Source organism: Aquamicrobium sp. (genome assembly GCF_023954335.1).
Classification (GTDB): domain Bacteria; phylum Pseudomonadota; class Alphaproteobacteria; order Rhizobiales; family Rhizobiaceae; genus Aerobium.
Genome location: NZ_JAMLIE010000001.1, coordinates 109,003 through 165,440 on the forward strand (window position 1 = coordinate 109,003; position 56,438 = coordinate 165,440).

The 56,438-nt window shown below is 69.2% G+C and carries 52 protein-coding genes (2 of these 52 only partly in view); 20 read left to right on the top strand and 32 right to left on the bottom strand.

Annotated elements, in window-relative coordinates:
- From M9945_RS00600 to M9945_RS00610, 3 genes are all read left to right on the top strand, one after another.
- Positions 1–499: the end of a S41 family peptidase gene (locus tag M9945_RS00600; RefSeq protein ID WP_367944734.1), read on the top strand. The gene continues 827 nt to the left of window position 1, outside the view; only the last 499 of its 1,326 coding nucleotides appear in the window; its start codon lies off the left edge, out of view; the stop codon is at positions 497–499.
- A gap of 110 nt (positions 500–609) precedes the next feature.
- Positions 610–1,809: a divergent polysaccharide deacetylase family protein gene (locus tag M9945_RS00605; RefSeq protein WP_367942998.1), complete on the top strand. Its 1,200-nt coding sequence runs from the start codon at positions 610–612 to the stop codon at positions 1,807–1,809.
- A gap of 4 nt (positions 1,810–1,813) precedes the next feature.
- Positions 1,814–2,344 (top strand): RNA pyrophosphohydrolase, encoded by a 531-nt coding sequence (locus tag M9945_RS00610; protein ID WP_367942999.1) that lies wholly within the window; start codon positions 1,814–1,816, stop codon positions 2,342–2,344.
- A gap of 39 nt (positions 2,345–2,383) precedes the next feature.
- Here M9945_RS00610 and M9945_RS00615 read toward each other — a convergent pair whose 3' ends face one another.
- The 9 genes from M9945_RS00615 to M9945_RS00655 form a co-directional block, all read right to left on the bottom strand.
- On the bottom strand, positions 2,384–3,385 hold the full coding sequence (locus M9945_RS00615) for a M23 family metallopeptidase (RefSeq protein WP_367943000.1): 1,002 nt from the start codon (positions 3,383–3,385) through the stop codon (positions 2,384–2,386).
- A gap of 157 nt (positions 3,386–3,542) precedes the next feature.
- A complete protein-coding gene (locus M9945_RS00620) occupies positions 3,543–3,947 on the bottom strand; it encodes a F0F1 ATP synthase subunit epsilon (protein WP_367943001.1) in 405 nt (134 codons plus the stop codon).
- Positions 3,948–4,050: 103 nt separating this feature from the next.
- The gene (gene atpD / locus M9945_RS00625) at positions 4,051–5,679 is read right to left on the bottom strand and encodes a F0F1 ATP synthase subunit beta (protein WP_367943002.1); all 1,629 of its coding nucleotides are present in this window, start codon (positions 5,677–5,679) and stop codon (positions 4,051–4,053) included.
- 49 nt (positions 5,680–5,728) lie between these two features.
- A complete protein-coding gene (locus M9945_RS00630) occupies positions 5,729–6,604 on the bottom strand; it encodes a F0F1 ATP synthase subunit gamma (protein ID WP_367943003.1) in 876 nt (291 codons plus the stop codon).
- Between the two features lie 33 nt (positions 6,605–6,637).
- Complete coding sequence (gene atpA, locus M9945_RS00635) at positions 6,638–8,164, bottom strand: F0F1 ATP synthase subunit alpha (protein ID WP_367943004.1); 1,527 nt, start codon at positions 8,162–8,164, stop codon at positions 6,638–6,640.
- Entirely contained in the window at positions 8,164–8,724 is a 561-nt protein-coding gene (locus M9945_RS00640; protein ID WP_367943005.1) for a F0F1 ATP synthase subunit delta, read from the bottom strand. The genes atpA and M9945_RS00640 overlap by 1 nt, the downstream gene beginning before the upstream one ends.
- Before the next feature lie 235 nt (positions 8,725–8,959).
- Entirely contained in the window at positions 8,960–9,355 is a 396-nt protein-coding gene (locus M9945_RS00645; RefSeq protein WP_367943006.1) for a DUF4345 family protein, read from the bottom strand.
- 76 nt (positions 9,356–9,431) lie between these two features.
- Positions 9,432–10,043: an isoprenylcysteine carboxylmethyltransferase family protein gene (locus M9945_RS00650; protein WP_367943007.1), complete on the bottom strand. Its 612-nt coding sequence runs from the start codon at positions 10,041–10,043 to the stop codon at positions 9,432–9,434.
- Positions 10,044–10,104: 61 nt separating this feature from the next.
- Positions 10,105–12,297, bottom strand: coding sequence for a primosomal protein N' (locus M9945_RS00655; RefSeq protein WP_367943008.1), 2,193 nt, complete (start codon positions 12,295–12,297; stop codon positions 10,105–10,107).
- A gap of 90 nt (positions 12,298–12,387) precedes the next feature.
- Between M9945_RS00655 and fsa the strand changes: the two genes are divergently transcribed.
- Complete coding sequence (fsa, locus tag M9945_RS00660; protein ID WP_367943009.1) at positions 12,388–13,041, top strand: fructose-6-phosphate aldolase; 654 nt, start codon at positions 12,388–12,390, stop codon at positions 13,039–13,041.
- A 218-nt stretch (positions 13,042–13,259) separates the two neighbouring features.
- Here the strand turns inward: fsa and lptE are convergent, their stop codons facing one another.
- Together lptE and leuS are read right to left on the bottom strand one after the other, a co-directional pair.
- Positions 13,260–13,820 carry an LPS assembly lipoprotein LptE gene (gene lptE, locus M9945_RS00665; RefSeq protein ID WP_367943010.1) on the bottom strand — a complete coding sequence of 187 codons (561 nt, stop codon included), beginning with the start codon at positions 13,818–13,820 and terminating at the stop codon, positions 13,260–13,262.
- Positions 13,807–16,446 carry a leucine--tRNA ligase gene (gene leuS, locus M9945_RS00670; RefSeq protein ID WP_367943011.1) on the bottom strand — a complete coding sequence of 880 codons (2,640 nt, stop codon included), beginning with the start codon at positions 16,444–16,446 and terminating at the stop codon, positions 13,807–13,809. Before leuS ends, lptE begins: the two co-directional genes overlap by 14 nt.
- Positions 16,447–16,534: 88 nt before the next feature.
- On the opposite strand from leuS, the gene M9945_RS00675 reads away from it, so the two are divergent.
- Complete coding sequence (locus M9945_RS00675; protein WP_367943012.1) at positions 16,535–17,197, top strand: YggS family pyridoxal phosphate-dependent enzyme; 663 nt, start codon at positions 16,535–16,537, stop codon at positions 17,195–17,197.
- Positions 17,198–17,203: 6 nt separating this feature from the next.
- Here the strand turns inward: M9945_RS00675 and M9945_RS00680 are convergent, their stop codons facing one another.
- On the bottom strand, positions 17,204–18,613 hold the full coding sequence (locus M9945_RS00680; RefSeq protein WP_367943013.1) for a pilus assembly protein TadG-related protein: 1,410 nt from the start codon (positions 18,611–18,613) through the stop codon (positions 17,204–17,206).
- Positions 18,614–18,809: 196 nt separating this feature from the next.
- A complete protein-coding gene (locus tag M9945_RS00685; protein WP_367943014.1) occupies positions 18,810–19,130 on the bottom strand; it encodes a thermonuclease family protein in 321 nt (106 codons plus the stop codon).
- 229 nt (positions 19,131–19,359) lie between these two features.
- On the opposite strand from M9945_RS00685, the gene M9945_RS00690 reads away from it, so the two are divergent.
- Positions 19,360–20,151, top strand: a complete 792-nt coding sequence (locus M9945_RS00690; protein WP_367930024.1) for a hypothetical protein — start codon at positions 19,360–19,362, stop codon at positions 20,149–20,151.
- A gap of 55 nt (positions 20,152–20,206) precedes the next feature.
- On the opposite strand, the gene M9945_RS00695 is transcribed toward M9945_RS00690, so the two are convergent.
- Positions 20,207–20,428 carry a DUF1674 domain-containing protein gene (locus M9945_RS00695; RefSeq protein WP_367930023.1) on the bottom strand — a complete coding sequence of 74 codons (222 nt, stop codon included), beginning with the start codon at positions 20,426–20,428 and terminating at the stop codon, positions 20,207–20,209.
- Between the two features lie 119 nt (positions 20,429–20,547).
- Here M9945_RS00695 and htpX point away from each other — a divergent pair, with 119 nt between their 5' ends.
- The 4 genes from htpX to purH all read left to right on the top strand — a co-directional run bounded on the left by htpX (position 20,548) and on the right by purH (position 26,486).
- Positions 20,548–21,627, top strand: a complete 1,080-nt coding sequence (gene htpX, locus M9945_RS00700; RefSeq protein WP_367943015.1) for a zinc metalloprotease HtpX — start codon at positions 20,548–20,550, stop codon at positions 21,625–21,627.
- Entirely contained in the window at positions 21,624–22,979 is a 1,356-nt protein-coding gene (locus tag M9945_RS00705) for an RsmB/NOP family class I SAM-dependent RNA methyltransferase (RefSeq protein WP_367943016.1), read from the top strand. The genes htpX and M9945_RS00705 overlap by 4 nt, the downstream gene beginning before the upstream one ends.
- A 108-nt stretch (positions 22,980–23,087) precedes the next feature.
- Positions 23,088–24,782 carry a heparinase II/III family protein gene (locus tag M9945_RS00710; RefSeq protein WP_367943017.1) on the top strand — a complete coding sequence of 565 codons (1,695 nt, stop codon included), beginning with the start codon at positions 23,088–23,090 and terminating at the stop codon, positions 24,780–24,782.
- Positions 24,783–24,869: 87 nt separating this feature from the next.
- The gene (gene purH / locus M9945_RS00715; RefSeq protein WP_367943018.1) at positions 24,870–26,486 is read left to right on the top strand and encodes a bifunctional phosphoribosylaminoimidazolecarboxamide formyltransferase/IMP cyclohydrolase; all 1,617 of its coding nucleotides are present in this window, start codon (positions 24,870–24,872) and stop codon (positions 26,484–26,486) included.
- Between the two features lie 171 nt (positions 26,487–26,657).
- Here purH and M9945_RS00720 read toward each other — a convergent pair whose 3' ends face one another.
- Together M9945_RS00720 and M9945_RS00725 are read right to left on the bottom strand one after the other, a co-directional pair.
- Positions 26,658–28,097, bottom strand: a complete 1,440-nt coding sequence (locus M9945_RS00720) for an MFS transporter (RefSeq protein ID WP_367943019.1) — start codon at positions 28,095–28,097, stop codon at positions 26,658–26,660.
- Between the two features lie 40 nt (positions 28,098–28,137).
- The gene (locus tag M9945_RS00725; RefSeq protein ID WP_367943020.1) at positions 28,138–32,904 is read right to left on the bottom strand and encodes an NAD-glutamate dehydrogenase; all 4,767 of its coding nucleotides are present in this window, start codon (positions 32,902–32,904) and stop codon (positions 28,138–28,140) included.
- A 110-nt stretch (positions 32,905–33,014) separates the two neighbouring features.
- Between M9945_RS00725 and M9945_RS00730 the strand changes: the two genes are divergently transcribed.
- A complete protein-coding gene (locus tag M9945_RS00730; protein ID WP_367930016.1) occupies positions 33,015–33,581 on the top strand; it encodes a peroxidase-related enzyme in 567 nt (188 codons plus the stop codon).
- A 7-nt stretch (positions 33,582–33,588) separates the two neighbouring features.
- On the opposite strand, the gene M9945_RS00735 is transcribed toward M9945_RS00730, so the two are convergent.
- The 4 genes from M9945_RS00735 to typA all read right to left on the bottom strand — a co-directional run bounded on the left by M9945_RS00735 (position 33,589) and on the right by typA (position 37,292).
- A complete protein-coding gene (locus M9945_RS00735) occupies positions 33,589–34,200 on the bottom strand; it encodes a LysE family translocator (protein WP_367943021.1) in 612 nt (203 codons plus the stop codon).
- A gap of 16 nt (positions 34,201–34,216) precedes the next feature.
- Positions 34,217–34,828, bottom strand: a complete 612-nt coding sequence (locus M9945_RS00740; RefSeq protein WP_367930014.1) for a LysE family translocator — start codon at positions 34,826–34,828, stop codon at positions 34,217–34,219.
- Positions 34,829–34,900: 72 nt separating this feature from the next.
- Positions 34,901–35,296, bottom strand: a complete 396-nt coding sequence (locus M9945_RS00745) for a VOC family protein (RefSeq protein WP_367943022.1) — start codon at positions 35,294–35,296, stop codon at positions 34,901–34,903.
- A gap of 169 nt (positions 35,297–35,465) precedes the next feature.
- The gene (gene typA, locus M9945_RS00750; RefSeq protein WP_367943023.1) at positions 35,466–37,292 is read right to left on the bottom strand and encodes a translational GTPase TypA; all 1,827 of its coding nucleotides are present in this window, start codon (positions 37,290–37,292) and stop codon (positions 35,466–35,468) included.
- Between the two features lie 288 nt (positions 37,293–37,580).
- On the opposite strand from typA, the gene M9945_RS00755 reads away from it, so the two are divergent.
- Positions 37,581–37,838: a hypothetical protein gene (locus M9945_RS00755; protein ID WP_367943024.1), complete on the top strand. Its 258-nt coding sequence runs from the start codon at positions 37,581–37,583 to the stop codon at positions 37,836–37,838.
- A 24-nt stretch (positions 37,839–37,862) separates the two neighbouring features.
- On the opposite strand, the gene M9945_RS00760 is transcribed toward M9945_RS00755, so the two are convergent.
- Positions 37,863–39,917 carry a M3 family metallopeptidase gene (locus M9945_RS00760; protein WP_367943025.1) on the bottom strand — a complete coding sequence of 685 codons (2,055 nt, stop codon included), beginning with the start codon at positions 39,915–39,917 and terminating at the stop codon, positions 37,863–37,865.
- Between M9945_RS00760 and M9945_RS00765 the strand changes: the two genes are divergently transcribed.
- The 3 genes from M9945_RS00765 to M9945_RS00775 are packed head-to-tail and all read left to right on the top strand — an operon-like array spanning position 39,916 to position 41,883.
- Positions 39,916–40,080 carry a hypothetical protein gene (locus tag M9945_RS00765; protein ID WP_367943026.1) on the top strand — a complete coding sequence of 55 codons (165 nt, stop codon included), beginning with the start codon at positions 39,916–39,918 and terminating at the stop codon, positions 40,078–40,080. The two genes, M9945_RS00760 and M9945_RS00765, sit on opposite strands and share 2 nt — an antisense overlap.
- A gap of 22 nt (positions 40,081–40,102) precedes the next feature.
- Positions 40,103–40,624, top strand: coding sequence for a MarR family winged helix-turn-helix transcriptional regulator (locus M9945_RS00770; protein WP_367943027.1), 522 nt, complete (start codon positions 40,103–40,105; stop codon positions 40,622–40,624).
- Entirely contained in the window at positions 40,621–41,883 is a 1,263-nt protein-coding gene (locus M9945_RS00775) for a multidrug effflux MFS transporter (RefSeq protein WP_367930008.1), read from the top strand. The genes M9945_RS00770 and M9945_RS00775 overlap by 4 nt, the downstream gene beginning before the upstream one ends.
- A gap of 6 nt (positions 41,884–41,889) precedes the next feature.
- On the opposite strand, the gene M9945_RS00780 is transcribed toward M9945_RS00775, so the two are convergent.
- The 3 genes from M9945_RS00780 to M9945_RS00790 all read right to left on the bottom strand — a co-directional run bounded on the left by M9945_RS00780 (position 41,890) and on the right by M9945_RS00790 (position 43,786).
- Complete coding sequence (locus tag M9945_RS00780; protein WP_367943028.1) at positions 41,890–42,537, bottom strand: carbonic anhydrase; 648 nt, start codon at positions 42,535–42,537, stop codon at positions 41,890–41,892.
- Between the two features lie 105 nt (positions 42,538–42,642).
- Positions 42,643–43,539 (bottom strand): pyridoxal kinase PdxY, encoded by an 897-nt coding sequence (pdxY, locus tag M9945_RS00785; protein ID WP_367943029.1) that lies wholly within the window; start codon positions 43,537–43,539, stop codon positions 42,643–42,645.
- Between the two features lie 4 nt (positions 43,540–43,543).
- Positions 43,544–43,786, bottom strand: a complete 243-nt coding sequence (locus tag M9945_RS00790) for a hypothetical protein (protein WP_367943030.1) — start codon at positions 43,784–43,786, stop codon at positions 43,544–43,546.
- 139 nt (positions 43,787–43,925) lie between these two features.
- Between M9945_RS00790 and M9945_RS00795 the strand changes: the two genes are divergently transcribed.
- The 5 genes from M9945_RS00795 (at position 43,926) to ppa (ending at position 47,441) form a co-directional block, all read left to right on the top strand.
- On the top strand, positions 43,926–44,555 hold the full coding sequence (locus M9945_RS00795; RefSeq protein WP_367943031.1) for a LemA family protein: 630 nt from the start codon (positions 43,926–43,928) through the stop codon (positions 44,553–44,555).
- Between the two features lie 177 nt (positions 44,556–44,732).
- Positions 44,733–45,527, top strand: coding sequence for a YgcG family protein (locus M9945_RS00800; protein WP_367944735.1), 795 nt, complete (start codon positions 44,733–44,735; stop codon positions 45,525–45,527).
- 23 nt (positions 45,528–45,550) lie between these two features.
- On the top strand, positions 45,551–46,186 hold the full coding sequence (locus M9945_RS00805; RefSeq protein ID WP_367943032.1) for a TPM domain-containing protein: 636 nt from the start codon (positions 45,551–45,553) through the stop codon (positions 46,184–46,186).
- 103 nt (positions 46,187–46,289) lie between these two features.
- Complete coding sequence (locus M9945_RS00810; protein ID WP_367943033.1) at positions 46,290–46,796, top strand: N-acetyltransferase family protein; 507 nt, start codon at positions 46,290–46,292, stop codon at positions 46,794–46,796.
- A gap of 117 nt (positions 46,797–46,913) precedes the next feature.
- A complete protein-coding gene (gene ppa / locus M9945_RS00815) occupies positions 46,914–47,441 on the top strand; it encodes an inorganic diphosphatase (protein ID WP_367943034.1) in 528 nt (175 codons plus the stop codon).
- A 25-nt stretch (positions 47,442–47,466) separates the two neighbouring features.
- Here the strand turns inward: ppa and M9945_RS00820 are convergent, their stop codons facing one another.
- From M9945_RS00820 to M9945_RS00855, 8 genes are all read right to left on the bottom strand, one after another.
- A complete protein-coding gene (locus tag M9945_RS00820; RefSeq protein ID WP_367943035.1) occupies positions 47,467–48,063 on the bottom strand; it encodes a hypothetical protein in 597 nt (198 codons plus the stop codon).
- Complete coding sequence (locus tag M9945_RS00825; protein ID WP_367929999.1) at positions 48,056–50,788, bottom strand: ATP-binding protein; 2,733 nt, start codon at positions 50,786–50,788, stop codon at positions 48,056–48,058. The genes M9945_RS00820 and M9945_RS00825 overlap by 8 nt, the downstream gene beginning before the upstream one ends.
- The gene (locus M9945_RS00830; RefSeq protein ID WP_367943036.1) at positions 50,785–51,045 is read right to left on the bottom strand and encodes a hypothetical protein; all 261 of its coding nucleotides are present in this window, start codon (positions 51,043–51,045) and stop codon (positions 50,785–50,787) included. Before M9945_RS00830 ends, M9945_RS00825 begins: the two co-directional genes overlap by 4 nt.
- A 63-nt stretch (positions 51,046–51,108) precedes the next feature.
- Entirely contained in the window at positions 51,109–51,498 is a 390-nt protein-coding gene (locus M9945_RS00835) for a response regulator transcription factor (protein WP_367929997.1), read from the bottom strand.
- Between the two features lie 98 nt (positions 51,499–51,596).
- Positions 51,597–54,833, bottom strand: coding sequence for an efflux RND transporter permease subunit (locus M9945_RS00840; protein WP_367943037.1), 3,237 nt, complete (start codon positions 54,831–54,833; stop codon positions 51,597–51,599).
- Positions 54,830–55,795 (bottom strand): efflux RND transporter periplasmic adaptor subunit, encoded by a 966-nt coding sequence (locus M9945_RS00845; RefSeq protein WP_367943038.1) that lies wholly within the window; start codon positions 55,793–55,795, stop codon positions 54,830–54,832. The genes M9945_RS00840 and M9945_RS00845 overlap by 4 nt, the downstream gene beginning before the upstream one ends.
- 73 nt (positions 55,796–55,868) lie before the next feature.
- Positions 55,869–56,069, bottom strand: coding sequence for a DUF2892 domain-containing protein (locus M9945_RS00850; protein ID WP_367943039.1), 201 nt, complete (start codon positions 56,067–56,069; stop codon positions 55,869–55,871).
- A gap of 138 nt (positions 56,070–56,207) precedes the next feature.
- Positions 56,208–56,438: the 3' portion of an MFS transporter gene (locus tag M9945_RS00855; protein ID WP_367943040.1), read on the bottom strand. Its footprint extends 969 nt past the window's final position; the window shows 231 of its 1,200 coding nt (coding positions 970–1,200); its start codon lies off the right edge, out of view; the stop codon is at positions 56,208–56,210.

Genomic DNA, 56,438 nt, shown 5'->3' on the forward strand with positions numbered 1-56,438 from the left:
CGCGAGGGCCGGCGACCGCATCGACGGCAAGCCGATGATCGTGCTCGTCAATGGCGGTTCGGCCAGCGCCTCGGAGATCGTCGCCGGCGCGCTGCAGGACCATCGCCGCGCGACGGTGCTCGGCACCCAGTCCTTCGGCAAGGGGTCGGTGCAGACCATCATCCCGCTGGCCGAGAGCGGGGCGCTGAGGCTGACCACGGCGCTCTACTACACCCCGGCCGGCACCTCGATCCAGGGCAAGGGCATCACGCCCGACATCAAGGTCGAGCAGCCGCTGCCGGAGGACATGCTCGGCCGCGACGTCTCGCGCGGCGAGTCCGAGCTGAAGGGCCACATCCAGGGCAGCGAGGAGGACGAGGCCGGTTCCGGCTCCGCCGCCTACGTGCCGCCGGAGCCGAAGGACGACGTGCAGCTCAACTACGCCTACGACCTGCTGCGCGGCGTCAAGAGCGATCCGGCCTTCCCGCCGAGCGCCGACAAGGCCGCGCTCAACCGCTAGAAGACATCAAGGCTCCCGCCACCGGCGGGAGCTTTCGCCTCCCGCGCCGTGGTTCATGAGTATCGGTAGCGATCCCGTCTCTCACCTGCCTTCGTGACACGGTGTCACCCTTGAACAATCGCGTTCCCGGCTCCGAGCCCACCAAGGAAACCGAACGACCGCTCGGCCTCGACGGCCGCCGGCAGGAACGCCACGGGCCGCGCAACCCGCTGCCGCGCGGCCGGATCGCGGCGATCCTCGCCGCCGGATGCGTCGTCGCCGTCTCGGCGACGATCGCCTTGCGCGACAGCCCGTTCAGGACGCCGGCGCAGGTCGTCGTCTCGACGCCGGAAACGGCCGATGCCGGCCAGCCGGGCACTGAAGAGACCGTCGCCCCCGCCGGCTATCCGCGCGCCGGGACGGAAGGAAGCGGCCCGTCGATCATCCGCGTCAACCCGCCCGCGGAAGGCGAGGGCGGCGACAGCGTCATCGTCATCCGCGATCCCTCGACGCTCGGCCAGAACCCGCTCACCGCGCATCTGCCCGACCGGGCGTTGATCGAGGACAGCGAGATCGGCCCGCTGCCGAAGCGCGGCGCGGACGGCCGCCGCCCTTTCGACGTCTACGCCCGGCCGTGGTCGGGCACGCGCGGGGCCAAGGTCGCCATCGTCATCGGCGGCCTCGGCGTGTCGCAGACCGGCACGCAAGGGGCGATCGCCGGCCTGCCGCCCGAGGTGACGCTCGCCTTCGCCAGCGGCGGCAACAGCCTCGACCGCTGGATGCAGACCGCCCGGCGCGAGGGCCACGAGATCGTCATGCAGGTGCCGCTGGAGCCGTTCGATTACCCGGAGGTCGATCCCGGCCGCAACACGCTGACCGTCGACGCGGCGCCCGAGGAGAACCGCGACCGCCTCTACTGGGCCCTGTCGCGCATCACCAACTATGCCGGGGTGATGAACTATATGGGCGCACGCTTCGTCGGCGACGAGAAGGCGATGCGCCCCTTTTTCGGCGAGCTCGCCCAGCGCGGCCTGATGTTCCTCGACGACGGCTCCAGCGCCCGCAGCCTCGGCCCCGAGATGGCGCGCAGCCAGGGCGTCCCCTACGCCGCCGCCGACCTGGTGATCGACGGCGAGCGCGAGCGCGGCGCGATCCTCAAGCGGCTCGACGAGGCCGAGCGCACGGCGCGGGCGCAAGGCCGCGCCATCGCCATCGGCTCGGCCTTCGACGTCACCGTCGACGCCGTCCGGCAATGGATCGGCGAGGCGAGACGGCGCGGCATCGAGATCGTGCCCGTCTCCGCGCTCGCCGACGACCCCGAGAGAGGCTGAACGGATGGCGACGAAGCACGATGACCCCCTGCGGGACCCCCGCACCCTGCCCTATCGCCCCTGCGTCGGCGTCATGGTGCTGAACCGCGCCGGCCTCGTCTGGGCCGGCCGCCGCATCGCGCTGGCCGACAGCGAGATGGCCGGCACCGACCGGCTGTGGCAGATGCCGCAGGGCGGCATCGACAAGGGCGAGGAGCCGTTTCCGGCGGCGAAGCGCGAGCTCTACGAGGAGACCGGCATGCGCAGCGTCACGCTGCTGGCCGAGGCGCCCGGCTGGATCGACTACGACCTGCCGGCGCATCTTCTCGGCATCGCGCTGAAGGGCAAGTATCGCGGCCAGACCCAGAAATGGTTCGCCTTCCGCTTCGAGGGCGACGACAGCGAGATCGCCATCAATCCGCCGCCCGGCGGCCACGAGGCCGAGTTCGACGCCTGGGCGTGGAAGCCGATGGCCGAGTTGCCCGAGCTGATCGTGCCGTTCAAGCGCCGGGTCTACGAGGACGTCGTCGCCGCCTTCCGCCATCTGGCCGCGTAGCACAAACCTGTTCCATCGAGGCCCCTGCGTCTTCCAGGCCTACCGCCCGGCCTGCGGCGCCACCGTCTGCCCGCGCACCGGCTCGCCGCGCCCGACCGGCTCGCCGTCGGCGAGATAGGCATTGAAGAAGGCCGGCAGCCCTTCGCCCTCGCCCAGCACCGGCGCGGTCTGGAGGTGGATGTGCAGATGCGGCTCCGACGTGTTGCCGCTGTTGCCGCACCGGCCGATCTCCTGCCCGCTTTCCACCCGCTCACCGGGCTTCACCGCGACGCTGCCTTGCCTGAGATGGGCGAGGAAGGCGAACTCGTCGCTGCCGAGGTCGAGCACGACATGGTTTCGGGCCGGGTTTTCCGGGTCCATCTCGCCGATCGCCTGGTCCGGCAGGCCGTCCACCGCGGCCGTGACCGTGCCGGCGGCCGACGCGAGGATCGGCCGGTCCCAGCAATGATAATCCTTGAGCGCCAGCCCGTCGCCGGCATGGCTGGAACCGCCCTCGACGACGAGGAGGTCGAGCGCGAAGCGCTGGCCGCGGTCGACGGCGTGATAGTTCTGTTCAAGCGTGCGCCCGCCCCAGAAGACCTGCCACGCGCCTTCGAAGGGCAGGCGCAGCGGCGCTTTCGTCTGATAGTCGAGGAACCGCGATTCGGCGGGCTGCTGCGCCGGCCGGACGAAGAAGCCGGCGATCGCGCCCGCATCGTCGAGCGTCCACTGGGTGACGAGCAGCGCGGCATCGTTCGCGTGCCGCGCCAGGCGCAGGTAGATGCGGTAGCCGGATTGCCGCTCAGCGGTCTCCGACAGCACCGCCTCCTCAGCGCCGAACCGGGTCTCGACGGTCTCGCGCAGGCGCGCCAGCGCATCCGGCGCGCCGAGCACTTGGCGCATCTCCCGCGTCATCCGCTGCCACAGCGGATCGATGTCGCCGGACTGGAAGCGGTTCGTATAGTCACGCCCGGCCGCGAGCGTCGCCTCGTCGGCCCGCGCGGGCAGGCAAAGGGCCAGCGCCAGAAGGATCGGGACGAGCGCGGCGGCAGGGGGTTTCATCGGGGCCTCCTCGATCGCGCCCCGTCATGCCAACGGCCGGCGGGCGAATTGGTTTCCGCCGGCCGCGCGGCCCCGCGATCTGCTCGCCAGATACGAAAAGGCCGGCATCGCGCCGGCCTTTTCAATTCTATGGTGACAGGTACCGCCCCTGCGCGGATCAGGCCGCGAGCGCGCTTTCCAGCGTCGACAGATGCGCCAGATACTGCTCTGCCTTGGTGCGGGCGATCTCGTCCTTGGCGTCGGCCACGTCCTCGCGCGCCTCGCCGATGCGGCGGGTGAGATCGGCCCGGTCGATGTCCTTGACCGCCACCGCCGATTCGGCGAGCAGCGTGCAGCCTTCCGGCAGGATGTCGGCGAAGCCGCCGAACACGACATAGCGCGCCTCGGCGCCCGAGGCCGCCTTGACGGTGACGACGCCCGGCTTGACCGTGGTCATCACCGGCGCGTGCCGGGCCATGACCGTCATCTCGCCCTCCGTGCCGGGGATGATGACATACTCGACATCTTCGGACACGAGCAGCCGCTCGGGCGAAACCAGTTCGAACTTGAACGCTTCAGCCATATGAATTTAGTGAGTAGGGAATAGTGAGTAGGGAATAGTGAACTCACGGCAATGCCGGTTCAACATCCCACTACTCTCTACTCACTACCTCACTACTCCCTCTCTATGCCGCTTCCGCCGCCAGCTTCTGCGCCTTCTCGATGGCATCCTCGATGGTGCCCACCATGTAGAAGGCCGCTTCCGGCAGGTGGTCGTACTCGCCGGCCACCAGGCCCTTGAAGCCCTTGATGGTGTCCTGGAGATCGACCAGCTTGCCCGGCGAGCCGGTGAACACCTCGGCGACGAAGAACGGCTGCGACAGGAAACGCTCGATCTTGCGCGCGCGCGCAACGGTCAGCTTGTCCTCTTCCGACAGCTCGTCCATGCCGAGAATGGCGATGATGTCCTGCAGCGACTTGTAGCGCTGCAGCGTCTGCTGCACGTCGCGGGCCACGGCGTAGTGCTCCTCGCCGACGATCAGCGGGTCGAGCATGCGCGAGGTCGAGTCGAGCGGGTCCACCGCCGGGTAGATGCCCTTCTCCGAGATCGCGCGGTTGAGCACGGTCGTCGCGTCGAGGTGGGCGAACGAGGTCGCCGGCGCCGGGTCGGTCAGGTCGTCGGCCGGCACGTAGATGGCCTGCACCGAGGTGATCGAACCCTTGGTCGTGGTGGTGATGCGCTCCTGCAGCGCGCCCATGTCGGTGGCGAGCGTCGGCTGGTAGCCCACCGCCGAGGGGATGCGGCCGAGCAGCGCCGACACTTCCGAGCCCGCCTGGGTGAAGCGGAAGATGTTGTCGACGAAGAACAGCACGTCCTGGCCCTGGTCGCGGAAATATTCGGCGACGGTCAGGCCGGTCAGCGCGACGCGGGCGCGCGCGCCGGGCGGCTCGTTCATCTGGCCGTAGACCAGCGCGGCCTTGGAGCCCTCGCCGCCGCCCTTCTTGTTGACGCCCGATTCGATGAACTCGTGATAGAGGTCGTTGCCCTCGCGGGTGCGCTCGCCGACGCCGGCGAACACCGAGAAGCCGCCATGGGCCTTGGCGACGTTGTTGATCAGCTCCTGGATCAGCACGGTCTTGCCGACGCCGGCGCCGCCGAACAGGCCGATCTTGCCGCCCTTAGCGTAGGGCGCGAGCAGGTCCAGCACCTTGATGCCGGTGACGAGGATCTCGGCCTCGGTCGACTGCTCGACATATTCGGGGGCCGGGGCGTGGATCGGGCGTTCCTCGACGCCGACGACCGGGCCTTCCTCGTCGACCGGCTCGCCGATGACGTTGACGATGCGGCCGAGCATCTGCGGGCCGACCGGAACCAGGATCGGCGCGCCGGTGTCGCGCACTTCCTGGCCGCGGACCAGACCTTCGGTCGAGTCCATGGCGATGGTGCGGACCGTGTTCTCGCCCAGATGCTGCGCGACCTCGAGCACGAGGCGGTTGCCCTGGTTGTCGGTCTCCAGCGCGTTGAGGATCGCCGGCAGGTGATCGTCGAACGCGACGTCGACGACCGCGCCGATGACCTGACGCACGCGGCCGACCGAGCCTGTCGCCTTCGCGGCGGCCTTGGGCGCCGCCGCCTTCTTCGCCGCGGCCGGAGCCTTGGCGGCCGCTGCCGGCGCCTTCGCCGCCGGAGCCTTCGCGGCTGCGGCCTTGGGGGCCGCAACCTTGGGCGCCGCGGCCTTCGCCGCCGCCTTCGGCTCTGCTGCGGCCTTGGCGGCTGCCGCCGGGGCCTTCTTCGGGGTCGCTGCTTTCGCCATCGTCAATACCCTCTTCAATGGTCCTGTTGTCCGCGCGAAATCCGCGGCTCTAGAGCGCTTCGGCGCCCGAAATGATCTCGATCAGTTCCTTGGTGATCTGCGCCTGGCGCTGACGGTTGTAGGTGATCGACAGTTTGTTGATCATGTCGCCCGCATTGCGCGTCGCGCTGTCCATCGCCGACATCTTGGCGCCCATCTCGCCGGCCGCGTTCTCGAGCAGCGCCCGGAAGATCTGCACGGCGATGTTGCGCGGGATGAGGTCGGACAGGATCTCGCCCGCCTCCGGCTCGTATTCGTAGACCGCACCGCCGGTGTCCACGGCCCCGCCTTCCGGCGCGGCGGCCGGGATGAGCTGCTGGGCCGTCGGAACCTGGCTGATGACCGACTTGAACTGCGAATAGAACAGAGTGGCGACGTCGAAGCCGCCCTCGTTGAACAGCGCGATCACCTTCTTGGCGATGCCGTCGGCATGGACGAACCCGACCTGCTTGGCCTCGCGCAGCTCGACGCGGTCGACGATCTTGTCGGCGAAGTCGCGGCGCAGGATGTCGTAGCCCTTCTTGCCGACGGTGATGATCTTCACCGTCTTGCCCTCGGCGATCAGCCGGCGGGCATGCTCGCGCGCCAGACGCGCGATCTGCGTGTTGAAGCCGCCGCACAGGCCGCGCTCGGCGGTGGCGACGATCAGGAGATGAACGTCCGACTTGCCGGTGCCGGCCATCAGCGGCGGAGCGTCCGCCACCGAGACGGCCGAGCCGATATTGGCCATCACCGCGGCCATGCGCGCCGAATAGGGGCGCGCGGCCTCCGCCGCCTCCTGGGCGCGGCGCAGCTTCGCCGCGGCGACCATCTGCATCGCCTTGGTGATCTTCTGCGTCGCCTTGACCGAGGCGATGCGGTTGCGAAGGTCTTTCAGTGAAGCCATAGCCGGCTTGCCCTATTCCTGTTCGGCCTGCCTTTAGGCGAAGTTCTTGGCGAAGGCGTCGATCTCGGCCTTGAGCTTGGCGCGAAGATCGTCCGACAGCGCCTTTTCCTTGCGGATGGCGTCGAGCACCGAGCCCTGCGCCCGCATGTGGGCGAGCAGGCCCTGCTCGAACTTCTGCACCTGGTTCAGCGCCAGCCCGTCGAGATAGCCGTTGACGCCGGCGAAGATGACGGCGACCTGCTCCTCGGTCTTCAGCGGCGAGAACTGCGGCTGCTTCAGAAGCTCGGTCAGGCGCGCGCCGCGGTTGAGCAGGCGCTGCGTCGAGGCGTCGAGGTCGGAGCCGAACTGGGCGAAGGCCGCCATCTCGCGATACTGGGCGAGCTCGCCCTTGATCGAGCCGGCGACCTGCTTCATCGCCTTGACCTGGGCGGCCGAGCCGACGCGCGACACCGAAAGACCGACGTTCACCGCCGGGCGGATGCCCTGGAAGAACAGGTTGGTCTCGAGGAAGATCTGGCCGTCGGTGATCGAGATCACGTTGGTCGGGATGTAGGCCGAGACGTCGTTGGCCTGCGTCTCGATGACGGGCAGCGCGGTCAGCGAACCGTTGCCGTTGTCGTCGTTGAGCTTGGCCGCGCGCTCCAGCAGGCGCGAATGCAGGTAGAAGACGTCGCCCGGATAGGCCTCGCGGCCGGGCGGACGGCGCAGCAGCAGCGACATCTGGCGGTAGGCCACGGCCTGCTTGGAAAGATCGTCATAGGCGATCAGCGCATGCTTGCCGTTGTCGCGGAAATACTCGCCGATGGCGCAGCCCGCGAACGGGGCGAGGAACTGCAGCGGCGCCGGGTCCGACGCGGTGGCGGCGATGACGACCGAATATTCCAGCGCGCCGCGCTCTTCCAGCACCTTGACGAACTGGGCGACGGTCGAGCGCTTCTGGCCGACGGCGACGTAGACGCAATAGAGCTTCTGGCTCTCGTCGTCGCCTTCGTTCAGCGGCTTCTGGTTGAGGAAGGTGTCGAGGATGATCGCGGTCTTGCCGGTCTGGCGGTCGCCGATGACCAGCTCGCGCTGGCCGCGGCCGATCGGGATCAGCGCGTCGATGGCCTTCAAGCCCGTCGACATCGGCTCGTGCACCGACTTGCGCGGGATGATGCCGGGGGCCTTGACGTCGACGCGGCGGCGCTCGGTGGCCTTGATCGGGCCCTTGCCGTCGATCGGGTTGCCGAGCGCGTCGACGACGCGGCCGAGCAGGCCCGGGCCGACGGGCACGTCAACGATGGCGCCGGTGCGCTTGACGGTGTCGCCTTCCTTGATGTCGCGGTCCGAGCCGAAGATGACGACGCCGACATTGTCGGCTTCGAGGTTCAGCGCCATGCCGCGGATGCCGCCGGGGAACTCGACCATCTCGCCGGCCTGGACGTTGTCGAGGCCGTAGACGCGGGCGATGCCGTCACCCACGGACAGAACCTGACCGACCTCGGAAACCTCGGCTTCCTTGCCGAAATTCTTGATCTGATCTTTCAGAATTGCGGAAATTTCCGCGGCGCGGATATCCATCAGCCGACCTCTTTCAGTGCGAGCTTGAGCGAAGCGAGTTTAGTCTTGAGCGACGTGTCGATCTGGCGCGAACCCATCCGCACCACGAGGCCGCCGAGAAGCGAGGGGTCCACCGTCAGGTTGATCGCGACGTCCTTGCCGGCGACGGCCTTGAGGGCGGCTTTCAGTTCCGTCTGCTGCGCCGGGGTGAGCGCATGCGCGGAGGTGACCTGCGCCTCGGCCTCGCCGCGCGCCGCGGCCGCGATGCGGCGGAAGGCGCGGATGATGCCGGGCACGGCGAACAGGCGGCGGTTCCTGGCCACCACGCGCAGGAAGTTGCCGGTCAGGCCGGTGATCCCGGCCTTGTCGGCGATCGCCGAGATCGCCTTGAGCTGATCCTCGGCCGAGAAGACCGGGCTCCCGATCAGCCGCTTGAGGTCGTCGGAGCCGGCGAGCAGGCGCTCGAAGCGGGAAAGGTCTTCCTCGACTTTGGCGACGGCCTTGGATTCGGCTGCGAGGTCGTAGAGCGAGCCCGCATAGCGTTCAGCCACTGCGGAGATGATCGAGCCAGACTGTGCCACGGACCGTCTTTTCTCTCTGCCTGATAGGCCGCAAGATTTTCGGCTGGAGCTTTTGACTCTGGCTAAATCTTTGACCTTGTTGATTTTCCCCCAACCGGGAAGCTGGCTTGAGCCCGCCCCCGGTCAAAAGTCGATTGCCGTCTAGCACAGGCTTTCCCGACTCGCAACACGCGGCGGGCAAGGGAATCGCCTGTTTTGCGACCCATGTCTGCGGCCATCTCGCCGCACCGCGCGTTCAGGCGACGATGCCGAGCGCGAAAACCAGCGCCAGCGCGCCGAGAAGCCCTTCGAGAATCAGCCGGAGCCAGTTGTAGGGGGTGTTGCCGCCGTCGGAGAGCATGGAGACGAAACGGCCGAAGGCGGCCACCGCCCAGCACAGGCCGAGCGCCAGATAGACGAGCGGCTGGGCGAACAGGATCGCCGACAGGCCGATGCCGAGATAGAACCCGCCATAGGCGGCGCGGATCTCGCCGACGGCCTCCGGATGCTCCGGCACCGGCTGCAGGCGCATCAACTTCAGCGCAAGGCGCGGCGCGAGCAGCATGACCAAGCCGAACAGCGCGGTCACCGCCGCGCTCGACCAGGCGAGCCACTCGCCCTCGCTGACCGGCCACGGAAAGGCGAGCTCCATGACATCCCCTCCAAACGAATCGGTGGCGGAGAATAACCGATGCCGCGCCGGCTGTCGCGAGGGTCACCGCCGCGGATCAGGGCAGGTTCAGCAGCACCGGCAGTTGGCCCGCTTTCTGCGCGTGTTCGATCAGCTCGATCGCCGGAAAGAGGAGGAGGAAGAACAGCCCGTCGAGGAAGGTCCGCTTGAGCGCCAGCGGCGAGAAGCTCGCCTCCGCCGGCTCGCGGTAGAGCGAGGGCTTAGGCCAGAACATCGGCGTGACGCGGGCATAGTCGTCATAGGCCGCCCCGTACCGGGCGCGCAGGTATCCGGCCTCGCCGCGCGCGGTGAGGCCGAGCGCGAGGCAGGCGCCGAGGCCCAGCGCGCCGGCCATGACGAACGAGCCGAGCATCAGGCCGACGCCGGCCGCGCCGACGGTCGAGAAGAAGTAGAGCGGGTTGCGCATCATCGAATAGGGGCCGGCCGTGACCAGATCGCGGTTCTTGCGCGCGCCGATGTAGAGGATGCTCCACATCCGGCCGGCGACGCAGGCGAGCACCAGCCCGACTCCGGCCATCTCGATCACCTCATGCGCCTCGTTGCCGATCGCCGGGTGGACGACCAGCGCCAGCGCCGCGAGCAGGACGCCGCCCGCCTGAAGCGCGCGGATCCGCATGCACTGGTTGACCGGCAAGGACCTCATGAGCATGTCTCCCTCATCGACGATGCGGCGATAGACCGCGCCGTTTGCGGCGGATTTTGGCCCGCCGCTAGAGAAAACTCTGCGGATCGATGTCGACCTGCACCTTGACCGAGCCGCGCGGCTTCGGCCCGGCCTCGAGCAGGGCGCGCAGGAAGGATTGCAGGTCGGCCCGCTTCTCGCCATGGACGAGCAGGCGCATACGGTGGCGCCCGGCGAGCAGCGCCAGCGGCGCCTCGGCCGGGCCGAGCACGGCGATGCCGGGCGCGGCGGGCGCGGCGCGGCGAAGGCTGCGGGCATGGCTTTCCGCTTCGGCGCGGCTGGCGGCGCTGACGATGATGCCGGCGAGCCGGCCGAAGGGCGGCAGCATCGCCCGCTCGCGAGCGGCGATCTCCTGTTCGTAGAAGGCTTCCGCGTCGCCCGAGACGATGGCCCGCATCACCGGATGGTCGGGCTGGTAGGTCTGGATCAGGCCGAGGCTCTTCTTGCCCGACCGGCCGGCGCGGCCCGTCACCTGGGAAAGAAGCTGGAAGGTGCGCTCGGCCGCGCGTGGGTCGCCGTTGGCGAGGCCGAGATCGGCGTCGACGACGCCGACCAGCGTCATGTTGGGGAAGTTGTGGCCCTTGGCGACGAGCTGGGTGCCGACGACGATGTCGGCCTCGCCATTGGCGATGGCCTCCAGCTCGAGCCTGAGCCGCTTGACCCCGCCGAGGAGATCCGAGGAGAGGACGATCACCCGCGCCTCGGGAAAGGCGCCCGCCACCTCCTCGGCGATGCGCTCGACCCCCGGCCCGCAGGCGACGAGATGGTCGAGCGTGCCGCAGGACGGGCAGGCCTCGGGCCGCGGCTCGTTATGGCCGCAATGGTGGCAGACGAGCTTGCCGCGGAAGCGGTGCTCGACCAGCCAGCCGGAGCAGTCCGGGCACTGGAAGCGGTGGCCGCACACCCGGCACAGCGTCAGCGGCGCATAGCCGCGCCGGTTGAGGAACAGCAGCGCCTGTTCCTTGCGGGCGACGGTCTTCTCCACCTCGCCGAGGAGCACGGGGGACAGAAAGCCGCCGCGCGCCGGCGGGTGCCTGCGCATGTCGATGGCGTGGAGGTCGGGCATCGCCGCCTCGGCATAGCGCGCCGGCAGCACGACGCGGCCGTAGCGGCCCTGAAGCGCGTTGACCCGCGTCTCGACCGAGGGCGTCGCCGAGGCGAGCACCACGGGAAAATCGCCGATGCGGCCGCGCACCACCGCCATGTCGCGTGCGTTGTAGAAGACGCGGTCCTCCTGCTTGTAGGCGGGGTCGTGCTCCTCGTCGACGGCGATCAGCCCGAGCTCGCGGAACGGCAGGAACAGCGCCGAGCGCGCGCCGGCGACCACCCGCACCCGCCCTTCGGCCACCTGCCGCCAGACGCGCTCGCGCATGCGCGGCGACAGGTCCGAATGCCATTCGGCCGGCTTGGCGCCGAAGCGGTCCTGGAACCGTTCGAGGAAGGCCGCGGTCAGCGCGATCTCCGGCACCAGCACCAGCACCTGCCGCCCGGCCGCCAGCGCCGCCGCGACCGCTTCGAGATAGACCTCCGTCTTGCCCGAGCCGGTGACGCCGTCGACGAGCGTGACGGAGAAGCCCTCACCGATGCGCCGCCGCAGCGTGTCCGCCGCCGCCTGCTGGTCGGGCGACAGCACGGGCTGCGCATAGCCCGGGTCCGGCGCCGCCGCCACCGGCTGCGGCGGGATCGCGACCTTCTCGAACGCGCCTTGCGCGGCGAGCCCGTCGACCACCGAGGCCGAGACGCCGGCCGCGTGGGCGAGCCCGGAGCGCGTCCACGCCATGCCGTCGCCCGCCAGCTCCAGCACCCGGCGGCGGGCGTCGGTCATACGGATGTCCGCCCCCGCCGCCGCGCCGCCGGCCAGCCGCAGCCCCTCCAGCATCGGCTCGGGATCGAAGGCGGCCGGCGCGCGCAGGAACATGCGCGCCACCATGCCGGGCGGCGACAGCGTCCAGTTCGCCACCCAGTCGATGAAGCGCAGCGCGTCCGGCGTCAGCGGCGGGCAGTCGAACACCTCGGAGACGGGGCGCAGCTTGCGGGGGTCGATGCCGTCGCTCTCGCCCTCCGCGACGATGCCGGCCACCTCGCGCGGGCCGAGCGGCACGCGCACGATCGCGCCCGGCCGGGCGTCCATGCCGGCGGGCAGCGCGTAGGAATAGGGCCGCTCGGCCGGGGTCGGCACCAGGACCGGGACGATGCGGGAGGATGGCGAATCTTCTGTCATCGGACGTGACCTTGCCCTGTTCCTGCGCTAGAGCAAGTCGGAATGAAAGGGGCGCGCGGATGGCCGCCCGGATTTGCAGGGAAGAAAGCCATGAAGTTCTTCGTCGATACCGCCGACGTCAAGGAAATCCGCGAGCTGTCCGAGCTCGGCCTCGTGGACGGCGTCACCACCAACCCGTCGCTGATCCTGAAATCGGGCGGCAGCATCATCGACGTCACCAGGGAGATCTGCTCCATCGTCGACGGCCCGGTCTCGGCCGAGGTGGTGGCGACGGACTATGACGGCATGATGCGCGAGGCCGACATTCTCGGCGCCATCGCCGACAATGTCTGCATCAAGGTGCCGCTGACCTTCGACGGGCTGAAGGCCTGCCGGGCGCTGACCGGGCAGGGACGCCACGTCAACGTCACGCTGTGCTTCTCGGCCAACCAGGCCCTGCTCGCCGCCAAGGCGGGCGCCAGCTTCATCTCGCCTTTCATCGGCCGGGTGGACGACATCGGCCTCGACGGCATGGAGCTGATCGCCGAGATCCGCCAGATCTACGACAATTACGGCTTCGACACGGAAATCCTCGCCGCTTCGGTGCGCACGGTCAACCACGTCAAGCAGGCGGCGCTGATCGGCGCCGACGTCATCACCGCGCCGCCGGCGACGCTGCGGGCGCTGGTCAAGCACCCGCTCACCGACAAGGGGCTGGAAGCCTTCCTCGCCGACTGGTCCAAGACCGGCCAGAAGATCGGCTGAGGCGGGATCGGGGTTTTCGCGCGGCGCGCCGACGCCGCGCGGCAACTAGAGCATTTTGCAGTCGGACGGAATCGTCCGGCGCTGCATAAATGCGGCTAAAGGAAAGAAGCTGGAGCAGCGGAAACTGCGTTCGTCAGAACGCCCGCTGCTCTGGAGTAATTCCAGGGAAAGCGTGAAGCACTTTTCCGTCCGGAACTGCGTTAAAATAAGAAATCGGATCAGCGCGCCAGATCCTGCGCCACGACGATGCGCAGCAGCTCGGCGAGCTCTCGGGCGGCGCGGTTCTCCGCGTCGCGGAGCGCGCGGGCGGCGGCGAAATCCTGCGCCGGAATGTCGTAGGGCGACTGCACCGACCGCTGGCCCGAGGCCACGACCTTGCCGGTCTGCGCCTCGCTCAGCGTATAGGTCGCCTGCACGGTGAGGACGCCCGCGGTCGGCTCGAGGCTGTCGCGGCCGACGCTGACGGTCGGAGCGACCGAGTTGATGGCCGAGGTGTCGAGCTTGAGGTGCCAGACCGGCGCGGCCGGCTGCCCCTGCCCGCCGCCGAACAGGAAGATCAGGTGATTGCGCACCTCCTGCCCGACCCGGCTCGTGACCGGGGCGATGGCGACCGATGCGAGCTCGGCCGATTGCGGCCCGGAAGCCGGGGCGAGGTCGCCGTAGAGCGGGCGCGCGGTGCAGCCCGCGGCGACGCCGAGCGCCAGCATCAGGCCCGCCGCCAGCCCGCTCCTAAGAAGGGACGGGCGGGCGCGGCAACTGTCCCGGTCAGACGACGACATTGACGATCCTTTGCGGCACCACGATCACCTTGCGGGGCGGCTTGCCGTCGAGCGCGGCGCGCACGACATCGAGCGCGAGCGCCGCCGCCTCGACCGCAGATTGATCCGCGTTGCGCGCGATTGTCAAATCGCCGCGCTTCTTGCCGTTGATCTGCACCGGCAGCACGATCTCGTCGTCGACGGTGAGCGCCGGGTCGAAATCCGGCCAGGGCTGATTCGCCGCCAGCCCCTCGCCGCCGAGCGCCGCCCAGCACTCCTCGGCCAGATGCGGCATCATCGGCGCGATCATCCGCGCCAGCGCTTCCAGCCCCTCGCGCAAGGCCGCCTTGCCGGCGTCGTCCATCCCGGCAGCGCTGCCCGCGAAGGGCGACAGTGCGTTGACCAGCTCGTAGAGGCGGGCGAGCGCCTTGTTGAAGCCGAGCCGCTCGATCTCCTCGCCGACCGCCTTGATCGCCTTGTGGACGGCGCGCGACAGAGCCGCCGCATCGCCCCCATCGGCAGGGCCGCGGGCCGGCGCGGCGCGGATACCCGCCACCGACGGCGCGGCCTCCGAGACGAGGCGCCAGACGCGCTGCACGAAGCGGTGCGCGCCCTCGACGCCGGCCTCGGTCCAGATGAAGTCGCGCTCGGGCGGCGAATCCGACAGCATGAACCAGCGCGCGGTGTCGGCGCCGTAGGTGCCGATGATGTCGTCGGGGTCGACCACGTTCTTCTTCGACTTCGACATCTTCTCGATCGAGCCGATCTCGACCGGCGCGCCGCCGGCGGTCAGCCGGGCGACGCGGGCGCCGTCCGCTTCCTCGATGGTCACTTCGGCCGGCGTCACCCAGCCTTGCGGGCCCTTGTAGGTCTCGTGGACCACCATGCCCTGCGTGAACAGGCCCTCGAACGGCTCCTCGACCGTGTTCAGGTGCCCCGTCGCCTTCATGGCGCGGGCGAAGAAGCGCGAATAGAGCAGGTGCAGGATCGCATGCTCGATGCCGCCGATATACTGGTTGACCGGCAGCCAGCCGGTCGGCCCGTCGACATCCTTCAGCGTCGTCGGCGCGGTCTCGTTCCACGGATCGGTGAAGCGCGCGAAGTACCACGAGGAATCGACGAAGGTGTCCATCGTGTCGGTGTCGCGCCGTGCTTGCCCACCGCATTGCGGGCAGGCGACGTGCTTCCATGTCGGGTGATGGTCGAGCGGGTTGCCCGGCCGGTCGAACGACACGTCCGCGGGCAGCAGCACCGGCAGCTGGTCGGCCGGCACCGGCACCGCGCCGCAGGAATCGCAATGGATCACCGGGATCGGGCAGCCCCAGTAGCGCTGGCGCGAGATCAGCCAGTCGCGCAGGCGGAACTGCACCTTGCGCTGCGCCTGCGGCCGCCCCGAAAGGTCGGTCGCCTCCAGCCGCTTCGCCACCTCGTCGAAGGCCGCCTTCGGCCGCATCCCGTCGAGAAAGCGCGAATTGATCATCACGCCGTCGTCGGTATAGGCCTCGTCCGTCACCATGAACGTCGCGGCGTCCGCCCCGTCGGGCATCACCACCGGCACCACGGGCAGGGCGTACTTGTTGGCGAAGTCGAGGTCGCGCTGGTCGCCCGAGGGGCAGCCGAAGATCGCGCCGGTGCCGTATTCCATCAGGACGAAATTGGCGACGTAGACCGGCAGCGTCCAGTTCTCGTCGAACGGGTGGACGACGCGGATGCCGGTGTCGAAGCCCTGCTTCTCGGCGGTCTCGAGATCGGCCGCCGAGGTGCCGCGCTGGCGGATCTCCTCGATGAAGGCGCCGAGCGCCGGGTTGTTGGCCGCCGCCTTCTTCGCCAGCGGATGATCGGCGGCGATGGCCATGAACGAGGCGCCGAACAGTGTGTCGGGCCGCGTCGTATAGACTTCCAGCTCGCTCTCGCCCTCCGGCGTGGTCGCCGGGTCGAGCTTCCAGCGGATCTGCAACCCTTCCGAGCGGCCGATCCAGTTGGCCTGCATCAGCTTGACCTTGTCCGGCCAGCGAGGAAGCGTCTCCAGCCCGTCGAGCAGGTCCTGCGCCCGCGAGGTGATCTTGAGGAACCATTGCGTCAGGTCGCGCTGCTCGACGAGCGCGCCGGAGCGCCAGCCGCGCCCGTCGATCACCTGCTCGTTGGCGAGCACGGTCATGTCTTCCGGGTCCCAGTTGACCTTGGCCGCCTTGCGCTCGACCAGCCCCGCCTGCCAGAAATCGAGGAACATCTTCTGCTGGTGGCGATAATAGGTCGGGTCGCAGGTAGCGAATTCGCGGTCCCAGTCGAGCGACAGGCCCATCGTCTTCAGCTGGCCCTTCATCGTCGCGATGTTGGCATAGGTCCAGTCGCGCGGATTGACCTTGTTGTCGCGCGCCGCGTTCTCTGCCGGCAGGCCGAAGGCGTCCCAGCCCATCGGGTGCAGCACGTTGAAGCCTTTCGCCCGCTTGTAGCGCGCCACCACGTCGCCCATCGTGTAGTTGCGCACATGGCCCATATGGATGCGGCCCGACGGATAGGGGAACATCTCGAGCACGTAGTATTTCGGGCGCGGGTCGTCGTTGCGGGTCGCAAAGAGCTTCGCGTCCTCCCAGGCCTTCTGCCATTTCGGTTCGGATGCGCGGGGATCGTAACGTTCGGTTGCCATGACCGCTTTTTCACTTAAGAACGGTGGGAAATTCGCCGGGCGGACCTTCACCATGGTTTGTCGGGGGCGTCAACTCCGGAGGGTCGAAATGACGGATGCGGTGGCGCGGCTCGCCGAGGTTCGGGCCAATATCGCGAAAGCGGAGAAGGAAGCCGGCCGGCCGGCCGGCGCGGTGACGCTCGTCGCCGTGTCGAAGACCTTCGACGCCGACGCCATCCGCCCGGTGATCGCCGCCGGCCAGCGCGTCTTCGGCGAGAACCGGGTTCAGGAGGCGACGGCCAAATGGCCGGCGCTGAAGCAGGAGACCCCCGGCATCGAGCTCAGGCTGATCGGCCCGCTGCAATCCAACAAGGCGAAGGAGGCCGTCGCCCTGTTCGACGTCATCGAGACGGTGGACCGCGAGAAGATCGCCGCCGAGCTGGCGAAGGAGAGCGGCAAGCAGGGCAGGGCGCCGCGCCTCTACGTGCAGGTCAACACCGGGCTGGAGCCGCAGAAGGCGGGCATCGACCCGCGCGAGGCCGCCGCCTTCGTCGCCCGCTGCCGCGACGTCCACGGCCTCTCCATCGAGGGGCTGATGTGCATCCCGCCTGCGGACGAGAACCCCGGCCCGCATTTCGCGCTGCTGGAGAAGCTCGCGCGCGAGGCGGGCGTGGAAAAGCTCTCCATGGGCATGTCGGGCGACTACGAGACGGCCGTCCGCTTCGGCGCCACCGGCGTGCGCGTCGGCTCCGCGATCTTCGGCAGCCGCTGAGCCCCGCTACCTGATCAGCGCCAGCCGCTCGATGTTGCGGACGATGTCCTTGAAGGCCGTCTTCAGCTCCTCGCCGGTCGCCGCGTCGTAGAAATGCTTCGTCAGCGGCGTGTCGGGCGAGGCGCAGTCCGCCAGCACCTTTCGCGCGGCGGCGCTCTCGCCGGAAGGCAGCGCGAAGCCGATGGTGAAGATCTCGATGCCGTCCTTCTTCATCGCCGCGCACACGCTCCTGGCGTTGTTCGGCGACCGTGTCGTCTGCTTGTTCGTGTCCTTCTCGTCCGTCACTTCCGGGAAGGCCGTGTTGAACTCGCCGTCGGTCATCAGGATGGCGATCTTGGCGATCTTTTCGGGGTCGACATCGGCAGGCCCGGCGCCCAGCCCGGCGCCGGAGACGGTGCTGCGCCATTTCGGCGACAGCATGTAATAGCCCCACTGCGCCGCGATGCCGCCGGCCGTGTAGCCGCTGGCCTTGAAGCCGTCGATCGCCGTGTCGAGCTTGCTCTTGTCCGACGTCAGCGGCAGGAGGCTGGCGGATGGGCACGAGCCGAGGCGCTCGTCACGATTGACCAGCGCCTTGTACTGGTATGCCGTCGTCTTGCCGTTCTTGCCCTTGGTGAAATGCTCGCGAAGCTCGTCCGGCCCGGCATCTGAGAAATCCGCCTTGCCGTCCTGGAGCTTGCGCTCGGTGGCGCAATGATCCTTGAGCTTAGACGGACGGGCCCAGTTCGGGGGCGGCACCGGCCCGTTGCCGGCCTCCTGGAACACGACGGTCCCCGCCAGCTCCTTGCCGACATTGACCGCCTCGGCATACGGCACCAGCGCCACGCGCACCCGGTCCGGGCTGTGCCTGTTGCCCTCGAGCAGCGCCTCGACCGCGCTCTTTGCGGCATCCTTGAGGTCGCCGATCTTGTCGGTCTTGCCCTTCTTCGCCATCGAGCCCGTCACGTCGAGCATCATCGCCACCTCGATCCTGCGGTCGGAATAGCGGGCCGCCGATTCGGTGGTGATCGTCTGGACGGCGGCGGCGCCGAACAGCGGGAAGGCGATATCGACGACGACGCTCGCCTGCGCCTCCACCGTCTTCCGGTGCTTGTCGAGGACCACGCTGTCGAGCGTCAGCCTGTCGAGCCGGGAGAAGCCGCGGACGCCGTTGGCGAACAGGAACGCCTCGAGGCTGGCGCGCGCGTCCTGTTCCTTGATGACGCCGGTGGTCAGGTCGCGCGCCGTCGAGGTGACGGCCGAATCGAGCGCGGCCAGAAGGTTCGAGCGCGCGTTGGACATCTGCGCGACGTTGATGCCGAAGCCGGCCCCGAGCAGCAGCACCGGCGCCAGCACCGCCATCATCATCCCGAAATTGCCGCGCCTGTCGCGCCCGAAGCGCCGCGCCGCCTCGCTGAAAGCCGGTTTCGCCGCCATCGCCCGTCTCCATCTGCACCAGGTTGACCCGTTGGCGGGGGAGATGCAGATGGCGGGCCGTTCCGCCGTCCGGCGGGCGCGCCGGACGGCGGAACGGCCGGAATCACAGGGCTTTTTCGGCGGCCATGGTTGCCGAAAGATGAACGCGAGCGGGCATTTCCTGCCCGTGCCGGGGCCGGTGTTCCGGAACGGCACATCAGGGCCGGCACATCGTCTGTCTCGTTTTGCCGCCATAGGCGCGCACCGCGCCGAGGCGCCGCATCGCCGGCCCGATCGCCGTGCCGCCGGCGGTCGTCACGTCGGCGAGCACCCGCCCGTAATATTTGTCGCCGCCGATATTGCTGACCGTGACCGGGCCGTCGCCGAGCAGCCGGCCGAGCATTGCCCGCGCCTTTTTCGCCGCCGCCCGCTCCGCCGCGCAGCGGCTGCGGATCTCGGGCGCGTCGATGCCGCGGATGCGCACCGACACCGTCACCGCATGCCCCGGCCAGACCCTCGCCTCGGCGACGCGCAGCACCTTCGTCTCCACCGGCCCGGAGACGGTGCCGGCGGGGCATTCATAGGCCGGCGCAAGAAGCGTCGGGAGTAACCCGCTATTCGGCGGGCTTCTTCTCTGGTTGCGGCTCCTTGCGCTTCGTCGAATCTTGTTTAGGCTTCGGCGGTTGTGAGAGCGTGACACAATACGTCGTCGCGGCATTTCTCGACGCTCTTATTAGCAGTCAGCTTGTTGGATATCTAAGTACGCAATGGATGAATTAGATCAGCTGCCCATGATTGATATGCAAGGACTTCCCGAAAATGAACGGGAAAAGGCTTGGCTAATCACGACACATGCTATGAAGCTCAAATCCTACATAGACCAAGCCCAAAATGCCCTCGATCTTGTTGCTTTTGCGGAACGTGAACTCATAGCGATTCGCCAAAGAACGAGTGAGCTTCTCCGGCAGCATGATCCGATATCAATCCGCCAAGAGATGGACCAGTTAAGCGCAGCGAGAACCACTCTTGCGGGTTGGACAATGTTGGCCGGCAGAGACGCTGGCATGACCGTTTATCATTTCGCGGAAGCAATGGAGGCCGCAAAGGCCATGGTTCGCGAATGCCCCACACTAAAGGCGACTATTGACTGGAAGTCGGTTAGGAGCGTTCAGAAGGTATTCTCTGCGGATTTCCCTCAATACGAGAACTTTCGACACGCTATCGCTCACGATGCCCAGCTCACCGACTCCCCTAAGAGCAGCGAGAGGAATTCTCATTCTGGTTATTATGACGATGGTCACGTGAGGATGGAAGGCAATGTGAGCGGCGTAAGGATAACCGGCAATATTGGGGGCGCCGCAACGGTTACCATCAAGGGGCAAATCTTGAAACTAGACCTATCCCCTGGTTTGGTTGCCAATCTAAAAAAGACAGCCATCAATTTTTGGGCATGTTTTAAAGAAGCCGAACGCATCACTCGGGAGGCGGCGGCAAAAGCGCGGACGGAAGCTGCCGCTGCAAGGCAGCAAGAACACCGCCCACCACAGCAAGAAGATTGACTTGCCATCTATCGTGACTTGGAAGCCGAGGCTGTGCCCGTTGTCGGCAAGCGGCTCAGAAGTCGCAGGCGATGCCCTTCACTTCCCAGTCGCCGTAGCGGGCCGGGTCGTTGCCGCCGCGCCCGCCCGTCTCCTTCGGCAGCGCCGCCTCGCGGGCAAGCGCCTCGGCGCGCCGGGCCTCGGCCTCGGCGAGCGCCCGCGCGGCGGCGGGGGAAAGCGCCGGGCGCGGAGGCTCTGGCGCTTCGTTGGCGGTGTCGATTCGGGTCGTGTGGTCCATCGTCGTTCCAGGAGGCCGCTCTTGCGGGAATTGTTGAATTTGCGGCGATCTCTCCCCATCATATAGGCGTTTGCCGGCGGGATCGACCCGGCGCGGCATTTTGGGAAACGGAGTTCCGGATGAACGTCATCCGCACGGCAATGCTTCTGGCGCTGATGACGGCGCTGTTCATGGGCGTCGGCTACCTGATCGGCGGCGAAAGCGGCATGCTGATCGCCTTCGCCATCGCCGCGGCCATGAACCTGTTCTCCTACTGGAACGGCGACAAGATGGTGCTGCGCATGCACCGCGCCGTCGAGGTCGACGAACGCAGCGCCCCCGAATTCTTCGGCATCGTCAAGGCGCTGGCGGAGCGTGCCGGCCTGCCGATGCCGCGCGTATATCTCATCGACACGCCGCAGCCCAACGCCTTCGCCACCGGCCGCAACCCGCAGAACGCAGCCGTCGCCGCCACCACCGGCCTGCTCCAGCGCCTCTCCCACGAGGAGGTCGCGGGCGTGATGGCGCATGAGCTTGCCCATGTGCAGAACCGCGACACGCTGACCATGACCATCACCGCGACGCTGGCCGGCGCGATCTCGATGCTCGGCAATTTCGCCTTCTTCATGGGCGGCAGCCGCGACAACAACAACGGCAATCCGCTCGGCATCATCGGCGTCCTCGTCGCGATCATCGTCGCGCCGCTCGCCGCGATGATCGTGCAGATGGCGATCAGCCGCACCCGCGAATACGCCGCCGACCGGCGCGGCGCGGAGATCTGCGGCCAGCCGCTCTGGCTCGCCTCGGCGCTCGGCAAGATCGCCCGCACCGCGCAGGCGGTCCACAATCCCGACGCCGAGCGCAACCCGGCCACCGCCCATCTCTTCATCATCAACCCGCTGTCGGGCGAGCGGATGGACAATCTGTTCTCGACCCACCCCAACACGGAAAACCGCATCGCCGCGCTGCAGCGCATCGAGCATGAGTTCCGCGGCAATGGCAGCGGCGGCGGCGGCAATGTCCCGCGCAGCGCGCCGCAGCGCCCGCAGCCCGAGGAGCCCGCCCGGCCGCAGCGCCCGGCCGCGCCCGAAGCCTCCGGCCCGTGGGGCGAGAGAGGCGGCGAGCGGACGGCCGAGCCGCCGCGCCAGCCCGAACCGAAGCCCGAGACCGGCAATCCGTGGGGCCGCAGCCCCACCGGCCCGAAAAGCGGCCGCCGGTGACAGCCAAAGCGATATCCGCCGCGGCAAGGCTCGTGACGCCCGGCCTTGCCGCGCGCAAGGCGGCGGCCCGGCTTCTCGCCGCGGTCGTCGACGCCCGGACCCCGCTCGACGGCCTGACCGATCACGATCACGGCCACCCGCAGTTCCGCGCGCTGGAGCCGCGCGACCGGGCGCTGGTGCGCGCCATCCTGACCACAGCGCTGCGCTTCCGCCGCACCATCGAGGCCATGATCGGCGCAAGGCTGGAGCGGCCGCTGCCGGCCAACGCCCATGCGCTGTCGCACATCCTCCATGTCGCGGCGGCGCAGATCCTCTTCCTCGACGTGCCGGACAGCGCCGCCGTCGACCTTGCCGTCACCCACGCCAAGGACGACCCGCGCACCGCGCGCTTTTCCGCCCTCGTCAACGGCGTGCTGCGCGAGATCGCCCGGCGCAAGGAGCGTGCCCTGCCGGCAGCGCTGGCGAAGACTGTCGACGCACCCGACTGGTTCGCGCGGAGCCTCGAGGCCGCCTATGGCGAGGCGCCGGCGGGCGAGATCCTCGCCGCCCACCGGCTGGAGCCGGCCATCGACCTCACAGTCAAGTCCGACGCGCCGGGCTGGGCGGAGCGCCTCGACGGCATCGTGCTGCCGACGGGGAGCGTCAGGCTCGAGCGCCTGCCCGGCCCGCTGACCGAGCTGCCGGGCTTCGCCGAGGGCAAATGGTGGGTGCAGGACGCCGCCGCCGCGCTGCCGGCGCGCCTGCTCGGTGGCATCGCCGGCCTTCGCGTCGCCGATCTGTGCGCCGCCCCCGGCGGCAAGACCGCCCAGCTCGCCTCGGCAGGCGCAAGCGTCACCGCGCTCGAAATCTCCCCCAACCGGATAAAGCGCCTGCGCGCCAATCTCGACCGGCTGAAGCTCGATGCGGAGATCGTTGAGGGCGATCTCTTCGCCTTCGCGCCGGACGCGCCGTTCGACGCGGTGCTGCTCGACGCGCCCTGCTCCTCCACCGGCACGGTGCGGCGCCATCCCGACGTGCCGTGGACCAAAAGCGTGGAGGACGTGGAAAAGCTCGCCGGCCTTCAGGCGCGCATGCTCGCCCACGCCGCGACGCTGTTAAGGCCCGGCGGACGGCTCGTCTTCTCCAACTGCTCGCTGGAGCGGGGCGAGGGCGAGGCGCTTCTTTCCGCCTTCCTCGCCGACAATCCACAGATTGTTGCCGATCCGGTCAGGCCGGGCGAATTCCCGTTCCTCGATCCGTTCCTGACCGGGCACGGCTGGGTCCGCACCACGCCGGCCGGGCTGAAGCTGGCGACGCCGGCGCTTTCCGGCCTCGACGGCTTCTTCGCCGCACGGCTGCGCCGGCGGGACTGACGTTCCCGGGAATGCGCCCCGGCGCATTCCGTCGTTCCCACAATGCCTTGACTCGCCTAAGTTAATCCTGCCGTTGCCAGCCGGGGGGCGATTCGGAGGCAGATCGACTTGGGCTTTGAACGGTCCGGTTCGCTTGAACTATGGGCGCTCGTCGCCGCGGCTGCGTGGCGAAAGCTGCGCGGGCGTCTGCGTCTGGGGCCGGTCTATCGCTGGCGCTTCACCGGCCGCACGCCCGAGCGCATCCTGATCGCGCCGCCGGACCTGAGGCTCGCCGACCCGCAGATCGCCCACGAGATCTATCATTGCCGCTTCCCCTTCGCCGGCTCCCTCGTCGACACGCGTGGCGCCTCGCCCTTCGAGATCGAGGCCGCGAGCCGGCAATGGAAGGCGGCGCTGCACGGCTTCGGCTGGCTGCGCCACATGAACGCCGCCGGCACCGACCTCGCCGCCGCCAATGCCCGGGCACTCGCCGCCGACTGGATGGCGCTCCACGGCCGCCGGATCGACGGGATCGCGTGGGATGCCGGGATCACCGCGCGCCGCATCATCGCGTGGCTCCAGCATTCCGGCATCGTGCTCCAGGGCGCGGACTATCCCTTCTACCGCGCGTTCCTGCGCGCGCTGGCGATCCAGATCCGCTATCTGCGCACGCTGGCGCCGGAGATGGCCGACGGCGAGGATCGCCTGCGCGCGCGCATCGCGCTCGCCTTCGCCGCGCTGTCGCTGCCCTCCGCGCCGGCCGCGCGGCGCAACGCGGCGCGCCAGCTTTCCGTCGAGCTCGACCGGCAGATATTGCCCGACGGCGGCCACGTCTCGCGTAACCCCGAGGCCGTGCTCGAATTGCTCGCCGACCTCCTGCCGCTGCGCCACACCTATTTCAACCAAGCCGAGCCCCCGCCCGCGGCGCTGATCGGCGCGGTCGAGCGCATGCTGCCGGCCCTGCGCTTCTTTCGCCATCAGGATGGCACGCTCGCCCGCTTCAACGGCATGGGCGCGACCAGCCATGACCGCATCGCCGCCATCCTGCACCATGACGACACCGGCGGCGCACCGCTGCTGAACGCGTCGCATTCGGGCTACCAGCGCCTGTCGATGGGCGGCGTCACCGTCATCGCCGATACCGGCCCACCGCCGCCGGCCGAGCTGTCGCATCAGGCGCAGGCCGGCTGCCTGTCGTTCGAGCTATCGTCCGGCCGCAGCCATTTCGTCGTCAATTGCGGCATCGACGCCTATGGCGCGGAGGATTTCCGGCCTCTGGCGCGCTCGACCGCCGCCCATTCCACCGCAACGCTCAACGACACCTCCTCGGCCCGCTTCGCGCTCTCGCACGGCTTCGGCGACCTGATCGGCACGCCGCTGATCGACGGGCCGCGCCACGTCCCCTGCCAGCGCCTCGATTCGGACGGCATCCAGGGCTTCGTCGCCCGCCATGACGGCTACGCCGCCCGCTTCGGCCTCTACCACGAGCGCGAGGTGGCGCTGTCGGCTGGCGGCGAGGTGCTGGAAGGCGTCGACCGCATCTTCCGCAAGGGCGGCGAGGTGGCGCGCCCCGGCCGCGACCTCGCCGCCGTCCGCTTCCATCTCCATCCCGACATCACCCTTTTCGAGAACAGCCGCCACGGGCTGGTGCTCGCCGGCCCGGACGACCAGAGGTGGGAGTTCTCCTGCGAGGAGCTGGCGCCGCAGGTCGAGGATTCGCTGTTCTTCGCCGGCATCGCCGGCCCGCGCCGCAGCCGGCAGATCGTCTTCGCCTACCACGCCTCCGAGCACCCGGAAATCCACTGGCGCTTCCTGCGCCTGTGACGGCTCGAAGGGCGTTTGCATCCGCGCCCCGCTGTGATAGGCCGCGACGATCCTTTTCCCCGCCGATCCCGCACGGAGCCCCGCGCCATGGCCGTCGCCTCGAAGAACATTCCCGCCCCCGATCTCGTCAAGGCGCGCCGCGCGCTCCTGTCCGTCTCCGACAAGACCGGACTGATCGAGCTCGCCCGCGCGCTCAGCGGAGCCGGCATCGAGCTGATCTCGACCGGCGGCACGGCGAAGGCCATCGCCGCCGAGGGCATCGCGGTGAAGGACGTCTCCGACATCACCGGCTTTCCAGAGATCATGGACGGCCGCGTCAAGACGCTGCACCCGTCCGTCCATGGCGGCCTGCTCGCCATACGCGACGATTTCGAGCATGTGCAGGCGATGGAGGCGCACAATATCGGCGCCATCGACATCGCCGTCATCAACCTCTACCCGTTCGAGGAGGTGCGCGCAGCCGGCGGCGACTATGCTTCCGTGGTCGAGAACATCGACATCGGCGGCCCGGCTATGGTGCGCGCCTCGGCCAAGAACCACGCCTATGTGGCGATCGTCACCGACCCGGCCGACTACGGCCGCCTGATCGAGACGCTGGCTGAGAACGGTGGCGCGACGCCCTACCGCTTCCGGCAGGAGCTGGCGGCCAAGGCCTATGCCCGCACCGCCGCCTACGACGCGGCGATCTCGGGCTGGTTCGCGGACGCCCTTTCCATCGGGGACCCCGCATGGCGCGCCTTCGGCGGCCGGCTGGAGACGGTGATGCGCTATGGCGAGAACCCGCACCAGAAGGCGGGCTTCTACGTCAATGGCGACAGGAGGCCCGGCGTCGCCAGCGCCCGCCAGCTCCAGGGCAAGCAGCTCTCCTACAACAACGTCAACGACACCGACGCCGCCTTCGAGCTGGTCGCCGAGTTCGACCCCGCCCGCACCGCGGCGGTCGCCATCATCAAGCACGCCAACCCGTGCGGCGTCGCAGAAGGCGCGAACCTGAAGGACGCCTACCTCGCCGCGCTGGCCTGCGACCCGGTCTCGGCCTTCGGCGGCATCGTCGCGCTGAACCGCCTGCTCGACGCGGAAGCCGCCGAGGAGATCGTCAAAACCTTCACCGAGGTCATCATCGCGCCCGAGGCCTCGCCGGAAGCGGCGGCCATCGTGGCGGCGAAGAAAAATTTGCGCCTCCTCGTCACCGGCGGCCTGCCCGACCCGCGCGCCGCCGGCATGACGGTCAGGTCGGTCGCCGGCGGCCTCCTCGTCCAGAGCAGGGATAACGCCGTGGTCGACGATCTCGAGCTGAAAACGGTGACGAAGCGCGCGCCGACGGACGCCGAGATGGCGGACCTCGCCTTCGCCTTCCGCGTCGCCAAGCATGTCAAGTCGAACGCCATCGTCTATGCCAAGGACCGCGCCACGGTCGGCATCGGCGCCGGCCAGATGAGCCGGGTCGATTCCTCGCGCATCGCCGCGCGCAAGGCGCTCGACGCCGCCGAGGCGGCCGGGCTCACGGAGCCGCTGACGAAGGGCTCGGTCGTCGCCTCCGACGCCTTCTTCCCCTTCGCCGACGGGCTGCTCGCCGCGGTCGAGGCCGGCGCGACGGCGGTGATCCAGCCGGGTGGCTCGATGCGCGACGACGAGGTGATCGCCGCCGCCGACGAGAACGGCATCGCCATGGTCTTCACCGGCACCCGCCACTTCCGCCACTGAGCGGGCGGCGCGGACCCCTCACCGACGCGCTGCGCGCGCCACCTCTCCCCAGAGGGGAGAGGAATACCCAAGCTGGATAGGCTCCAACATCGCGGCAGCGTTTCCTCTCCCCTTTGGGGAGAGGTGGCCCGAAGGGCCGGTGAGGGGCGCGAGCGCAACGAGCGATGACCCTCAGCCCGCCGCCGCCTCCGTCGCGTAGTAGCGCGTCTTCACCAGCGGCAGCAGCACCAGCCCGATCACGAACAGGACGATGATCGGCGTCACGCCGAGCCGCTGTGCTTCCTGCGTCGTGAAGCCGAAGACTTCCGAGGCGAAGAAGGCGGTGGCGAAGGCGATGGCGAGCGGGCCGATGAAGGTCGTCGCCTTGCCCGACAGCGCGTAGAGCCCGAACGCTTCCGTCACCCGGTCGCGCTCGACCTGATCGACCAGCAGCGTGCGCGAGGCGGCCTGGATCGAGCCGCCGGCCGAGCCGATCAGCGCGCCGGCCGTGTAGAACACGATGTCTGGCAGGCTGCTCGCCCCGGCCTCCGCCGCCACGGTCACGAACAGCACCTGCGTCTGGGTCATCGAGATGACGAGCACGCAGCACAGGATGAGGATCAGGATCGACCACGTCACCACGACCTTGGGGCCGTAGCGCTGGTCGGCGCGGCCGCCGATCCACGCGCCGAGCGCGCCGGTGATGTTGGCGAGGATGCCGAAAATGCCGATCTGGATGATCGACCAGCCGAGCACGCCCGCCGCGTAGATGCCGCCGAAGGCATAGAGCGCGTTGAGCGCGTCGCGGTAGAACATCGACGACATCAGGAAGCCGAAATAGCTCTTCTCGCCCGGCAGGCGACGCAGCGTGGCGACGAGGTTGTCGAGCCCGCGCCGGATCGCGCCCGCGCGCGCCGCCTTGCGCGGGATGTCCGGCGTGAACAGGAACATTGGCAGCGCGAAGATCACGTACCACAGCGCGGTCAGCGGCCCCGAGGCGCGGTCGCCTTCGCGTGATAGTGGGTCGAGGCCGAAGATCGGCTCGAAGCCGAGCATGGTGCGCCCGCTCTCCGGCGAGGCCGACATGAAGCCGAGCACCAGCACCAGCGAGATCAGCCCACCGACATAGCCCAGGCCCCAGGCCGAGCCGGAAAGCCGGCCGAGTTCGGAGCGGGGCACGAGGTCGGGCATCATCGCGTTGTTGAAGACGGCGGCGAACTCCATGCCGAACACGGCGAGCGCGATGGCGATCAGCACGAAGGTCAGGTCGCCCATGCCGGGCGTGGCGTACCACAGCATCCAGCAGCCGATGACGCCGATGATCGAGAACACGAACACCCACGGCTTGCGCGGGCCGGACGCGTCGGCGATGGCGCCCAGCACCGGCGAGGACAGCGCGATCAGCAGCCCGCCTATGCCGGTGGCGTAGCCCCACAGCTCCTGCCCGCGCGCCGCGTCCGGCGCGACGGCGGCAGCGAAATAGGGCGCGAAGACGAAGGTGATGACGAGCGTGTGGAACGGCTGCTGCGCCCAGTCGAACAGCATCCAGCCCCAGATGCCGCGCCGGGCAACCGGCCGCGCGGCCGGATCGGGGTCCGGCCGGGAAGCCGGACCATGTTTCTCGTCGTCCATCGCCTGCGGCCTCCCCTTCTGTCGTGAAATTCCCGTCCCGTCAGCCGAGGTCGGCCATCAGCCCGGCGGCGACCGTCAGGCGCGAGACGGTGAGCTCGCCGCCCTCGGTCAGCGCCTGAAGCCGCTCGCGCGTGCGCGCGACCCGCGCCCCGCCCGCCTCCAGCCATGCCGCGACGGGATCGGCCGCCTCGCCATGGCCGGCGAGTGCCGCCACCGCGATGCCGCGCCGCGCCGCGCCGATGGTTTCCAGCGCCCGCGCCAGCGCCAGCCCGTCGTAGTAGTCGGCCGTGGAGATGGCGCGCGCCGCCTCGTTGATGCGCGCGACGCGGAAAGCGTCGCTGACCGCGAAGAATGCCCGCGCTGCCTTGACGAGGTCCCCGCCCGTCTCTGCGGCGATGCGCATCATGTCGGGGATCGATTCCGTCACCCACAGGAAGGAGACCTTGCGCGCCAGCGCCTCCGGCGCGCCCGCCTTGAACAGCTCGTGCGTCCGCTCCTCCAGCCGGCCGGAAACGAAGGCGTACAGCATCGGCTCCAGTCGGCCTTCCAGCGCCTTTCGCGCCTCGCGCAGCGCGGCGATGCGCCGGCCGAGCGGGGCTGTGCCGTCGTCGTTCTTCAGCAGCCACGCGGTCGCCGCATGCACCAGCCGCCCGACCGACTGGTAGAGTTCGAGCTGGATGTCGCCGTCGATCCGCGTGTCGAGCGCGTCGATCTCTCCATAGAGCGCCGGCAGGTCGAACCCGTCGCGCACCACGGCGTAGGCCGCCACCGCCTCGGCCGCCGAATGGCCCGTCAGGTCCTGCATGCGGGCGATGAAGGACGGCCCGCCGCGATTGACCGCATCGTTGGCGAGCTGGGTGGCGACGATCTCGCGCCTCAGGCGATGGCCCCTGATCTCGGCGGCGTATTTCTTCGCCATCTTCGCCGGGAAATAGGCAAAGAGGTCGGCCTCGAAATAGGGATCGTCGGTCAGCGGCGCCGCGACGATGTCGTCGAACAGCGTCAGCTTGGCATAGGCGAGCAGCACGCCGAGCTCGGGCCGCGTCAGCGGCTCGCCGCGCGCCTGGCGCTCGGCGACCGCCGCGCTTCCCGGCAGCGCCTCGACCGCGCGGTCGAGCAGGCCCCGGCCTTCGAGCGCCTGCATGAACCGCTCCTGATGGGCGAGGTCGGCAAGGCCGCGCCGGCGGGCGAGCGACAGCGCCAGCGTCTGCTCGTAGTTGTTGGCGAGCACCAGCGCCGCCACCTCGTCGGTCATCTCGGCGAGCAGCCGGTTGCGCGCCGGGCGGGTCAGCCGGCCCGCGCGCATCGCCGCCGCCAGCGCGATCTTGATGTTGACCTCGAGGTCGGAGGAGTTGACGCCGCCCGAATTGTCGATGGCGTCGGAATTGCCGCGCCCGCCGGCAAGGCCGTATTCGATGCGGGCGCGCTGGGTCATGCCGAGATTGGCCCCCTCGCCCACCACCCTGGCGCGGATCTCCGACCCGGTGATGCGGATGGCGTCGTTGGCGCGGTCGCCGGCGTCGGCGTTGCTCTCGTTCGAGCCGCGCACATAGGTGCCGATGCCGCCGAACCACAGGAGGTCGACCGGCGCCTTGAGGATGGTGTTCATGATCTCGGCCGGCGAGGCCGTGGTCTTGTTGAGCCCGATGGCCTCGGCCGCCTGCGGCGTCAGCGTCACCGACTTTGCCGCGCGCGAGATCACCATCCCGCCCTCGGACAGCTTCGCCCGGTCGTAGTCCTGCCAGGAGAGCTGGGGGTTCTCGAACAGCCGCTTGCGCTCCTCGAAGGACGCGGCCGCGTCCGGCGCGGGATCGATGAAGATGTCGCGATGGTCGAAGGCGGCGATCAGCCGGGTGCAGGGCGAGCGCAGCATGCCGTTGCCGAACACGTCGCCCGACATGTCGCCGACGCCCACGGCGGTGAACGGCTCGCTCTGGATGTCGCGGTTCAGCTCGCGGAAGTGGCGCTTGACCGCCTCCCACGCCCCCCGCGCCGTGATGCCCATCTTCTTGTGGTCGTAGCCGGCCGAACCGCCCGAAGCGAAAGCGTCGTCGAGCCAGAAGCCGTGGCCCTGGCTGATCCCGTTCGCCGTGTCGGAGAAGGTGGCCGTGCCCTTGTCGGCGGCGACGACGAAATAGGGGTCGTCGCCGTCGTGACGCGTGACGCCCTCCGGCGTCGTCAACGCGTCGCCGTCGATATTGTCGGTGACCGAAAGCAGGCTGGAGATGAAGTTGACATAGGCCGCGCGCCCGGCGGCGAACACCTCGGCGCGGCCGCCGCCGGCGGGAAGCAGCCGCGGATAGAAGCCGCCCTTGGCCCCCACCGGCACGATGACCGCGTTCTTGACCTGCTGCGCCTTGACGAGGCCGAGCACTTCGGTGCGGTAGTCCTGCGCCCGGTCCGACCAGCGCAGGCCGCCACGTGCCACCGGGCCGTAGCGCAGGTGGACGCCCTCGACCTCCGGCCCGTAGACGAATATCTCGCGCCACGGCTTCGGGTCGGGCAGGCCGGTGACGGCGCGCGAATCGAGCTTGATCGCCAGCGAGCGCGGCCCTTCCGTCTCCGGTGCGTAATAGTTGGTGCGCAGGCTCGATTCGATCAGGTTGCGGTAGCGGCGCAGGATGGTGTCATCGTCGAGGCTCGGCACTTCTTCCAGCGCGTCGCCGATCGCGGCGTTGAGATGCCTGGCCGTAACCGCGCGGTCCTCGCCGAAGGCCGGGTCGAACCGGGCTTCGAACAGCGAGAACAGGGCGCGGGCGATATCGGGATAGCGGTTCAGCGCCGCGGCGATGAAATCCTGGCTCTGCGGAATGCCGGCCTGCTGGAGATAGCGGCCATAGGCGCGCAGCAGCTGGATCTCGCGGGCGTGGAAGCCGGCGCTGCGCACCAGCGCCGCATAGGCGTCGTTGTCGGTCTCGCCGCGCCAGATCGACAGGAACACCTCTTCGAGTAGCGCGCCGCCGTCGCCGAGGTCGATGGGCCGGCCGGCCTCGCCCGCCAGCTCCATGTCGTGGATGAAGACGGGCGCGGCATCCTCCTCGCCGGGGATCTCGAACGTGCGCTCGCTGATGACGCGAAAGCCCATGTTCTCCAGCAGCGGCACCCGCCGCGACAGGCCGACCGGCTCGCCGTGATGGTAGATCTTCAGCGACGCGTGGTCGTCGCCCTCGCCCGCGGCGCGGTAGAAGTCGATGGCGATGGGATTGTCGGCCGACAGCGCCGCCACCTGCCGCGCGTCCTCGAGAGCGGTTTCCGGCGCGAAGGAGTTGCGATAGCTCCGCGGCAGCCGGTTGGCGAGCGCGACCAGCGCGCTTTCCGCGCCGGAATCGGCGGCAACCTCGGTGAGCGCGTCCTCCCATGTCCGCACGATGGCGCGGATGCCGGCCTCCAGCGCGCCCGGCTCCACCTTCGGCGTCCGCCCGCCGGAGCGGCCGATGATGAAGTGGACGCGCGCCAGCCCGCCCTCGGGGAAGCTCGGATAGTAAGCCGACAAACGACCGTCGAACGCCGTCTTCAGAAAGGCGCCGATGCGCTCGCGCACGATGGAATCGTAGCGGTCGCGCGGCACGAAGACGAGGACCGAGACGAAGCGGTCGAATTGGTCCACCCGGAACAGGACGCGCACCCGAGGCCGCTCGCCCAGGGCCAGGATCGCCTCGGCATGCTTGCGCAGGGTCGGCACGCTGATCTGGAAGAGCTCGTCGCGCGGGTAGGATTCCAGCACGTTGATCAGCGCCTTGCCCGAATGGTCGCCGGCGTCGAAGCCCGACTTCGCGATCACCGCGCCCGCCTTCGAGCGCAGATAGGGGATGTCCATCACCGAGCTGGTATAGGCGGTGGAGGTGAAGAGGCCCACGACGCGCAATTCGCCCGCGAGCTTGCCCTTGGCATCGAACACCTTGATCCCGACATAATCGAGATAGGCGCGGCGATGCACCACCGACTTGGCGTTGGCCTTGGTAACGATCAGCGGCTCCGGCCCGTGCAGGAAAGCGCGGATCTCGGGCGTCGTGGTCACCGCCTCCGCCCCGCGCCGCAGCACCAGCACGCCCGGATCGGCGAGGATGCCGAGGCCCGCCTTCTTCGACACTTCGAGCACGCCGGTCTTCTCGCCGCCGACATATTTGAACTCGCGCATGCCGAGGAAGGTGAAATTGTCGTCGCGCAGCCATTCGAGGAAGGCGATGCCCTCGGCGACCTCGGCCCGGTCGAGCGGCACGGAGGCATAGCGGAAATCGTGGATCGCCTGGTCGATGCGCGCCAGCATCGGCTTCCAGTCGGTCACGGCGGCGCGGACCTGGCCGAGGATGTAGGCGAGCCGCGCCTTCAGCGCCGTCGCGGCCTCCTCGCCGAGCCGCGCGACATGGACGTGGATCACGCTGACGCGCTCGGCAGCGGCCGGGTCGGCCTTGCCGGGCAGCGCCTCGCCGGCGAACGCGGCCGCGCCGCCTTTTCCGCGCGAGACGAGCACTACCGGATGCAGCACCAGCAGCGGCTCGCCGGCGCTGTCGGCGATCTCGCCCAGGAGCGAATCGAACAGGAACGGCATGTTATCGTTGACGATGGTGATGGCGCTGACCTGGCGGCCGCCGTGCCGCAGCGCCGGGTCGTTCTCGATGGCGATCACGCTCTCGCCGCGCCGGTGCCGCGACAGCGCGGCCTCGGCCAGCCCCGCCGCATGCGAGAACACCGCCTCGTCATAGGCGGCGACGTCCTCGGCCGGAGCGCGCAACCGCAAAAGTTCCTCGAGCTTCGCCGCCTTCGGCGCGTGTTTTTCGGCTTTCGCGGCTTTTCTTGCCCCTGGCATGGCGATTCCTGTCCCGTCCGTCGTTATTTGCCTTTATCGTACCAGACAAAAGGCGTTTGGCGAGCGCCCGCGCGCACTGTGCCAACAAACAATGACAGGGAGATAATGCCATGGAAGACCGGATCACGGCGCTGGATCTGAAGCCCTCCGACAATCTGTCGGACGACACGAAGGCCTATTTCGACAAGTGCGTGGAGAAGCTCGGCATGGTGCCGAACGTGCTTCTCGCCTACGCCTTCGACGAGAAGAAGCTGCGCGCCTTCTCCGACATGTACAATGACCTGATGCTGGGCGATTCCGGCCTTTCCAAGCTGGAGCGCGAGATGATCGCGGTCGCGGTCTCGTCGGTGAACAAATGCTATTACTGCCTCACCGCCCACGGCGCGGCGGTGCGCCAGCTTTCGGGCAACCCGGCGCTGGGCGAGCAGCTGGTGATGAACTACCGCGCCGCGCCTCTGTCGCTCCGGCACAAGGCGATGCTCGATTTCGCCGTCAAGCTGACCGAGCGGCCCGACCGGATCGAGGACCGGGACCGGCAGGCGCTGCGCGACGCCGGCTTCTCCGACCGCGACATCTGGGACATCTCGGCGGCCGCCTCGTTCTACAACATGTCGAACCGCATGGCCGCGGCCGTCGACATGCGACCGAACGGCGAATACCACGCCATGGCGCGCTGAAGCGACCTCAGCGCGTCGCGATCGCCGCCGCCGCGCCGGCCATGGTGGCGGCGCTGACCCGGTTGGCGGCGCGCACCGCCCGCGCGCTCCGGAGCATGCGGCGCGCCTGCACGGCCGCCGCCACCCAGGCGAGGTCGATGACGACCAGCACCAGCGCCATGGTCAGCGTCAGCCCGGCCCAGTCGCCGAGGGTGATGGCGCGCAGGTCGACGATGGTCGGCAGGAGCGCCATGTAGAACATCATGATCTTGGGGTTGCCGAGCGTCACCGCCATGCCGGCGAAGAACAGCTTCCACGGCGATCGCGCGTCCGGCATCTCGCCCTCGCGGATCACGACCGGGGCGCTCCACATCTTCCACGCCAGCCAGACGAGATAGGCGACGCCCGCCCATTTCAGCGCCACGAAGGCGAGATGGAAGGTCTGGGCGAGGAAAGCGAGGCCGAACACGGCCATCGACAGCCAGACCGCCTCGCCGATCCACATCGCCGCGAGGAAGGGAAAGACGCCGCGAAAGCCCGACGAGACCACGCGCGCCACCAGTGCGACGATCGACGGGCCGGGCGAGCCGGCGGCGACGAACAACGCGGCGGCGAAGATGGCGAGCGAGGCGAGGTCCATCGAGCGGGCTCCCGGATCAGCGCGACGACAGCGCGAGCCTCAAGCCCAGCAGCGCGAAGGCGGCGGCGAAGGTGCGGCGCAGCCACGCCATGGCGACGCGGCTCGACAGCACACGGCCGCGCACCTGAGCCGCCAGGAGCCCGTAGACGACGAACACGGCGAAGGTCATCGCCATGAAGACGAGGCCGAGCCAGATCATCGTCGCGGTCGGACTGGCGGCGTCGAGCGGCACGAATTGCGGCAGGAAGGCGAGGAAGAAGATCGACAGCTTCGGGTTGAGGATGTTGAGGAGAACGCCGCGCCGCACGATGGCGGCATGCGACAGCGTCTCCTTCTGCGGCTCGGCGTTGAGCAGGCCGTTCTCCTTCAGCGTGCCCCACGCCATCCACAGGAGATAGGCGACGCCGGCGAACTTGACGATCTGGAACAGCACCGCGCTGGTGTGCATCAGCGCGGCGAGGCCGAGGATGGCCGCGGCCATGTGCGGCACGATGCCGAGCGTGCAGCCGAAGGCAGCCGAGACCGACGCGGCACCGCCGCGCCCGAGCGCCACGGCGAGCGTGTAGATCACCCCGGTGCCGGGCGAGGCGACGACGATCAGCGCGGTGAGCAGAAATGCGGGGTCCATGGGCGGCCTCCTCCGAAGCCCGCATCATCGCGCCGCCGCCGCCGCTGTCAATCCGGCTTCGGCAAGCCGTGCCTAAAGATAGCGACCGCCGCGCTGGAGCACCTCGATCTCGTAGCCGTCGGGATCGGCGATGAAGAAGAAGCGGGCGATCACCTCGCCGCCCGGCGCGAAGTCGACCAGCTTGCGCGGGGCGAGGCCGGCCGCCGAAAGCCGCGCATGCTCGGCGTCGACGTCCTCGACCGAGACGGCGAGATGCCCGTAGCCGTCGCCGCGCTCATAAGGCTGCTCGCGCCCCTTGTTGATGGTCAGCTCCAGCTCGAAGCCGGTCTCGGCATTGGCGAGATAGACGAGGGTGAAGCTCTCGAAATCCAGCCGCTGCGCCACCTTCAGCCCGAACGCCTGCCCGTAGAACGCCACCGACCGCTCTTCATCGAGAACGCGGATCATCGAATGGATCATCTTGGCCATCGAACGCCTCCTTTGCCTAAACCCAACACGAAAACGGCGACCGAAGCGGCCGCCGTCCAATTCGTCAACCCCGGCCGAAGGCCGAGCCCGCGACTGCGGGCCGCCGGTCGTCCGGCGCGCCCGCGCAGGGCCAGCCGCCGCCGGCGGCGGTGCGGCCCGTGAGCGAAAATCAAGCCGCCCCGGCGACCCGGCTCTTCTCGAAACGCTTGCGCTCGTGGGTGTCGAGATAGAGCTTCCGCAGGCGGATCGACTTCGGCGTCACCTCGACCAGCTCGTCGTCCTGGATCCAGGCCAGCGCCCGCTCCAGCGTCATCCGAATCGGCGGGGTGAGCTTGACGGCCTCGTCCTTGCCGGCGGCGCGGATGTTGGTCAGCTTCTTGCCCTTCAAGACGTTGACCTCGAGGTCGTTGTCGCGGGAGTGGATGCCGATGATCATGCCGGCATAGACCTTGACGCCCGGATCGATGACCATCGGGCCGCGATCCTCGAGGTTCCACAGCGCGTAGGCCACGGCCTCGCCCGCCTCGTTGGCGATCAGCACGCCGTTGATGCGGCCGGGCAGCTCGCCCTTGTAGGGCTGGTATTCGTGGAACAGCCGGTTCATCACCGCCGTGCCGCGCGTGTCGGTCAGAAGCTCCGACTGGTAGCCGATCAGCCCGCGCGTCGGCGCGTGGAAGACGAGGCGCTGGCGGTCGCCGCCCGAGGGGCGCAGCTCGACCATCTCGGCCTTGCGCTCGCTCATCTTCTGGACGACGATTCCGGCATGCTCCTCGTCGACGTCGATGACGACCTCCTCGACCGGCTCCAGGAGCTGGCCGTTCGCGTCCTTCTGCATGACGACGCGCGGCCGCGACACGGCGAGCTCGAAGCCCTCGCGGCGCATGGTCTCGATCAGCACCGCGAGCTGAAGCTCGCCGCGGCCGGAGACGTAGAACGAATCCTTGTCGGCCGATTCCTCGATCTTGAGCGCGACGTTGCCCTCGGCCTCGCGCAGCAGGCGGTCGCGGATGACGCGGCTCGTCACCTTGTCTCCTTCGGTGCCGGCGAGCGGCGAATCGTTGACGAGGAACGACATGGTCACGGTCGGCGGATCGATGGGCTGGGCCTTCAGCGGCTCCGTCACCGCCGGGTCGCAGAACGTGTCGGCGACCGTGCCCTTGGAAAGGCCGGCGATGGCGACGATGTCGCCCGCCTGCGCTTCCTCGATCGGCTGCCGCTCGATGCCGCGGAAGGCGAGGATCTTGGAGACGCGCCCGGTCTCCAGCAGCGAGCCGTCGTGATGCAGCACCTTGACCGCCTGGTTGGGCTTCAGGCTGCCCGATTCGATGCGGCCGGTGATGATGCGCCCGAGGAACGGGTTGGCCTCGAGGATGGTACCGATCATGCGGAACGGGCCGTCGCCGACATTCGGCTCCGGCACGTGGCGCAGCACGAGGTCGAACAGGGGCGCGAGGCCCGTGTCCTTGGGTCCCTCCGGGCTCTCCGCCATCCAGCCGTCGCGGCCCGAGCCGTAGAGGATCGGGAAGTCGAGCTGCTCGTCGGTGGCGTCGAGCGCGGCGAACAGGTCGAACACCTCGTTGATGACCTCGACATGGCGCGCGTCGGGCCGGTCGATCTTGTTGATGGCGACGATGGGCTTCAGGCCGACCTTCAGCGCCTTGCCGACGACGAACTTGGTCTGCGGCATCGGCCCTTCGGCCGCGTCGACCAGCACGATGGCGCCGTCGACCATGTTCAGGATGCGCTCGACCTCGCCGCCGAAATCGGCATGGCCGGGCGTGTCGACGATGTTGATGCGCGTGTCCTTCCACTCGACCGAGGTGGCCTTGGCGAGGATGGTGATGCCGCGCTCCTTCTCGATGTCGCCGGAATCCATGACGCGCTCGGCGACGCGCTGGTTGTCGCGGACCGAGCCGGACTGCTTCAGGAGCGCATCGACGAGCGTGGTCTTTCCATGATCGACATGCGCGATGATCGCGATGTTTCGAAGCTTCATAGGGGTCTCTGGGGTTCGGCCGCGCAGCAGGGCACAGGCGCTTTCGGGAGGGGCCTCATACAGGTTTTTTCGCAGTTGCGAAAGGGGTGCGGGCAAAAAGCGTCGATCCGGCCGAGCAGCGGGCGTTCTGAAGAACGCTGCTTACGCTGCTCCCGCTTATTTCCTTGGCCGCATTTATGCGAAGTCGGAGGATTCCGTCGGACTGCAAAATACTCCGGCGACGGCACGATTTCTTGAAACCTCGTTAACCTTCGCGCGTTATCCTCGGCACCGCGGAGAAACCTTGGCATGACGCTTTCCAGACGCACGATCACCCTCGGTACGGCCGCCGCGCTCATCGCGCTGGCCGGCGTTGAGGCCGTGTCGTCCGCGCCTTCGCCGGTCGTCGCCGAACCCACTATCGCCGGGAGCGTGCGCGACGACGCTTGGCGTCCGGGCATGGACGGCGTCGACATGGCGGCGATCACCGGGCCGAAGGGCTCGGCCGCGGGCACCGTGCCCGCCTGCGCCGATCCCGCTCGCCGGGGCGACCTGCGTCCCTGCTGAGCCGTTCCAGTTAAGCCGGCCTCCTCAGGCCAGCCCGCGCTTTTCCATCATCGCCTCGGGCGACGGCATCTTGCCGCGGAAGGCGCGGTAGAGCTCTTCCGGGTCGCGCGTGCCGCCGGCGGCGTAGATATGCGCGCGCAGCTTTTCAGCCAGCCCGGCATCGAACACGTCGCCCGTCTCCTCGAAGGCCGAGAAGGCGTCGGCGTCGAGCACTTCCGACCACATGTAGGAATAGTAGCCGGCCGAATAGCCGTCGCCGGAGAAGACGTGGAGGAAATGCGGCGTGGCGTGGCGCATGGCGATCTCGTCCGGCATGCCGAGCCGCTTGAGCGTCTCGGCCTCGAAGGCGAGCGGATCCGCGGGCGCTTCGCCTCGCGAATGATAGGCCATGTCGACCAGCGCCGAGGCGGCGAACTCGACCGTGGCGAAGCCGGCGTTGAAATTCTGCGCCTTGAGCATCTTCTCGACCAGCGCCGCCGGCATCGGCGCGCCGGTCTCATGGTGGACAGCGTGCTTTTCGAGGATCGCGGGAGCGGTCAGCCAGTGCTCGTAGAGCTGCGACGGCAGCTCGACAAAGTCGCGCGACACGGCGGTGCCGGACACTGACGGCCAGCGCGCCTCGGAGAGCATGCCGTGCAGCGCGTGGCCGAATTCGTGGAACAGCGTGCGCGCCTCGTCCATAGACAGCAGCGCCGGCTTGCCCTTCGGCGGCTTGGCGAAGTTCATGACGTTGTAGACGATCGGCGTCGCCCCCTCGCCCAGACGATGCGCCGACTGCAACGAACTCATCCATGCGCCGGAGCGCTTCGACGGCCGGCTGAAATAGTCGGCGACGAACACGGCGCGATGCGAGCCGTCGGCGTTCTTCACCTCGAAGACGCGCGCGTCCTCGTGCCAGACGGGAACGCCCTTCCTTTCTTCGAAGGTGAGGCCGAACAGCCGCCCGGCGACGTCGAGAGAGGCGTCGACGATGCGTTCGAGCTGGAGATAGGGCTTCAGCTCGGCCTCGTCGAAATCGTACTTCTCGATCCGGAGCCTTTCCTGCCAGTAGCGCCAGTCGGCGGCGGCGAGCGGCGCGTTGTCGCCGGCCTGCGCCGCGAGCCGCCGCAATTCGGCGCGCTCCTCGCCGGCCTTGGCCCGCGCCTTCTCCCACACGGGTTCGAGCAGCGCCAGCACGGCGGCCGGCGTCTTGGCCATGGTGTCGTCGAGCTTCAGCGCCGCATAGCTGTCATAGCCGAGCAGCCGCGCCTTTTCCGCGCGCAGCGCCAGCGTCTCCTTCACCACCGCGCCGTTGTCGCTCGCGCCGCCGTTGGCGCCGCGCCGGGTGAACGCGGCAAACGCCTTCTCGCGCAGGTCGCACCGGGCCGAAAACGACAGGAACGGCTCGACGATGGAGCGCGACAGCGTCACCGCATAGCGCCCGGCCTCGCCACGCGCCGCGGCCGCCTCGGCCATCGCGCTCGTCAGGAAATCCGGCAGGCCGGCGAGGTCGTCGCCCGCGTCGAGGAAGAGCGCCCAGCCGGCCTCGTCGGCGAGCACGTTCTGCCCGAACTGCGCGCCCAGCGAGGCCAGCCGCTCGTTGATCGCGGCAAGCCGCGCCTTGTCCTGCGGCCCGAGCTTCGCGCCGGCCTTGACGAAGCGCTTCCACGTCTTTTCCAGCACCCGTACCGTCTCGGCATCGAGGCGAAGCGTCGCGCGCGCCTGATAAAGCGCGTCGATGCGCGAGAACAGCGCCGCGTTCATGTGGACGGCGGAGAAATGCCGCGACATCTTCGGCGCGATCTCGCGCTCCAGCGCCTGGATGTCCTTGTCGGTATGCGCGCCGGCACGGCACCAGAAGATCGCCGAGACCCGGTCGAGCGCTTCGCCCGCAAGCTCCAGCGCCTCCAGCGTATTGCCGATCGTCGGCGCTTCACGGTTGTCAGCGATCGCCGCGATCTCGGCCTCGTGCGCCGCCAGCGCGGCGTCGAAGACCGGGGCGAAGTCGCCGTCGGCAATGGCGGGGAAATCCGGCAGGCCGAGCGGCCCCGTCCAGTGCGTCAGCGGATGGCGGGCGAGATCGGGCGTGGCGACGGGCATGAAGACCTCCGGCAGGACGGACAGGAACGGCGGCGCGGACGACTCGCGCGACGACCTGCCCGATTTAGGCATGGGGCCGCCGATGCGCAACGGCCCTGCGCTTCGACAAGGCAGCCATGCAGCGGCGCGATTGACCGGCCTGTCCCTTGATCGTAAGGAATAGAGATAATAAGGATTCCTTACAAATGCCCGCCCGGTACAGCCCCGACACGATCGGCTTCCTGATCGCCGACACCGCCCGCCTGTTGCGCGCCGAGTTCGACCGCCGCACCGACGCGGCCGGCCTCGGCCTGACGCCGGCCGAGGCGCGCACGCTTTCCCATGTCGCGCGCGTCGGCCCGGTCCGGCAGGCCGCGCTGGCCGAACGGATGGGCATCGAGGCGATGACGCTGAGCGCCTGCCTCGACCGGCTGGAGGCGCAGGGCTACGTCCAGCGCGAGGCCGATCCGTCCGACCGCCGCGCCAAGCTCGTCGACACGACCGAGGCAGCCGGGCAGGCGCTCGACCAGATCTTCGCCGTCAGCGCCGTGATGCGCGCGGACATGACGGAAGGCCTCGACGCCGGCAAGGTCGAGGAGCTGCGCCAGATGCTGATCGCGATCCGCCGCAGGCTCGTCGCCATGCGACCGGACTGCGCCAGGGGGAGCGCCCCGGGAAGTGCCCAAGGGACCCCCCGGGGGAACGTCCAGGAGAGCATCGCGCAATGAACGTCCTTCCCTCCCGGCCGGAGGCGGCCGCGCCCGCGATGAGCGAGCGCCGTGTCGGCCTGATCGGCGCGCTCCTCGTCGCCATCGGCCCGGTCTCCATGGCGCTGTTCACTCCGGCCATGCCGCAGATCACCCACGACTTCGCCACCACCGATTCGATGGTGAAGATGACCGTCTCGCTCTATTTCGCCGGCTTCGCGCTCGCCCAGCTCGTCTGCGGCCCGCTGTCCGACGGCTTCGGGCGCAAGCCGGTGATCATGGCCTTCATGGCCATCTATCTCGTCGCCAGCGTCGTCGCGCTCGTCTCGCCCACCATCGAGGTGCTGATCCTCGCCCGCTTCCTGCAAGGGATCGGCGGATCGGTCGGCGTCGCCATCGCCCGCGCCGTGGTGCGCGATCTCTATGTCGGCGAAGGCTCGGCCCGCATCATGAACCTGATCGGGCTGATCCTCGGCATCGGGCCGGCCTTCGCCCCGACGCTCGGCGGCATCACCATGGAGCTGTTCGGCTGGCACGCGATCTTCGTGCTGATGGTGCTGTTCGGCATCACTGTGGCCCTGATCTGCCACTACGCGCTGAAGGAGACCGTGGCGCGCGACCTGTCCCGCATCCGCCCGCGCGCGCTGGTCGCCTCCTATGGCCGGCTGTTCTCCAGCGGCTACTTCATGGCCTGCGGCCTCGTCATGGCCGGCGGCATCGGCGCGTTCTACACGCTCGCCGTGGTCATGCCCTTCATCCTGATGAACCGGATCGGCCTGTCGCCGATGACCTTCGGCCTGACCATGCTCCTGCAGTCGGGCTCGTTCTTCGCCGGCTCGCTGACGGTGCGCCAGACCATCGGCCGCTTCGGCGCCTATCGCATCCTGCCCTTCGGCATCGCCTGCATCGTCGCCGGCAGCCTCGGCCTCGCCGTGCTGCTGCGCGTCTTCGAGCCGACCTTCTGGCTGGTGATGGCTCCGGTCATGCTCTACGCCTTCGGCGGCGCCTTCGTCATGCCGGCCATGTCGACGGCCTCGCTCGCGCCCTTTCCGCACATGGCGGGCGCGGCCAGCGCGCTCAGCGGCTTCCTGCAGATGGGCGGGGGGCTTGTCGGCGGGCTGTTCGCCGGCCTGTTCGTCGATCCGGTGGTGGCGCTGGCGACGGTGATTCCCGGCCTCGGCCTCGTCACGCTCGCCTCGTGGCTGTGGTGGCGCAGCCTGCCGGAGCCGGCCATGGCCGGCATCGTCCTCGCGCCTCGCGCGGGGCCGCCCGGCCCCTGAGCCCGGTCAGCCGTCCCGGTCGGGGCGGCGGAAATCGCCGGTCGCCGGGTCCATCACCCACAGCTCGCCGGTCGAGATGTCGAACCACGCCCCGTGCAGCGACAGCTTGCCCTTGCCCTCGAGGATGTTGATGCAGGGGAAGCTGCGCAGGTTGGCGAGGGAATAGCGGATCGAGATGCGCTCCAGCGCGGTCTGGCGCTCGCCGCGCGTCATCATCTCGTTGCCGGCGACGGCCTCGGCCGCCGGCGCGACCAGTCCCATCCACTTGCCGATGAAATCGCCGGGCGACAGCGGCGCAGCGGCCGGGTCGAGCGCGGCGCGGATGCCGCCGCAGCGGCCGTGGCCGAGCACGACGATGTGCTTGACCTTCAGGCTTTGCACCGCGAATTCGAGCGCGGCGGAGGTCGAGTGGTGCCGCCCGTCGGGCGCGTAGGGCGGCACGAGGTTGGCGACGTTGCGCACCACGAACAGCTCGCCCGGCCCCGAATCGAAGATCGTCTCGGGCGCGGCGCGCGAATCGCAGCAGGCGATGACCATGGTTTCGGGGGTCTGGCCGTTGCGGGCCAGGGTGCGGTAGCGCTCGCTTTCCGCCGAATAGCGGCCACCCATGAAGGCGTGGTAGCCGGCGAGCAGTCTTTCAGGCAGATGGCTCATGGAGATCGCGATAACGCCAAAGTGATGGCAGCGCAATAAACTTTAAGGCCTGAGACCGGAAGTGGCATCGAATTTCCATGTTTGCCCGCCTCCCGCAGCCATGCCTCACGCGCGCCTGCCGCCTTCCGGCCCGGCGTCGGGGTGGACGAGCCGGCGCATCTGCACCATCGCCATCGGGCGCGCGAGGCTCTGCGCGTCCGTCTCCAGCATCAGCTCGTCCGCGCCGCGCTTGACGGCGCGCGCCAGCACCTCGAACACCGCCTCCGTCGCCGTCTGAAGCGCCTTGGCCGCGCTCTGCCCGGTCATCAGCCGGGCGAGGAACAGCGCCGAGATCAGGTCGCCGGTGCCGTGCGGCGCGTCCGGCACGGCGCGATGCTCGGCCAGCACCGCCTCGCGGTCGGTAACGAGGAGGTTGCCGATCGAGCCGGCCATCAGCGCATGCGCGGAGGTGACCAGCATGGTCGGCGGCCCGAGCCGCAGCGCCGCGCGCGCCGCCGCGCTATTGTCGGGCAGCGCCGCGCCGGCCAGCCATTCGAGCTCGAAACGGTTGGGCGTGGCGATGTCGGCAAGCGGCACGAGGAGGTCGCGCATCGCCGCCGCCGTCGCCTCCGGCACGTAGAGCCCGCCGGCGTCGCCCATCACCGGGTCGCAGAGGTAAAGCGCGCCTTCGTTGCGCGCCTTCACCGCGCCGACGAGCCGCGCCACGGCCTCGGCCTGCTCCGGCCCGCCGAGATAGCCCGACAGCACCGCCCCGACCTCGCCGAGCCACGGCGCGGCGGCGAGATCGTCGACCAGCGCCGAGAACTCGCCCGGCGGCGGCACGATCCGCGTTGCCCTGCCATGGCCGGGATGCCACGGCAGGATGACGGTCGGCATCGCCCAGACCGGCAGGCCGAGCGTCTCCAGCGCGAACACGGCGGCGCGGTTGCCGACGGTGCCGCGCACGACATGGCTCGACAGGACGATGACGGCCCGCCCGGCCGTCCCTGGCGCATCGGTCATCTTGTCAGCCGCCGCCCGAGGAGAAGTCGATCAGCCACCAGATGACGTAGACGAGCAGCCCGACGCCCAGCCAGCGGCCGATGCGCGTGCCCCACAGCTCGATCGGATCGCTGCCCCCGGCGTCGCGGCCGGCCATATGATCAGCGACACGGCGCGCCATCGACGCCTCGCTCTCGGCCCCGACGCGGTTGATGATCCGCCGCGATTCGGCCTCGTCCTTGTGATCGTTCCGGTGGTCTCGGTTCATGAAGTCATCCTTGCCGCGCGGAGATTAGACCCGCCCGCGCCCGGCGCACAAGCCGCGAGCGCCATGCGCGGCCTGTCGTTTTCTTGTGCCAGAAAGCGGGCTATGGTTGCCGCCCCTCAATCTTTCCGGGAATCGATCCATGCACGCCCTGGCCTTGTCCGCCTTCTCGCCGCGCCGCCTCGCCGGCCTCGTCACTGTGGCGCTGATGCTGCCGCTGCTCGCCGCCTGCGGCTTCAACACCATTCCGACCAACGAGGAGCGTGCCAAGGCAGCGTGGAGCGAGGTTCTCAACCAGTACCAGCGCCGGGCCGACCTGATCCCCAACCTCGTCGAGACGGTGAAGGGCTACGCCGCGCACGAGCGCGAGGTGCTGGAGGCGGTCGTCGAGGCGCGCGCCAAGGCGACGCAGACCACGATCTCGCCCGAGCTCCTGCAGGACGAGGCGGCCTTCCGGGCGTTCCAGGAGAACCAGTCCCAGCTCACCGGCGCGCTGTCGCGGCTGCTCGCCGTGGTCGAGAACTATCCCGACCTCAAGGCCAACCAGAACTTCCTCGCGCTTCAGGCCCAGCTCGAGGGCACGGAGAACCGCATCGCCGTCGCCCGGCGCGACTATATCGAGGCGGTCCGGGTCTACAACACCTCGCTGCGCACCCTGCCCTCGATGATCTGGGCCTGGATCTGGTTCACCGACAACGAGCCGTTCCAGAACTTCACCATCGCCGAGGACAAGATGGAGGTGCCGGAGGTGAATTTCGGCAACCGGGGCTGAGCGGTCGCCACAGTGTCCGCCCTGCATCCGCCGCGCCGCCCCTCACCGGCCTGCCGGCTTCCTCTCCCCTCGAACGGGGAGGGGAGGGATGGCCGCGCCACCGCCGCCTCTTGCTTCTCCCCGTTCACGGGGAGAAGGTGGTCCGAAGGGCCGGATGAGGGGCGGCGCCGGCGCTGGCTGCCGGCCCTCCTGCTTCTCCTCCTCTTCTGTCTCCCCGCCTTCGCCCAGCAGCTGCCAGCGCTCACCGGCCGCGTGGTCGACAATGCCGGCATGATCGACGCGGCGGCGGAAGCCGCGATCGTCGCCAAGCTCGCCGCCTTCGAGGCGAAATCCTCGGACCAGATCGTCGTCGCCACCGTGCCCGACCTCGGCGGCGAGGCGATCGAGCCCTATGCCAACCGCCTTTTCCGCCACTGGGGGCTCGGCCAGGCCGGCGAGAACAACGGCATCCTCCTGCTCGTCTCCCGCGACGACCGGCGCATGCGCATCGAGGTCGGCTACGGGCTCGAAGGCACGCTGACCGACCTCCACTCCAAGCTGATCATCGAGAACACGCTGACGCCGGCCTTCCGCGCCGGCGACTTCGCCGGCGGCATCTCGGCCGCGGTCGACGACATCGTCATGGTGCTCGAAGGCAACGGCGCCGAGCTGGAGGCGCGCGCCGAACGCAACCGCAAGGACGAGAGCTTCGACGACTGGATCGTCGCCATCTTCATCGCCATCTGGCTGTCGATCTTCCTCGGGGGCCTTCTCTTCGCCATCCTCGCCCCGATCTTCGGCCGCAGGCTCGGGCCGGGCCGCTACAAATGGCTCGGCGTCACCATCGAATATGGCGGCTCCGGCGGCGGCGGCCGTTCCTCCGGCGGCGGCTGGTCCTCCTCCTCCGGCGGGGGCGGGTGGTCCTCGGGCGGCGGCGGCTTTTCCGGCGGCGGCGGCTCGTCGGGCGGCGGCGGCGCATCCGGAAGCTGGTAGACAACGGGAAAAAAGGACACGAGATGAGCCGTTCGCTGACACCGCACGACCACCAGACGCTTTCGGAGCGCATCAAGGCGGCCGAGGCCGTCACGCGCGGCGAGATCTACTGCGTGGTCGCGCGCTCGAGCGACGGCTACGTCTTTCCCGCCGCCTTCATGCTCGCCGTCGGGGTGATGCTGGCCAGCCTCGCCGTCGCCGTCTGGCTCGACCGCAGCTGGTTCGCGGTCAGCCATCTCGCCTTCGCCCTGTGCGAGGCGGCGGCGCTGCTCGCGGCGCTCCTCGTGCTGCGGCTCGTGCCCGACCTCGCCATCCGGCTGACCCCGCGCGGCCTGCGCTACCGGCGCGCGCACGACAACGCCATGCGCCAGTTCCTCGCCCACAACGTCCACCTGACGGAGAAGCGCACCGGCATCCTGATTTTCGTTTCGCTGGCGGAACGATACGCGACCGTGGTGGCCGACGCCGGCATCAGCGACAAGGTCGGCCAGAGCGAATGGGACGCCATCGTCGGCCGCATCGTCGCCGCCGCCAAGGCCGGCCGCCTGACCGAGGGGCTGGCCGACGCCATCGACAGGTCGGGCCTGCTGCTCGCGCAGCACTTTCCCGGCGGCGTCAGCAATCCCAACGAGCTCGACGACCACGTCGTCGAGATCTGAGCCGCCGCGCCGGTTCTCCCTGAAGCCGAGGCTGTGAGAAACGGCGGCGCGAGTCCCTCGCGTCTTGCCCCGGTGCCCGCTCCGGGTCTATGGTTAACAAATCATGAAGACGCTGACGATCGACATCCGCAAGGCCGAGCCGCATGACGCGGCGGCGATCGCGGGCGTCCATGCCGCATCGTGGCAGGGCGCCTATGCCGGCATCATCCCGTTCAAGGCGCTGACGGCGATGATCTCGCGCCGCGGCGTCGCCTGGTGGGCCGACGCCATCCGCCGCGCCGCCAGCGTCCTCGTCGTCGAGATCGGCGGCGAGGTGGTGGGCTACGCCACCTTCGGCCGCAACCGCGCCCGCGAGCTGCCGCAGGAAGGCGAGATCTACGAGCTCTACGTGCGGCCCGAATATCAGGGCGTCGGCCTCGGCACGCGCCTGTTCGAGGCGGCGCGCGGCCGGCTCGCCGCCCACGGCCTTTCCGGCCTCGTCGTCTGGGCGCTCGAGGACAACGCCAATGCCGCGCGCTTCTATGCCGGGGCCGGCGGCCGCGACGTCGCCGAGGGCGTCGAGGTGTTCGACCAGCGGGCGCTGCGCAAGCTCGCCTTCGTCTGGGACTGACAGGTCCGCTTCCGCCGCCCATCGCCTGCTGGCCGTCCGCTTCTTGCTGCATTGCAATAAGCGCGCGCAGGCTATATCGGCGGGATAGTCACGCCCCAACCTGTCAGGAACGCACCCATGCGCATCGACGCCATTGCCATAGGCACGAACCCGCCGCACGACGTCAACGTCATCATCGAGGTGCCGGTCGGCGGCCAGCCGATCAAGTACGAGCTCGACAAGGAGGCCGGCACGCTGGTCGTTGACCGCTTCCTCTACACGCCGATGCATTATCCCGGCAATTACGGCTTCGTGCCGCACACCCTGTCCGAGGACGGCGACCCGATCGACGTCCTCGTCTGCAACACGCGCCAGCTCGTGCCGGGCTGCGTCATCAATGTGCGCCCCATCGGCGTCCTGGTGATGGAGGACAATGCCGGCCGCGACGAGAAGATCATCGCCGTGCCCTCGCCGCACCTGTCGCGCCGCTACGAGAACGTCCACGAACATTCCGACCTGCCGCAGATCACGCTGCAGCAGATCGAGCACTTCTTCGAGCACTACAAGGACCTCGAACCCGGCAAGTGGGTCAAGATCGGCGACTGGCGCGACGCCGCCGAGGCGCGGCGGATGATCGTCGAGGCCATCGCGCGGGCGAAGGCGTAGCCCGGTCCATCCTTCCGGCAACCATTCACGGCCGGTCGTGGACGAACTCCGGCAGCGGCACGCTGCCGGCGTCGATCGTAGGCTGGTCGCCGCAGGCGAAGTCGCGCGCCTGCCCGTCGGCGATGCGGCGGGCCTTTCCGTTGGCGTCCGGATTGCCGCTCGCCACCACATAGCCGACGACGCAGCCCTCGCGGCCATGGATCTGGCCGACCTTCTCGACGACCAGAACCTCGGTATCGGGACCGCCCTCGCCGTCGGCGACGAACCAGCGATGGATGGTGGCGAACGGCGTTTCGCGCCCGTCATGGCGCTCGATGCGCCATTCGATCCTCGGCCCGGTCCGGTTGAAGCCGGAAAAGCTCTCCCATGCCGGGGCGAGGTCGCCGTCGGGCGGGAAGCCGTAGAACACCGATTCGCGCAGGTCGCCGTAGTGGACGACGACCGGATAGCCGCGATAGCCGGCGCAGACCATGTTCGACCAGTCGCCCTCGCCCTCCGCGGCGGCGGCGAAGGTCGAGCAGGTGATGTCCGCGTCGATGTCGGTATAGGCGCTGACGATCTCCTGCGCCGCCGAGGGTGCGGCGAGCCAGAGCGTGAGGGCGGCGGCGATCAGGCTACGCATCGGTCAGGCTCCCGGCCGGGGCGGACATCAGCGGCAGGGTGACGCGAAAGCACGCCCCCTCCCCGACGCCGGGGACGAGGTCGAGCCGGCCGTTCATGTGGGTGACGATCTCGCGGCTGATCGGCAGGCCGAGCCCGGCCCCGGCATGGGAGGCGTTCTCGCCGAGCCGGCCGCGGTAGAACTTCTCGAAGATGCGCGGCCGCTCCTCCTCGGGGATGCCGACGCCGTTGTCGGCCACCTCGATGATGTAGTCGTCGCCCTCGATGCGCGAGCGCACCTTCACCTCCGGCGCGACCGCGTCGTTGTACTTGATCGCGTTGGAGATCAGGTTGATCAGAACCTGCCCGAGCCGGTCGGGGTCGGCGAGCACCACCGCGCTCTGCGCCCGCGCGCCGACGCGCACCGAGGTGTTGCTCTGGCGCGCCAGCGCGTCGCAAACCTGAAGCGCCTGGTCGAGCGATTCCTCGGCGTCGATGAGCCGGTTCTCCCAGACGCGCTCGCCGCGCTCCAGCGCCGACAGGTCGAGGATCTCGTCGAGCAGCGAGGTCAGCCTGAGGCTCTCCTTGTGGATGGTGTTGAGGAACTTGCGCCGCAGCGCGTCGTCGAGGTCGGCCTCGGACAAAAGGATCTCCGAGAAGGCGCGGATCGCCGTCATCGGCGTGCGCACCTCGTGGCTGACCTGGCTCAGGAACTCGTCCTTCTGCTGGTCGACCTTGCGCAGCTGGCGGTTGGCGACCTCCAGCTTCTCGGCCGTGGCGCGCAGCTGCGCCGAGGCCCGCTCCAGCGCCTGCGAATGCTCGATCGCCTGCTGGGTCTCGTCGGCCATCTGCATGACCTCCTCCAGCGACACCGCGTCGCCGGAGACCACCTTGGAGAGCATGACATGGGCCGAGGCCGCGCCGACCGAGCCGGCCAGCTCGCGCTCGAGCCGGTGGATGAAGGCGGGGCTCGGCGCCAGCGCCGACCACGGCATGCCCGCCTGCTTGGCCTCCTCGGAGAACAGGTCGACCGCGCGCTGGTGGCCGAGCACCCGCCGCGCGACGAGGAAGAGGTCGTCGGCGGTGGCCGAGCCGCGCAGCGAGGACGCTTCGCCCGCCGCCTTGCGGAACACGTTGAGGAACAGCGCCGCCTGCACGTGCTCCAGCGCCGACTGGCTGGTGACGAGCGAGCCGAGGATCAGGATGCTGGTGTTGAGGAAGAGGCTCCAGAACACGGCGTGCGCCAGCGGGTCGAGCCGCTCCAGCCCGAACAGCGCCTGCGGCCTCAGCCAGCCGATGCCGAACGGCCCCTCGGCCATGATGGCGGCGACGGCCGGCGAGGACGAGGCGAAGGACGGCATGAAGCTCGACCACACCCAGACGAGGAAACCGGCGAGGATGGCGACGATCGCCGCCTTGGCCGATGCCTCGCGCCAAAACAGGGCGGCGAGGATCGCCGGCAGGAACTGGGCGACGCCGGTGAAGGAGATGAGGCCGATCGGCGCCAGCGCGTCCGAGGCGCGCGTCAGGTAGAAATAGCTGAAGCCGAGGAACAGGATCAGCACGATGGACAGGCGCCGCGCGTTGAGGATCAGCCGGCGCACGCCCTGCCCGTCGCCGATGCCCTCGTTCGCCGTCAGCTTGAGCATGATCGGCACGACGATGTGGTTCGACACCATGATCGACAGCGCGATCGATTCGAGGATGATCATCGACGTCGCCGACGAGAAGCCACCGATGAAGGCGAACAGCGCCAGCCCGTCCTGTCCGCCGGCGAGCGGCAGCGTCAGCGTGAACATGTCCGGGTTGGAGCCGGGCGGCATCACCGTCAGCCCGTAGAGCGCGATCGGCACGATGAACAGGCTCATCGCCAGCATGTAGGCCGGGAAGGCCCAGCTCGCCGTGCGCAGGTGGCTCTCGTCGGAATTCTCGACCACCGTGACCTGGAACTGGCGCGGCAGGCAGATGATGGCCGCCGCCGCCAGGAGCATCGAGGCGACCCAGCGGTCGCCGAAGGTCTCGGTGGCGTGGATCGACAGCCCCTTCTCGGCGGCGCGGGTGTAGATCGCGTCCATGCCGCCGCTGACATAGACGACCGAGACCCCGACCGCGACCAGCGCCGTGAGCTTGACGACGGCCTCGAGCGCGATGGCCGCGACGACGCCGTGATGCTGCTCCTTGGCGTCGACGTTGCGGGTGCCGAACAGGATGGTGAACACGGCCATGCCGGCGGCGACGCCGAAGGCCAGGCCGATCTCGTCCCAGCCTTCGAGGCTGCCGCGCCCGAACTCGGACGCCCCGGCGATGGTCTCGATCGACGAGGTCACAGCCTTGAGCTGGAGCGCGATATAGGGCGCGATGGCGATCACCGCGAGGATGGTGACGAGCACCGCCAGCCGGTTCGACTTGCCGAAGCGCGAGGAGAGCAGATCGGCGATGGAGGTGATGCGCTGGTCGTGGCTGATGCGCACCAGCCGGCGCAGGATGAACCACCAGCCGACGAACACCAGAGTCGGCCCGAGATAGATGGTGACAAATTCGAGCCCGTTGCGGGCGGCCGAGCCGACCGCGCCGTAGAAGGTCCAGCTCGTGCAGTAGACCGAGATCGACAGCGTGTAGACGAAGGGCGAGCGCAGGAATCCGCCGTCGCGGCTGCGCGTGTGCCGGTCGCCGAGGAAGGCGACGAGGAACAGCAGCCCGACATAGGCGATCGCCGTGGCGATGACGAGGTCGGCGGTCAGCGTCACGGCCCGGCCTCCTGCTGCCTGTCGGGTTGCTTGTGCGGCAGCTTCTCCTCCGGCGGGCGGTCGTCGGGCAGGACGCGGCTGAACCAGCGCGCGCCGACGACGAGGACGAACCACAGCGCGAAGACGTAGACCGTCTCGACCGGCACGCCGAACACGCGCAGATCGAAGCGGAAGAGGATGACGAGCGGCGGCAGGTAGGCGAGCGCGCCGAACACGGTGAAGAACAGCGCCGCGGCGATGAGCTTGCGGCGGGTCATGGCCGGGACTGGCGGGTGGCGGCCGGGTGGGCGGTGTCCGGGCGGGTCATCACGCCGCGCTCCCTACTGCCGCTCCAGCGCCGCCGGCTCGTCGAGCAGGGCGCGCACCGCCTCGATGACGTCGGCGTTGGAATAGGGCTTGGTGACGAAGCTGTTGGCGCCGAGCTCGCCGGCGATGCGCCGGTCCTGCTGCTGCCCCTTGGCGGTCAGCACGAGGACGGGCAGAGCGGCCGTCGCCTCGTTGCCGCGGATCTGCTTCAGCACCTCGAAACCGGAACGCTTGGGCATCATGATGTCGAGCACCAGCACGCGCGGCCGGTCGCGGCGCACGGCGTTCATCACCGCTTCCCCGTCGGTGACGGTGTGAACCGTCCATCCCGCCCGGCGCAGGACGAAGGTCAGCGCCTCGAGAATGCTCGGTTCGTCCTCGGCGATCAGTATGTCGACGGCCAATTGCGTTCCTCCCGCCCCCTTTCCTCCAAAGGAGACACGTTCCACTTAACCGTAACGGGAGGGTTTCGCCAAGCCCCCCGGGGTCCGGGCGCGTGCGCTCACGTGCGCAGCACGCGGTAGATCGCCGGGATGACCAGCACCGTCAGCAGCGTCGACGAGGCGAGGCCGAACAGCAGCGAGATCGCCAGTCCCTGGAAGATCGGGTCGGCGAGGATGACGCCGGCGCCGATCATTGCGGCCAGCGCGGTGAGCAGGATCGGCTTGAAGCGGATCGAGCCCGCCTCGATCAGGATTTCCGTGAGGCTGCGCCCGGCGGGATCTGTATGGCGGATGAAGTCGACCAGCAGGATCGAGTTGCGCACGATGATGCCGGCGAGCGCGATGAAGCCGATCATCGAGGTGGCCGAGAACGGCGCGGAAAACAGCCAGTGGCCGCCGAGGATGCCGATGAAGGTCAGCGGGATCGGCGTCAGGATGACGAGCGGCACCCTGAACGAGCCGAATTGGGCGACGACGAGGATGTAGATGCCGAGCAGCGCCACCATGAACGCCGCGCCCATGTCGCGGAACGTCACCCACGTCACCTCCCATTCGCCCTCCCACAGAAGCGTCGGGAGGCGCTCGTCCTGCGGCTGGCCGTGGAGCGAGACGACGGGCTTCGGCAACTCGCCCCAGTCCTGCGCATCGAGCGCGGTCTGCACCGCGAGCATGCCGTAGAGCGGGGCCTCGAAATCGCCGGCGAGTTCGGCCGTCACCATCTCGGCGGCGCGGCCGTTGCGGCGGAACACCGGCAGCGAGGCCCGCTCCTCGGCGACGCGCACCACGTCGCCCAGCTCGACCACGCCGCGGGCGCCCGGCAGCACGTTGGCGGGGATCGGCGTCGTCAGAAAGCGCTCGTCCAGCCGGCGCTCGGCCTTCGGCTGCTCGATGCGGATCGGGATCGGCCGCCGCCCGCCGGCGCGATGCGAATAGCCGACCGTCGCGCCGCCGTTGAGGATGGCGATGGTGTCGAGCACGTCGCCCTCCTCGACCCCGAAGAATTCGAGATCGTCGCTGGAGACGGTGGCGCGCAGCCGGCGCGGGGCGACGCCGTACGAGTTGTCGACGTCGACGATGTAGGGAACCGAGCGGAACGCGGCCTCTATCCTTTCCGCCACAGCGCGCCGCGTCGCCGCGTCCGGCCCGTAGATCTCGGCCAGCAGCGTCGCCATCACCGGCGGCCCGGGCGGCGGCTCGACCACCTTCAACACCGTGCCTTCCGGCGCGGCCACGGCCGCGATCCGCTCGCGGATGTCGAGCGCGATGGCGTGGCTGGCGCGCGCGCGCTCGCCCTTGGGAAGAAGATTCAGCGCGACGTCGCCCATCTGCGGCTCGGTGCGGTAGAAGGAATGCCGCACCAGCCCGTTGAAATTGTAGGGCGCGGCCGCGCCGGCATGGGTCTGGACGGACTTGACCTCGTCGAGCGCCAGCACGACCGCCGCCACCCGCTGCGCCACCGCGTCCGTATCCTCGACGGAAGACCCTTCCGGCAGGTCGATGGTGACGAAGAGCTCCGACTTGTTGTCGAAGGGCAGGAGCTTCACCGTCACGTCGCGCGTGTAGAACAGGGCAAGCGAGCCGAGCGTCAGCGCCCCGACGAGGAGGAGGAACAGCCAGCTCCGCGCCTTCGAGGCCAGCACCGGGCACGCGGCGGCAGCGTAGAGCCGGCCGAGCGCGCCGCCGCCGGCATGGCCGGCAGCGCCATGCAGCGGCGCCTTGCCCGCCGCCTTCAGCATCAGCCAAGGCGTCACCGTCACCGCGACGAAGAAGGAGAAGATCATCGCCGCCGACGCGTTGGCCGGGATCGGCGACATGTACGGCCCCATCATGCCCGACACGAACAGCATCGGCAGCAGCGCCGCCACCACGGTCAGCGTCGCGACGATGGTCGGGTTGCCGACCTCGGCCACCGCCTCGATGGCCGCCGTCCGACGGTCACGCCCGTCGGCCATGCCCCAGTGGCGGGCGATGTTCTCGATGACGACGATGGCGTCGTCGACGAGGATGCCGATGGAGAAGATCAGCGCGAACAGCGACACGCGGTTCAGCGTATAGCCCATCGTCCACGAGGCGAAGAGGGTGAGCAGGATGGTGACGGGGATGACCACGGCCACCACCACCGCCTCGCGCCGGCCGATGGCGAACCAGACCAGCAGGATGATCGAGACGGTGGCGAGGCCGAGATGGAACAGGAGCTCGTTGGCCTTCTCGTCGGCGGTCTCGCCATAGTCGCGCGTCACCTCGACGGCGATCTCGTCCGGAATCAGCAAGCCTTCCAGCGCCGCCACGCGATGCAGGATCGTCTCGGCGACGGTGACGGCGTTGGAGCCGGCACGCTTGGCGACAGCAAGGGTAACGGCCGGGACGCGCACGAGTCCGCCGTCCTCGCCGCGCGTGACGGTCGAGACGATGGCCTCGCCGACCTCGGCGGTGAATTCGACGGTGGCGACGTCGCGGACATAGACCGGCCTCCCGTCGCGCGTGGTGATGAGGAGGTTGCCGATGGCGGCGGGCGTCGCCAGCGTCTCGCCGGCCGCCAGCACGATCTGCTCGCCACTGTCCCGAACGCGGCCCGCCGGGAAGGCGCGGTTCGCGCCACCGACCTTGCCGGCGAGCTGCTGGAGGGTGACGCCGTAGAGCGCGAGCCTTGCCGGGTCGGGCGCGATGCGGATCGCCTCGTCGACCGCGCCGACGAGATAGGTGATGCCGACATCCTCGATCTTGGCGATCTCGGTCTTGAGCTCGCGCGCCACGCGCGTCAGGTCGTTGGGGCCGATGCGTCCTGCCGCGTCCGGCTTCGGCGTCAGCGTCAGCGCGACGATGGCGACGTCGTCGATGCCGCGGCCTATGATCTGCGGCTCGGGGATGCCGACGGGAATGCGGTCCATGTTGGCGCGCATCCTGTCGTGGACGCGCAGCACGGCCGCGTCCGCCGGGGTGCCGACGAGGAAGCGCGCCGTCACCAGCACGGAATCGTCGGCGGTCTGCGAATAGACGTGCTCGACGCCGTCGATGCCCTTGACGATGATCTCAAGCGGCTCGGTGACGAGCTTGACCGTGTCCTCGGCCTTCAGCCCGTCGGCGCGCACGAGGATGTCGACCATCGGCACCGAGATCTGCGGCTCCTCCTCGCGCGGCAGCGCCGTCAGCGCGACGAGGCCGAAGACGAAGGCGGCGATGAGGAACAGCGGCGTCAGCGGCGAGACGATGAAGGCGCGCGTCAGCGCCCCGGCGATGCCCAGGCCCTTGGGGTCAGGATCATTGGGGCTGGAACCGTTGGCGGAGGGCGGCGTCATGGGACGATGACGGTTTCGCCGGCGGCGAGGCCGGTCAGGATCTCGACGAAGGACTCGCCGTCGCGCATCACGGTCTCGCCCGGCACCACGGCGCGCTCGACCGCGCCGCCGCCCGCGACGACGCGGACGAAGTCGAGGCCCGAGCGGGTGGCGATGGCCGCTTGCGGCACCAGCAGCGCCTCGCGGCTGCCCACCGGCACCTCGACCGGCACGCGCGCGTCGACGAAGGCGCGGTCGAGCGTCTCGACCTCGACATCGGCGACGACGCGGCCGTTCTCGATCTGCGGGTAGATCCTGGCGAGCCGGCCTTGCATCTGCGCCCCGCCGGCGGCGATGCGGATCGCCGCGCCCTCGACGAGGTCGCGCGCGTGGCGCTCGGGAATGGCCAGCCGCAGGAAGAAGCCGCCGCCGCCGATGGTGGCGGCCGGCTCGCCGGCCATGACCACCGCGCCCTTCGTCACCGGCACGGTGAGCACCCGACCCAAGGCCGGGGCGAGCACCGCGCCCTCCTCGCCCTGCTGGACGACGACGGAGCGCTGCGCCTCGCTCGCGGCGATCTGGCTGCGCGTCACGTCGACATCGGTGCGAAGCTGCTCCAGCCGCTGGGCGGTGACGACGCCGCGCTCGACCAGCGACGAGCCGCGGGCGAGCTCGGCCTCGGCTTTTTCGAGCTGCGCCTGGAGCGCGCGCAGCTGCGCGTCGTAGGCGGCGATCTGGAACGCGATCTTGTCGTCGCGCACCACGGCGATGCGTTGCCCGGCCTCGACCGCGTCGCCCTCGGAGACGAGGAGGTCGACCACGGTGCCGCCGATGCGCGCGCGCGCCGGCACGAGGTCGCGCGCCTCGACGCGGCCATAGACCGCCTTCCACTCGGGCACGGTCTCAGGCGCGAGCACGAGGGTTTCGGCGGCAAGCGCCGGGGTTGCCGTCGCCAGCGCGGCGGCAAGGAAGAGGGAGCGCATGATCTGGGTTCTCTCGGGCTTAGGGTGGGCGTCGGGCATCCCGCCCCGGCCGGAAGGCCGGTGGGCGCCGCGCCTAGAAGGCGCAGCCGGGCCTGATGCCGAGACGCTTCATGACGATCGCCGCCGGGCAGAAGCCGGTGAAGGCCGACTGGAGGAGGTTGGCGCCGACAAAGACGGTGAGCCAGACGAACAGCGGCGACACCCACACGGTCAGCACCACGGACAGGAGCACCATGAGGCCGGCGAAGGCGAGAACGGAACGGTCGAGGGTCATCGGTATCTCCAGCAGGATGATTGTATATACCTATATACGAAGATATGTATATAAAAGCAAGAGCGACTTTGCCGCGGCGCGATCCTGTCGCAGGCGCGTCGGGCTCTCCCGGCGTTCCGTCGCGCCGGGGAGCGCGCCTTACGCCGCGCGCGCCCGGCGCTTGCGGGCGGCCTGCCAGACGAGCGGGACGAGGACGATCCCGACGATGGGGAAGATCATCCAGTTGATGGCTTCCCAGCCGGTCGAGGTGAACAGCGAGCCGGACGAGAAGGAGGCGACGGCCACCGTGCCGAAGACGATGAAGTCGTTGGCGCCCTGCACCTTGCCGCGTTCCTCTGGCGTGTGACAGTCGGTGATCATCGCCGTCGC

Coding starts and splice junctions, on each gene's coding strand:
- M9945_RS00775 (WP_367930008.1), top strand. CDS start 40,621: ATGAACGTCCTTCCCTCCCGGCCGGAGGCGGCCGCGCCCGCGATGAGC.
- M9945_RS00810 (WP_367943033.1), top strand. CDS start 46,290: ATGAAGACGCTGACGATCGACATCCGCAAGGCCGAGCCGCATGACGCG.
- M9945_RS00610 (WP_367942999.1), top strand. CDS start 1,814: ATGGCGACGAAGCACGATGACCCCCTGCGGGACCCCCGCACCCTGCCC.
- M9945_RS00630 (WP_367943003.1), bottom strand. CDS start 6,604: ATGGCTTCACTGAAAGACCTTCGCAACCGCATCGCCTCGGTCAAGGCG.
- M9945_RS00745 (WP_367943022.1), bottom strand. CDS start 35,296: ATGGCCAAGATGATCCATTCGATGATCCGCGTTCTCGATGAAGAGCGG.
- M9945_RS00675 (WP_367943012.1), top strand. CDS start 16,535: ATGACGGATGCGGTGGCGCGGCTCGCCGAGGTTCGGGCCAATATCGCG.
- fsa (WP_367943009.1), top strand. CDS start 12,388: ATGAAGTTCTTCGTCGATACCGCCGACGTCAAGGAAATCCGCGAGCTG.
- htpX (WP_367943015.1), top strand. CDS start 20,548: ATGAACGTCATCCGCACGGCAATGCTTCTGGCGCTGATGACGGCGCTG.
- lptE (WP_367943010.1), bottom strand. CDS start 13,820: ATGTCGTCGTCTGACCGGGACAGTTGCCGCGCCCGCCCGTCCCTTCTT.
- M9945_RS00795 (WP_367943031.1), top strand. CDS start 43,926: ATGCACGCCCTGGCCTTGTCCGCCTTCTCGCCGCGCCGCCTCGCCGGC.
- M9945_RS00740 (WP_367930014.1), bottom strand. CDS start 34,828: ATGGACCCCGCATTTCTGCTCACCGCGCTGATCGTCGTCGCCTCGCCC.
- M9945_RS00655 (WP_367943008.1), bottom strand. CDS start 12,297: ATGACAGAAGATTCGCCATCCTCCCGCATCGTCCCGGTCCTGGTGCCG.
- M9945_RS00765 (WP_367943026.1), top strand. CDS start 39,916: ATGAAGACCTCCGGCAGGACGGACAGGAACGGCGGCGCGGACGACTCG.
- ppa (WP_367943034.1), top strand. CDS start 46,914: ATGCGCATCGACGCCATTGCCATAGGCACGAACCCGCCGCACGACGTC.
- M9945_RS00780 (WP_367943028.1), bottom strand. CDS start 42,537: ATGAGCCATCTGCCTGAAAGACTGCTCGCCGGCTACCACGCCTTCATG.
- M9945_RS00820 (WP_367943035.1), bottom strand. CDS start 48,063: ATGCGTAGCCTGATCGCCGCCGCCCTCACGCTCTGGCTCGCCGCACCC.
- pdxY (WP_367943029.1), bottom strand. CDS start 43,539: ATGACCGATGCGCCAGGGACGGCCGGGCGGGCCGTCATCGTCCTGTCG.
- typA (WP_367943023.1), bottom strand. CDS start 37,292: ATGAAGCTTCGAAACATCGCGATCATCGCGCATGTCGATCATGGAAAG.
- M9945_RS00805 (WP_367943032.1), top strand. CDS start 45,551: ATGAGCCGTTCGCTGACACCGCACGACCACCAGACGCTTTCGGAGCGC.
- M9945_RS00690 (WP_367930024.1), top strand. CDS start 19,360: ATGGATGAATTAGATCAGCTGCCCATGATTGATATGCAAGGACTTCCC.
- M9945_RS00680 (WP_367943013.1), bottom strand. CDS start 18,613: ATGGCGGCGAAACCGGCTTTCAGCGAGGCGGCGCGGCGCTTCGGGCGC.
- M9945_RS00760 (WP_367943025.1), bottom strand. CDS start 39,917: ATGCCCGTCGCCACGCCCGATCTCGCCCGCCATCCGCTGACGCACTGG.
- M9945_RS00850 (WP_367943039.1), bottom strand. CDS start 56,069: ATGACCCTCGACCGTTCCGTTCTCGCCTTCGCCGGCCTCATGGTGCTC.
- M9945_RS00770 (WP_367943027.1), top strand. CDS start 40,103: ATGCCCGCCCGGTACAGCCCCGACACGATCGGCTTCCTGATCGCCGAC.
- M9945_RS00720 (WP_367943019.1), bottom strand. CDS start 28,097: ATGGACGACGAGAAACATGGTCCGGCTTCCCGGCCGGACCCCGATCCG.
- leuS (WP_367943011.1), bottom strand. CDS start 16,446: ATGGCAACCGAACGTTACGATCCCCGCGCATCCGAACCGAAATGGCAG.
- M9945_RS00650 (WP_367943007.1), bottom strand. CDS start 10,043: ATGCTCATGAGGTCCTTGCCGGTCAACCAGTGCATGCGGATCCGCGCG.
- M9945_RS00755 (WP_367943024.1), top strand. CDS start 37,581: ATGACGCTTTCCAGACGCACGATCACCCTCGGTACGGCCGCCGCGCTC.
- M9945_RS00730 (WP_367930016.1), top strand. CDS start 33,015: ATGGAAGACCGGATCACGGCGCTGGATCTGAAGCCCTCCGACAATCTG.
- M9945_RS00845 (WP_367943038.1), bottom strand. CDS start 55,795: ATGCGCTCCCTCTTCCTTGCCGCCGCGCTGGCGACGGCAACCCCGGCG.
- M9945_RS00735 (WP_367943021.1), bottom strand. CDS start 34,200: ATGGACCTCGCCTCGCTCGCCATCTTCGCCGCCGCGTTGTTCGTCGCC.
- atpA (WP_367943004.1), bottom strand. CDS start 8,164: ATGGATATCCGCGCCGCGGAAATTTCCGCAATTCTGAAAGATCAGATC.
- M9945_RS00725 (WP_367943020.1), bottom strand. CDS start 32,904: ATGCCAGGGGCAAGAAAAGCCGCGAAAGCCGAAAAACACGCGCCGAAG.
- M9945_RS00615 (WP_367943000.1), bottom strand. CDS start 3,385: ATGAAACCCCCTGCCGCCGCGCTCGTCCCGATCCTTCTGGCGCTGGCC.
- M9945_RS00840 (WP_367943037.1), bottom strand. CDS start 54,833: ATGACGCCGCCCTCCGCCAACGGTTCCAGCCCCAATGATCCTGACCCC.
- purH (WP_367943018.1), top strand. CDS start 24,870: ATGGCCGTCGCCTCGAAGAACATTCCCGCCCCCGATCTCGTCAAGGCG.
- M9945_RS00645 (WP_367943006.1), bottom strand. CDS start 9,355: ATGGAGCTCGCCTTTCCGTGGCCGGTCAGCGAGGGCGAGTGGCTCGCC.
- M9945_RS00790 (WP_367943030.1), bottom strand. CDS start 43,786: ATGAACCGAGACCACCGGAACGATCACAAGGACGAGGCCGAATCGCGG.
- atpD (WP_367943002.1), bottom strand. CDS start 5,679: ATGGCGAAAGCAGCGACCCCGAAGAAGGCCCCGGCGGCAGCCGCCAAG.
- M9945_RS00620 (WP_367943001.1), bottom strand. CDS start 3,947: ATGGCTGAAGCGTTCAAGTTCGAACTGGTTTCGCCCGAGCGGCTGCTC.
- M9945_RS00695 (WP_367930023.1), bottom strand. CDS start 20,428: ATGGACCACACGACCCGAATCGACACCGCCAACGAAGCGCCAGAGCCT.
- M9945_RS00830 (WP_367943036.1), bottom strand. CDS start 51,045: ATGACCCGCCGCAAGCTCATCGCCGCGGCGCTGTTCTTCACCGTGTTC.